This window comes from Aeromonas australiensis (assembly GCF_000819725.1).
Classification (GTDB): Bacteria; Pseudomonadota; Gammaproteobacteria; order Enterobacterales; family Aeromonadaceae; genus Aeromonas; species Aeromonas australiensis.
In genome coordinates this window covers 1-57,671 of sequence record NZ_CDDH01000057.1, presented here as the reverse complement: position 1 = coordinate 57,671, position 57,671 = coordinate 1, and the positions used below count along the sequence as shown (strand labels likewise).

46 protein-coding genes, 5 tRNA genes, 1 pseudogene and 1 riboswitch are annotated in these 57,671 nt (G+C 60.2%); of the genes and pseudogenes, 26 read left to right on the top strand and 26 right to left on the bottom strand.

Features of this window, described 5'->3' with window-relative positions; genetic code table 11:
• Nucleotides 1-80: 80 nt before the first annotated feature.
• Entirely contained in the window at nucleotides 81-557 is a 477-nt protein-coding gene (locus tag BN1117_RS09155) for a L,D-transpeptidase family protein (protein WP_040096728.1), read from the bottom strand.
• A gap of 281 nt (nucleotides 558-838) precedes the next feature.
• Between BN1117_RS09155 and BN1117_RS09150 the strand changes: the two genes are divergently transcribed.
• Nucleotides 839-4,018: a S41 family peptidase gene (locus BN1117_RS09150; RefSeq protein ID WP_425283261.1), complete on the top strand. Its 3,180-nt coding sequence runs from the start codon at nucleotides 839-841 to the stop codon at nucleotides 4,016-4,018.
• Between the two features lie 15 nt (nucleotides 4,019-4,033).
• Here BN1117_RS09150 and BN1117_RS09145 read toward each other — a convergent pair.
• Nucleotides 4,034-5,338, bottom strand: a pseudogene (locus BN1117_RS09145) (ferredoxin reductase family protein).
• Nucleotides 5,339-5,643: 305 nt separating this feature from the next.
• Between BN1117_RS09145 and BN1117_RS09140 the strand changes: the two are divergent.
• The gene (locus BN1117_RS09140; RefSeq protein ID WP_040096727.1) at nucleotides 5,644-5,877 is read left to right on the top strand and encodes a hypothetical protein; all 234 of its coding nucleotides are present in this window, start codon (nucleotides 5,644-5,646) and stop codon (nucleotides 5,875-5,877) included.
• Nucleotides 5,878-5,977: 100 nt separating this feature from the next.
• Here BN1117_RS09140 and BN1117_RS09135 read toward each other — a convergent pair whose 3' ends face one another.
• The 4 genes from BN1117_RS09135 to BN1117_RS09115 form a co-directional block, all read right to left on the bottom strand.
• Nucleotides 5,978-7,027 carry an HlyD family secretion protein gene (locus BN1117_RS09135; protein WP_040096725.1) on the bottom strand — a complete coding sequence of 350 codons (1,050 nt, stop codon included), beginning with the start codon at nucleotides 7,025-7,027 and terminating at the stop codon, nucleotides 5,978-5,980.
• Nucleotides 7,027-8,367, bottom strand: coding sequence for a glycosyltransferase (locus BN1117_RS09130; protein ID WP_040096723.1), 1,341 nt, complete (start codon nucleotides 8,365-8,367; stop codon nucleotides 7,027-7,029). Before BN1117_RS09130 ends, BN1117_RS09135 begins: the two co-directional genes overlap by 1 nt.
• Nucleotides 8,360-9,703: a TackOD1 domain-containing metal-binding protein gene (locus BN1117_RS09125; protein WP_040096722.1), complete on the bottom strand. Its 1,344-nt coding sequence runs from the start codon at nucleotides 9,701-9,703 to the stop codon at nucleotides 8,360-8,362. Before BN1117_RS09125 ends, BN1117_RS09130 begins: the two co-directional genes overlap by 8 nt.
• Before the next feature lie 621 nt (nucleotides 9,704-10,324).
• A complete protein-coding gene (locus BN1117_RS09115) occupies nucleotides 10,325-12,169 on the bottom strand; it encodes a M3 family metallopeptidase (protein ID WP_040096718.1) in 1,845 nt (614 codons plus the stop codon).
• Nucleotides 12,170-12,445: 276 nt separating this feature from the next.
• On the opposite strand from BN1117_RS09115, the gene BN1117_RS09110 reads away from it, so the two are divergent.
• A complete protein-coding gene (locus BN1117_RS09110) occupies nucleotides 12,446-14,128 on the top strand; it encodes a methyl-accepting chemotaxis protein (RefSeq protein ID WP_040096717.1) in 1,683 nt (560 codons plus the stop codon).
• Between the two features lie 264 nt (nucleotides 14,129-14,392).
• Nucleotides 14,393-14,478, top strand: a riboswitch (cyclic di-GMP riboswitch).
• A 65-nt stretch (nucleotides 14,479-14,543) separates the two neighbouring features.
• A complete protein-coding gene (gene gbpA / locus BN1117_RS09105) occupies nucleotides 14,544-15,965 on the top strand; it encodes an N-acetylglucosamine-binding protein GbpA (RefSeq protein ID WP_040096715.1) in 1,422 nt (473 codons plus the stop codon).
• A 150-nt stretch (nucleotides 15,966-16,115) separates the two neighbouring features.
• Here the strand turns inward: gbpA and BN1117_RS09100 are convergent, their stop codons facing one another.
• The 11 genes from BN1117_RS09100 to BN1117_RS09050 all read right to left on the bottom strand — a co-directional run bounded on the left by BN1117_RS09100 (nucleotide 16,116) and on the right by BN1117_RS09050 (nucleotide 26,323).
• The gene (locus tag BN1117_RS09100) at nucleotides 16,116-16,952 is read right to left on the bottom strand and encodes a transporter substrate-binding domain-containing protein (RefSeq protein ID WP_040067363.1); all 837 of its coding nucleotides are present in this window, start codon (nucleotides 16,950-16,952) and stop codon (nucleotides 16,116-16,118) included.
• Complete coding sequence (locus tag BN1117_RS09095) at nucleotides 16,949-17,710, bottom strand: amino acid ABC transporter ATP-binding protein (RefSeq protein WP_040096713.1); 762 nt, start codon at nucleotides 17,708-17,710, stop codon at nucleotides 16,949-16,951. The genes BN1117_RS09100 and BN1117_RS09095 overlap by 4 nt, the downstream gene beginning before the upstream one ends.
• On the bottom strand, nucleotides 17,707-18,369 hold the full coding sequence (locus tag BN1117_RS09090; RefSeq protein ID WP_040096712.1) for an amino acid ABC transporter permease: 663 nt from the start codon (nucleotides 18,367-18,369) through the stop codon (nucleotides 17,707-17,709). Before BN1117_RS09090 ends, BN1117_RS09095 begins: the two co-directional genes overlap by 4 nt.
• Nucleotides 18,370-18,461: 92 nt before the next feature.
• Entirely contained in the window at nucleotides 18,462-19,127 is a 666-nt protein-coding gene (locus tag BN1117_RS09085) for an amino acid ABC transporter permease (RefSeq protein WP_040096710.1), read from the bottom strand.
• On the bottom strand, nucleotides 19,124-20,335 hold the full coding sequence (locus BN1117_RS09080) for a threonine synthase (protein ID WP_040096709.1): 1,212 nt from the start codon (nucleotides 20,333-20,335) through the stop codon (nucleotides 19,124-19,126). The genes BN1117_RS09085 and BN1117_RS09080 overlap by 4 nt, the downstream gene beginning before the upstream one ends.
• Nucleotides 20,336-20,529: 194 nt before the next feature.
• Entirely contained in the window at nucleotides 20,530-21,477 is a 948-nt protein-coding gene (cbl, locus tag BN1117_RS09075; RefSeq protein ID WP_040096707.1) for an HTH-type transcriptional regulator Cbl, read from the bottom strand.
• A gap of 123 nt (nucleotides 21,478-21,600) precedes the next feature.
• On the bottom strand, nucleotides 21,601-22,668 hold the full coding sequence (locus BN1117_RS09070; RefSeq protein ID WP_040096706.1) for a sulfate/molybdate ABC transporter ATP-binding protein: 1,068 nt from the start codon (nucleotides 22,666-22,668) through the stop codon (nucleotides 21,601-21,603).
• A gap of 23 nt (nucleotides 22,669-22,691) precedes the next feature.
• Nucleotides 22,692-23,582 (bottom strand): sulfate ABC transporter permease subunit CysW, encoded by an 891-nt coding sequence (gene cysW, locus BN1117_RS09065; RefSeq protein WP_040096704.1) that lies wholly within the window; start codon nucleotides 23,580-23,582, stop codon nucleotides 22,692-22,694.
• Entirely contained in the window at nucleotides 23,579-24,418 is an 840-nt protein-coding gene (gene cysT / locus BN1117_RS09060) for a sulfate ABC transporter permease subunit CysT (RefSeq protein WP_040067348.1), read from the bottom strand. Before cysT ends, cysW begins: the two co-directional genes overlap by 4 nt.
• A gap of 271 nt (nucleotides 24,419-24,689) precedes the next feature.
• Nucleotides 24,690-25,265 (bottom strand): RBBP9/YdeN family alpha/beta hydrolase, encoded by a 576-nt coding sequence (locus tag BN1117_RS09055; protein ID WP_040096703.1) that lies wholly within the window; start codon nucleotides 25,263-25,265, stop codon nucleotides 24,690-24,692.
• Between the two features lie 56 nt (nucleotides 25,266-25,321).
• Nucleotides 25,322-26,323, bottom strand: coding sequence for a sulfate ABC transporter substrate-binding protein (locus BN1117_RS09050; RefSeq protein WP_040096701.1), 1,002 nt, complete (start codon nucleotides 26,321-26,323; stop codon nucleotides 25,322-25,324).
• A 217-nt stretch (nucleotides 26,324-26,540) separates the two neighbouring features.
• Here BN1117_RS09050 and BN1117_RS09045 point away from each other — a divergent pair, with 217 nt between their 5' ends.
• From BN1117_RS09045 to BN1117_RS09030, 4 genes are all read left to right on the top strand, one after another.
• A complete protein-coding gene (locus tag BN1117_RS09045; protein WP_040096699.1) occupies nucleotides 26,541-27,803 on the top strand; it encodes an MgtC/SapB family protein in 1,263 nt (420 codons plus the stop codon).
• Nucleotides 27,804-27,888: 85 nt separating this feature from the next.
• Entirely contained in the window at nucleotides 27,889-28,479 is a 591-nt protein-coding gene (locus BN1117_RS09040; RefSeq protein WP_040096697.1) for a sugar O-acetyltransferase, read from the top strand.
• Entirely contained in the window at nucleotides 28,476-28,814 is a 339-nt protein-coding gene (locus tag BN1117_RS09035) for a DUF1294 domain-containing protein (RefSeq protein ID WP_040096696.1), read from the top strand. The genes BN1117_RS09040 and BN1117_RS09035 overlap by 4 nt, the downstream gene beginning before the upstream one ends.
• A 177-nt stretch (nucleotides 28,815-28,991) precedes the next feature.
• On the top strand, nucleotides 28,992-29,204 hold the full coding sequence (locus BN1117_RS09030) for a hypothetical protein (RefSeq protein WP_040096694.1): 213 nt from the start codon (nucleotides 28,992-28,994) through the stop codon (nucleotides 29,202-29,204).
• Nucleotides 29,205-29,271: 67 nt separating this feature from the next.
• Here BN1117_RS09030 and yrfG read toward each other — a convergent pair whose 3' ends face one another.
• On the bottom strand, nucleotides 29,272-29,952 hold the full coding sequence (gene yrfG, locus BN1117_RS09025) for a GMP/IMP nucleotidase (RefSeq protein WP_040096692.1): 681 nt from the start codon (nucleotides 29,950-29,952) through the stop codon (nucleotides 29,272-29,274).
• 147 nt (nucleotides 29,953-30,099) lie between these two features.
• Here yrfG and nudE point away from each other — a divergent pair, with 147 nt between their 5' ends.
• Together nudE and cysQ are read left to right on the top strand one after the other, a co-directional pair.
• Complete coding sequence (nudE, locus tag BN1117_RS09020) at nucleotides 30,100-30,708, top strand: ADP compounds hydrolase NudE (RefSeq protein WP_040096690.1); 609 nt, start codon at nucleotides 30,100-30,102, stop codon at nucleotides 30,706-30,708.
• Between the two features lie 37 nt (nucleotides 30,709-30,745).
• Complete coding sequence (cysQ, locus tag BN1117_RS09015) at nucleotides 30,746-31,558, top strand: 3'(2'),5'-bisphosphate nucleotidase CysQ (RefSeq protein ID WP_040096688.1); 813 nt, start codon at nucleotides 30,746-30,748, stop codon at nucleotides 31,556-31,558.
• Here cysQ and BN1117_RS19435 read toward each other — a convergent pair.
• Entirely contained in the window at nucleotides 31,555-31,872 is a 318-nt protein-coding gene (locus BN1117_RS19435) for a hypothetical protein (RefSeq protein WP_156129937.1), read from the bottom strand. The two genes, cysQ and BN1117_RS19435, sit on opposite strands and share 4 nt — an antisense overlap.
• 123 nt (nucleotides 31,873-31,995) lie before the next feature.
• Between BN1117_RS19435 and BN1117_RS09010 the strand changes: the two genes are divergently transcribed.
• The gene (locus BN1117_RS09010; protein ID WP_040096686.1) at nucleotides 31,996-33,267 is read left to right on the top strand and encodes an aromatic amino acid transport family protein; all 1,272 of its coding nucleotides are present in this window, start codon (nucleotides 31,996-31,998) and stop codon (nucleotides 33,265-33,267) included.
• Nucleotides 33,268-33,342: 75 nt separating this feature from the next.
• On the opposite strand, the gene metJ is transcribed toward BN1117_RS09010, so the two are convergent.
• The gene (gene metJ / locus BN1117_RS09005; RefSeq protein ID WP_005340251.1) at nucleotides 33,343-33,666 is read right to left on the bottom strand and encodes a met regulon transcriptional regulator MetJ; all 324 of its coding nucleotides are present in this window, start codon (nucleotides 33,664-33,666) and stop codon (nucleotides 33,343-33,345) included.
• A 205-nt stretch (nucleotides 33,667-33,871) separates the two neighbouring features.
• Here metJ and metB point away from each other — a divergent pair, with 205 nt between their 5' ends.
• Both metB and BN1117_RS08995 read left to right on the top strand, forming a co-directional pair.
• Nucleotides 33,872-35,044 (top strand): cystathionine gamma-synthase, encoded by a 1,173-nt coding sequence (gene metB / locus BN1117_RS09000; RefSeq protein WP_040096684.1) that lies wholly within the window; start codon nucleotides 33,872-33,874, stop codon nucleotides 35,042-35,044.
• Entirely contained in the window at nucleotides 35,044-37,500 is a 2,457-nt protein-coding gene (locus BN1117_RS08995; RefSeq protein ID WP_040096683.1) for a bifunctional aspartate kinase/homoserine dehydrogenase II, read from the top strand. The genes metB and BN1117_RS08995 overlap by 1 nt, the downstream gene beginning before the upstream one ends.
• A 69-nt stretch (nucleotides 37,501-37,569) precedes the next feature.
• Here BN1117_RS08995 and BN1117_RS08990 read toward each other — a convergent pair whose 3' ends face one another.
• Entirely contained in the window at nucleotides 37,570-38,835 is a 1,266-nt protein-coding gene (locus BN1117_RS08990; RefSeq protein ID WP_040096681.1) for an inorganic phosphate transporter, read from the bottom strand.
• Nucleotides 38,836-38,860: 25 nt separating this feature from the next.
• On the bottom strand, nucleotides 38,861-39,541 hold the full coding sequence (locus BN1117_RS08985; RefSeq protein WP_040096679.1) for a TIGR00153 family protein: 681 nt from the start codon (nucleotides 39,539-39,541) through the stop codon (nucleotides 38,861-38,863).
• A 169-nt stretch (nucleotides 39,542-39,710) separates the two neighbouring features.
• Between BN1117_RS08985 and BN1117_RS08980 the strand changes: the two genes are divergently transcribed.
• On the top strand, nucleotides 39,711-40,679 hold the full coding sequence (locus BN1117_RS08980) for a CYTH domain-containing protein (protein WP_040096677.1): 969 nt from the start codon (nucleotides 39,711-39,713) through the stop codon (nucleotides 40,677-40,679).
• A gap of 78 nt (nucleotides 40,680-40,757) precedes the next feature.
• Here the strand turns inward: BN1117_RS08980 and dapA are convergent, their stop codons facing one another.
• Entirely contained in the window at nucleotides 40,758-41,630 is an 873-nt protein-coding gene (gene dapA / locus BN1117_RS08975) for a 4-hydroxy-tetrahydrodipicolinate synthase (RefSeq protein ID WP_040096675.1), read from the bottom strand.
• A 280-nt stretch (nucleotides 41,631-41,910) separates the two neighbouring features.
• Between dapA and rsmC the strand changes: the two genes are divergently transcribed.
• From rsmC to BN1117_RS08930, 9 genes are all read left to right on the top strand, one after another.
• Nucleotides 41,911-42,939 carry a 16S rRNA (guanine(1207)-N(2))-methyltransferase RsmC gene (gene rsmC, locus BN1117_RS08970; protein WP_040096673.1) on the top strand — a complete coding sequence of 343 codons (1,029 nt, stop codon included), beginning with the start codon at nucleotides 41,911-41,913 and terminating at the stop codon, nucleotides 42,937-42,939.
• A 151-nt stretch (nucleotides 42,940-43,090) separates the two neighbouring features.
• Entirely contained in the window at nucleotides 43,091-44,308 is a 1,218-nt protein-coding gene (gene glgC, locus BN1117_RS08965) for a glucose-1-phosphate adenylyltransferase (protein WP_040096671.1), read from the top strand.
• Nucleotides 44,298-45,758 (top strand): glycogen synthase GlgA, encoded by a 1,461-nt coding sequence (gene glgA, locus BN1117_RS08960; protein WP_040096669.1) that lies wholly within the window; start codon nucleotides 44,298-44,300, stop codon nucleotides 45,756-45,758. The genes glgC and glgA overlap by 11 nt, the downstream gene beginning before the upstream one ends.
• A 128-nt stretch (nucleotides 45,759-45,886) precedes the next feature.
• Nucleotides 45,887-45,972 (top strand) — tRNA-Leu (locus tag BN1117_RS08955).
• A 55-nt stretch (nucleotides 45,973-46,027) separates the two neighbouring features.
• A tRNA-Leu gene (locus tag BN1117_RS08950) sits at nucleotides 46,028-46,113 on the top strand.
• A 46-nt stretch (nucleotides 46,114-46,159) separates the two neighbouring features.
• Nucleotides 46,160-46,245, top strand: a tRNA-Leu gene (locus tag BN1117_RS08945).
• A gap of 44 nt (nucleotides 46,246-46,289) precedes the next feature.
• Nucleotides 46,290-46,375: transfer RNA gene (locus BN1117_RS08940), tRNA-Leu, on the top strand.
• Nucleotides 46,376-46,446: 71 nt separating this feature from the next.
• Nucleotides 46,447-46,532, top strand: a tRNA-Leu gene (locus tag BN1117_RS08935).
• A gap of 109 nt (nucleotides 46,533-46,641) precedes the next feature.
• A complete protein-coding gene (locus tag BN1117_RS08930; protein ID WP_040096667.1) occupies nucleotides 46,642-46,914 on the top strand; it encodes a late competence development ComFB family protein in 273 nt (90 codons plus the stop codon).
• Here BN1117_RS08930 and BN1117_RS08925 read toward each other — a convergent pair.
• Nucleotides 46,909-47,118, bottom strand: coding sequence for a hypothetical protein (locus BN1117_RS08925; protein WP_040096666.1), 210 nt, complete (start codon nucleotides 47,116-47,118; stop codon nucleotides 46,909-46,911). The two genes, BN1117_RS08930 and BN1117_RS08925, sit on opposite strands and share 6 nt — an antisense overlap.
• A gap of 301 nt (nucleotides 47,119-47,419) precedes the next feature.
• Between BN1117_RS08925 and nhaC the strand changes: the two genes are divergently transcribed.
• Nucleotides 47,420-48,829 carry a Na+/H+ antiporter NhaC gene (nhaC, locus tag BN1117_RS08920; RefSeq protein WP_040096664.1) on the top strand — a complete coding sequence of 470 codons (1,410 nt, stop codon included), beginning with the start codon at nucleotides 47,420-47,422 and terminating at the stop codon, nucleotides 48,827-48,829.
• 750 nt (nucleotides 48,830-49,579) lie between these two features.
• On the opposite strand, the gene BN1117_RS08915 is transcribed toward nhaC, so the two are convergent.
• Nucleotides 49,580-49,990, bottom strand: a complete 411-nt coding sequence (locus tag BN1117_RS08915; protein WP_040096663.1) for a hypothetical protein — start codon at nucleotides 49,988-49,990, stop codon at nucleotides 49,580-49,582.
• A 262-nt stretch (nucleotides 49,991-50,252) separates the two neighbouring features.
• On the opposite strand from BN1117_RS08915, the gene pulA reads away from it, so the two are divergent.
• On the top strand, nucleotides 50,253-54,290 hold the full coding sequence (gene pulA, locus BN1117_RS08910; RefSeq protein WP_156129935.1) for a pullulanase-type alpha-1,6-glucosidase: 4,038 nt from the start codon (nucleotides 50,253-50,255) through the stop codon (nucleotides 54,288-54,290).
• 210 nt (nucleotides 54,291-54,500) lie between these two features.
• On the opposite strand, the gene BN1117_RS08905 is transcribed toward pulA, so the two are convergent.
• Entirely contained in the window at nucleotides 54,501-56,924 is a 2,424-nt protein-coding gene (locus BN1117_RS08905) for a zinc/cadmium/mercury/lead-transporting ATPase (protein ID WP_040096659.1), read from the bottom strand.
• Nucleotides 56,925-57,108: 184 nt separating this feature from the next.
• Here BN1117_RS08905 and tpx point away from each other — a divergent pair, with 184 nt between their 5' ends.
• Entirely contained in the window at nucleotides 57,109-57,609 is a 501-nt protein-coding gene (tpx, locus tag BN1117_RS08900) for a thiol peroxidase (protein ID WP_040096657.1), read from the top strand.
• Nucleotides 57,610-57,671: the final 62 nt, after the last annotated feature.

Sequence of the window (57,671 nt, the reverse complement as noted above, 5' to 3'; positions counted from 1 at the left end):
TAAAAAAGATATCCGTGCAAGAGGATCACATCCCAAACAGAACGGGGGCCTGTCTGCCGACAAGCTCCCCGCTGCCAGGATCAGGGTTCGATCACGATCGGGGTGCCCGGATCGATGGCATTCCAGATCTCGTCCATCTCGTGGTTGAGCACCGCGATGCAGCCATTGGTCCAGTTGGAGGGCTGCACCCTGCGATTGCCCATGTCATTACGCTGGCCATGGATCATGATCATGCCACCCGGGCTAACCCCCAGCTCGTTGGCTCGCTTGATGTCATCCAGGTTGGGGTAGTTGATATGGATAGCCTTATAGAAGCCGGAGTTGCTCTTCTTGTAGTCCAGGGTGTAGCGCCCCTCCGGGGTACGCTGATCCCCCTCCCGCTGCTTGTGTCCTTTGGGCGCCGGACCCAACGCCACCCAGTAGCGCTTCAACTCCTTGCCATCCTTCATCAGGGTCAGGCTATAGCTCGACTTCTTGACTACCACCAAATCGGCCTTTTCGGTAGCAAAGCTCAGCGCGGGCCACAGCCCCAACAAACACAGCAATACGGCTCTCATTCCATCCCTCGCTCAGCCTCTGGTGGGGCTTTTTATGGTTGTCACATCATCTGAATAGGCTCGCCCGTTGGTGAGCGCGCGTCATCATATTGGATCGCTACCAATACTCAATAGACCCGCTGAAACATATCTTGATCGTGCGCGGTGAATGGCCCATGAACAAGTTCCTACCTGTCAGTTAATTGATAATAAAAACAGAATCATAGCTTTATCTTTGTTACTGGCCATCACGTTGCGGATCGGTAAAGATTGAGCCATTAACCCCGAATCTGGATGCGATCATGCCCCTGCCCCCTATGCCTAATTCACCATTGGCCAGCCTGCTGCTGGCCAGCTCACTGCTCTGGCTGCCCACCAGCGTCGCTGCCGATGCACGCTGGCTACGCGAGCCCGCCCTCTCCCCTGATGGCAAACAGCTTGCCTTCACCTGGCAGGGACGCATCTTTGTGGCCAGTGCCGAGGGCGGCCCAGCTACGGCACTCACTGGCAGCGACTACCTGAGCCAGCGGCCAATATGGTCGCCGGATGGCAAACAGCTCGCCTTTGCCGCCAATCTCTACGGCAACGAGGATGTGTTCGTGGTACCCGCCAGCGGCGGCGAGATGGTGCGCCTCACCCGCGATTCGCGCACCGATCTGCCGCAAGCCTTCAGCGCTGACGGCAAACAACTGCTGCTGAGCAGCCAGCGCCCGAGCAACCCAAATGCCGACCATTTTATTGCAGAAGGTTACCAATGGAGTGAGCTCTACTGGGCCCCGGTCACCGGCGGCACCTTGCAGGCCGCTCTGCCGCTGCCAGCAACCCTCGCCCGTCCCCACGGGGAGCGACTGGTCTATCAGATGCCTGCGGCGGATCAGCCCTTTCGCAAGCATCAGAGCTCCTTCGCGGTACCCCGCCTCTGGTTGTTTGATGGCAAGCAGCACCAGCAGCTGACCGAAGATCGGGTGGCGGCCACCGATCCGGTCTGGAGCGATAAGGGGGATACCCTCTTTTACCTGAGCGAGCGCAGCGGTGATTTCAACGTCTGGCGCCGGGATCTTGCCAGCGGCAAGGAGCAACAGCTGACCCACTATCAGGGCCATCCGGTACGGGGGCTCAGCGCCTCCCGAGCCGGAGACCTGAGCTGGTCATGGCTGGGTGAACTCTATCGCCTCGATGCCGGCAGTCACACGCCACGCAAGCTGACCTTCACCCCACAGGTGGCGAGCGCGCCGGATGAGACGAGCGAGACTTTGACCCTGGTGGACGAAGCGCTGGTCAGCGAGGAGGCGGATGAGCTGATCCTGGTGAGCGAGGGCAACCTGTTTGCCGTCGACCCCGAGCGAGAGCGGGTACGCCAGCTCACCCACTCGCCAAGCGAACAGTCGAGTCCGCTCTACGCAGAGCGGGAGGACTCGCTGATTTATCTCTCGGAGCAGCAGGGGCACGCCGCGCTCTATCAACTGCGCAAACAGGATCCCGCTCGGCTATTCAGCGCGCCAGGTCCCCTGATCGAAAGCTTGCTGCTGGCCCTGCCCGGCAAGGGGATCAGCCGTCCGCAACTCTCCCCCGACGGCAAGCAGCTCGCCTTCGTGGTAGATGGCCAGGCCATCCAGCTGCTGGATCTGACCAGCAACCAGCAGCGCGAGCTGGTACCTGCCAGCTTCAACCCCTCCCGCCACGAGGTGCATCTCGCCTTTGCCCCCGACTCCCGCCATCTGGCGCTCACCTTCCGTCCCGACTCGGCCCAGCAGGAGATCGCCGTCATCGATACCGCCACCCCGGGCGCGCAACCAGTCAATGTCAGCCTCAACGGCTATCAGGATAGTGCCCCCAACTGGAGTCATGATGGTGCCATCCTCTATTGGCAATCGACCCGATATGGCGTGCTCGGGGCCGATGGCGAGCCGCTTGGCAACAACCTGCTCGGCCTTTACAGCAGCCGCGCCGCCAAGGCTGACTTTCTGGCAGAGCGGCAGGCGCCAAAAGCCGGTTATAGCTTCGAGAGCGAACGGCTGGCCCATCGCGAGGCGCTGCAACTACTACCCGCAGGCACCCTACTGACCAGTCGTCTCGTTAACGGCCAGCTCTTCTATCTGGTCGAAGAGGCTGGTGATAGCGATCAAAGCGAGATCAAGGGCTATGCCCGCGACCTGCGCAAGGGGGACACCCGGATGCTGTTTGCCGGACAGCCAGGTCCGGCACTGGCAAGCCTCAACCAGCAGGGCACCCTGGCCACACTGGTACGGGAGGGGGAGATCACCCGCATTGCTCTCGACTCTGGCGAAAGCCACCACGCCCCCTTTGCCCTGCAGAGCCAGATACGCTGGCAGGAACGCATGACCGCCGCCTTCGATCAGATCGCCCGGCTAACCCGGGATGAGTTCTATCTGGATGATATGAACGGGGTGGACTGGGACAGTTATGTCACTGCTTACCGCCGCCAGTTGCCGGGCATCGGCAACCCGCGGGACCTTGGCAACCTGCTGGCAGAGCTGGCAGGCGAGCTCAATGTCTCCCACACCTGGGGTAGCGGCCCCGCCCCCTTCCCGCGCATGGCGGACCAGAGCGCCAGCCTGGGCGGCTACTGGCAGGATGGCGAGCAGGGGGTAATGCTCACCGCCCTGCTCTCTGGCGGGCCGCTGGATCAGGAGAGCGATATCGCCCCGGGCGCCCGCCTGCTTGCCATCAACGGACAGGCAATCACCACTCTGGCCGAGTTGGATCAAGCCCTCAATCGACAAGCCGGCAACCGACTGGCGCTCACCATGTTGCCACTACACAGTGACACCCCGAGCGAGCTGGAAGTGACCGCTATCGACCTGCAACAGGAGTACCGGTTGCTACTCGACAGCTGGGTCAGCAAGCGCCGGGAGCAGGTAGCAACCCTGAGCCAGGGCCGGGTTGGCTACGTATACCTGCCAGAGATGAGCAGTGCAGCCTATGAGGATCTGGTCGCGCAGGCACTTGGCCGGCTGCGCGACTGCGAAGCGCTGATCGTCGATGTACGCTTCAACAAAGGGGGCTATCTGGCCAACACCCTGGTGGGGTTTCTGACCGGCAGCGGCAGCACCAAGGGGATGGCCAGCAGCTGGCCCCGTCAGGGCAAGGGTGAAACCGATGCCGCCACGCGCCAGTGGACCAAGCCCTCGGTGGTGCTGGTGAACGCCGCCAGCTACTCGGAGGGCTCCGCCTTCCCCGAGTACTACCGCGCCCTCAAGGTCGGCCCCATCGTCGGCGATCCGGTGCCTGGCACCGGCACCATGGTCTATGCCCATGAGTCACGTCTGATACCTGGCCTTGCTTACGGCATACCGACCCTGGGGTTACGCAACCCGGACGGCAGCTTCTACGAAAACCGCGAGTTAATCCCGGACCTGCTGGTGCCGCTCACCCCCGCCGACATGGTGGCCGGACGCGACCCGCAACTGGAAGCAGCGGTACAAGCTGCCCTCAAGCAGTTGCCAGCCAGCGCCAAATAACGGCGCCCATCGAGCTCAACGAAAGCGAAACAGCTCGCGATGCAGATGCCCGTCCGGCAACCGCCGGGTCAGGGCATCTGCCATCCCCTCCGGCCCGCAAAACCACACCTGCGCGGGCGCATCCTGCGCGATGCGGGCCAGATCCAGCCTCCCGGCCTCCTTGTCCAGATGCAGCTGGTAGCGCACGCCGGTGCGATGACAGAGCTCGGCCAACCGCTGGTGGTAAACGGCGCCCGCCAGATCCGGCGCGCACTGGATCAGGGTGATCCCCTCGACCCGCCCCCCACGGGCAGCCAATCCCTCCAGCCAGGCAACGAACGGCGTGATACCTATCCCGGCCCCCAGTCAGAGGGCTCTACCTCCCCCTTGCGGGGCAACAAAGGCGCCATAGGGGCCGGTCACCACCACCTCATCCCCGACGCGCGCCTCTGCCACCAGCTGACGGGTATGATCCCCGAGCGCCCGTACCGCGATCACCAGCTGGCGCCGATCCGCTGACACCCGTACCAGGGTAAAGGGGTGTGGCCCCTCCTTGGCGTCAAATTCGAAAAAGGCAAACTGACCCGGGCAGTAATGGGCGAGCGGCTGCTCCAGTTGCATGGTCAGCTCGCAGGTGTGATCCGCCAGCGCCCGCACCGCAATGACCCGGCCCGGATGGCGATCCCGCGCCCCCACTCGTCCCAGCAGGGAGTAGAGGGCCCCGAGCCCCCCCAGCCCACCGATCAACCAGATCGATACCCCAACAGGGGTCATGACCCCTACCTGAGGCAGCAGGCAGAGCCCGTGTCCCCACCCCGCCAGATAGATGATCGGCGCCAGCCGGTGGATCAGCCGAAAACGGCCATAACTCACCAGCGCCAGCAAGCTCACCACCACCAGCGCAATCAGCAGATAGAAACTCCACTCACCCAGGGTATTGCCAAGGGCATGGAGCGAGATGCCATTACCTGCACCAGCTCCCGCCCCAACATCGACACCGCTGGCTCCACGCCGCGCAGGACGACTCAGCCAACCCGCCGAGACCGCCCACTTGGGGGCCTCCACCAGCAGCCAGTGAGCGGTCAGAGCCAATGCGCCCCCGATGGCCGTCTGGCGGTGCAATCGCAACATCCGATCCAGACCGCCACACCACACCTCCAGCTGCGGCAGGCGTAACGCCAGCAACAGCGAAATGGCCATATAGGTCATCCCCAGCAGGCCCGTCAGCAGCAACATCTCATGGCGCCAGGGCCACAGACCGTTGGCATCCCCGGCATAACCGAGCCACCAGACTCCGACTGCCAGCAGCGGCAACAGCCACCACATCCGTTTGCCCGTCATAACATACCCCCAGGTTCCATCGCGGCAGGACCTCATCTCCCTGCTCATGACGTCATTACATCCCCGTCCGGTCACAAGACTTTGCCAGAGGGGGAAGCTTGTGTGGCAATGTGTGACAAACGGAAACAACAGAGGGGCCCGCAGGCCCCACTGGTCACCCTTGCTGACAGTCCCTCTCTTCATGGGAGATAACGCAAAATCCTCTCTGCTGTGATTGACGGCCGGCCAGCAAAGGGAATCAAATGGGGATATTGCATATCTGCAGCGGAAAACCTGCTGCTCACACTTACAGACAAGGAGCTCCCTTGCTTTCATCCACCGAACAACGCGTCTGCCCCAACTGCCAACTCGAAACCAACCATGTCGTGGTGCTGGTCGACAAATCCTATGGAAAAGAGCTGAAGCCAGAGCAAAAACGCACAGCATTTATCAAAGACTTCATTACCGGCTGGGCCGCCGGCCCCTTTCTGGCAAACATGGATCGCTTTGAACGCCACACCATCTGTGAAAATTGCGGAAATAAAGTCATTGATGAATGAAGAAAGGGAGGGTGGCCATTGTGGGTTTCAGTACACCTGTCGCCGCTATGGCCAAAACCAAAAACAAGGCGTTGCAATTCATGATTACAACGCCATTAATTCAGTCAAACAGCACGGTCACCGGCAACCCCTCCACCTGCAGGTTAGGGGGTAATTTTTCATCCAGCGAGAGTGCAACCTTGAGGGTTGCTTTTTGACCTTCAAACGGTGCTGCAAGCTGGGCTGGCAGCTTGTCTGCAAGCTCCACAGGTCTGGCGACCCTAGCAGCCAAACGCTCACCACTGGGCAACTTGACGATAGCCTTATGACCCGGCTCCATCGAGGAGAGGTATTTTGGCAATACGTAGGCAATGACCAACGGGTCTTCCCGCTTAGCGATCAACGCGAGGGGGGCTCCCGAGAAGACCCAGTCCCCCTCCTGCACCAACACATCGGAGACCTTGCCAGTAACTGGGGAAAGGGGCTGCTGCTGCCTAGTGATAGCTTGCATCTCGGTTAGCTCCTGCTCCAGCTGGTAACGCGCACTAGCAAGTGGCCCCGTCAGCTGATCTTCTTTGATCTGCAACTCTTGCTGCATTTTTTCAGACCAGGCCTTCTGCAAATCGATTCGAGACTGGGTCCAGCTCAACAGGGCACTGGCATACTCGGCGCTGGAAACCAGTTTCTCCTTCCTATACCCCGCGTACTCCTGATAGATCCCCTCTTGCTCATTTGTCCCCCGCTCTGCGATACGAATCTGCTCATCCAGATTGCTCAATATCGCCTGCTCGGCAGCGTTCTTATCCAGTTCGATCGCTTTCAGACGCGCCTTGCGCTCCACGATATTTGCTTGGAGCGTCGGCGACTCGAATCGCATCAGGGCATCTCCTTGCGAGACGGCTTGACCGGGAGACATATAGATGTTGCGAATAAAGCCATCACCATTGGCAACAACCAGTTGCGGCTCGGTGGTAATGATGGCAGGCGCCTGGGTCAGCCACCACTCGCGCCCCAGATACCACAGAAGAATAATAACGGGACTGAATGCCAGTAACAGGATGAGATACCAGCGAGCCTTGAAGGCGACACGCTTGGCGGGGGCATACAATACCCGGATCCCTTCATCCGACGTGGCATCCTGCTTCTTGGGGGGATTGAATGTGACTTTCATCAGAATTTATTTCCTCGTTTTAATACCCACCAGGGGGCCATGCTGCTCTCTTCATGACCGCGCCGGAACATCTCATTCAACAGTGCGATGGCGCACCACAAGCGCATCAGCAAGGTGTACACCGGGTAAAGACACAACCATGGCAGCAGGCGTAGATCAGCCCCTGGGCGTTCAGATATAGCCAGCAAAAACACGGCGAAATTAACCAGTGTAAGAAACAGGTAAACCAGATAGAGACAGATCATCAACGCAGCGACAAACTGCTCCGGATAGCTAAGCACCAACCACCAGCTATACCCCATCACCAGCAGGGGCAGCACCACGTTTTGCGCCACCCCGTAGATCAAGGTAAACAAAAAGGTCTTCCAGCCCAGAATACGGGGCGTCAGGGAGAGCTTGTGCTTGCGCAGATAGAGAAACAGCAGATCTCCATCCCAGCGTAAACGCTGCTTGGCAAGCGTGATCACGTCTGCGGGCGCATCGGTGTGGCCGATGGCCCGAGGGGCGAACCCTATCTTTAAAGCCGGATGGCGTTTGAGGTAATGCTTAATACGGACCGTCAGATCCAGATCTTCCGCTGTGTGGGTATCCCAGCCGCCAATCTGGCGCAGAAAATCGCGGCGAAATGCCCCGAATGCCCCGGAAATATTGTTGATAAGATTCCATTCACTCAGGCCCGTCTTCCCCCCCTGCATGGAGATCATGTACTCAATTCCCTGCATGCGGGTCAGCAAACCATCGCGCAAGTTGCGCACCCGCAACGCCCCACCCACGGCGGGCACGTTCGGGTCATCGAAGCAGGCGACAATCTCGTCGATCATGTTGTTGTCGAAGGACGTGTCCCCGTCGGCATTCATGACTATCTCACCGGTGGCCGCCGACAAGCCGGCATTGAGTGTCGATACCCGCCCGCCACGCTGCCACTTGGGCAACAGTACCAAGGTACGCCTCTCACAACCCTGAAACTCAGCCACGCAGCTCAGGGCCGCCTGATAAGTATGCGCGTTGGCCTTGGCGCCATCGATCACAGCTATAATTTCCATTTGACCGCGATAAAGCTGTTCCTTGAGCGTCAATATGGTGGAGCGGATCGCCTCCCCTTCCCCATAACAGGTGATGATGCAAGACACTTTGGGACAGCGCCGAGAGCGCGGTAGTTCAGATGCCTTGGGAACCTGGCGAGCATACCATTTCAGGATCCCGGTCAACGTCAGCGCCATCAGGGGCACCTCCATCAGCAGCAACATGGGCAGCAGCAGCAGGATCATCCTGGGCGAAAACTGCAGGCTGCCCAAGATCTCGGTCAGGATGTACCGAACCGTGCTCATCCACTCAGGCATCCTGAAGGCTCCCGTCCAGCCAGCTGCTCAACCAGAGGCCGGTATCTTCACCCAGCGTTGTGGGGAGCGGCTCTACCTTCACATTCAGCGTCAAGGCATCCAACCCCTCAATGAGATTTAATGCCTGAATGCGCTCCTGCAGAATGCGCCAGTCGTCGGCATCCGTATGCGGCAGCAACAACAACAGCCGGTCATCGGCATACTGGCAAACGACATCGGTATCGCGGAATAGAGCTTGCAAACGGCTGAGCAGAGCAGCCAGTCGCTGCTGAGTCTTCAGCATGCCCAACTCGGCCCGCAACTCCGCCAGATGCTCAATCCGAATAGCCAGCAAGGTATGGCAGCCACCATGACGTTGCAGCAAGCTGTTGTTCCATTGCAGCAACCAAGGGAAGTGCTCCATAGCCATAGGGGTACCCCAGGTCAACGGCAGATGCAGTTGTTGAGTCCCTTCCCGTGCGATGTGGCGGGCCAGCTTGCCGATGCGATATTCATAGATGGGCGCAACAATCAAATCATCTGGTTTGTGCGCTTGGCCACATTCATGGCAACGCGCCTGGACGGCAGCCTCCATAAAACGGGCATGGCATGACAAACAGCGGAACTTCTCAAGGGGCCTGTCATAGTCGACACCGATGTGACGCAGAGTCGTGACGCACTTGGGACAACGCAGCACACCCTGTCGCATGAATGCATCCTGATCATCCACGTGCCCGCAGGTGAAGCAGTGCACAGCTGGTTTGGCCTGGATGGCGATATGAGCGCATTCGGGACACACATCGACAAAATTGAGATGTGCCGAGTTGCAACTGTGACAAAGACGTACCCGGTCCACCAGCTGCTCACTCTGCAATAAACGCTCTGCAACCAGCTGCGGGAGGGCATCCCCTGCTTCGCTGCCCACCAGGCAATCCAGCAGGGGATAGCTGTACCCCTGACGGCAACCAGCCTGCCAACGTGGCAACAAGCGAAAATGGGAGCGAGGCCAGCTGTACCAAGCCAGCTTTTCCATGTCATCCGGATGCTCTCGAGGGGTCAACAACGCCAACCGTTCAAGCATGTCACAGGCCCGTTCATCCAGCTGTGTCAGGAGACCGTCGGCCAACATGGGAGAGAGCGGGCTCTTCACAACACAAAATACCGGCTGCAAATAACGTATCGGGTCACGCCGCACAGCCTGCAATACCCTATCCTGCTCATCTGCAGGCAGGTTGAGCAGTAATACCGGCTGCTGCAATGGATCCCAGCGGGACAGATCGAGAAGTGGCAAGGCAACACGATCCACCGAGCCTCCCAGCAGCGCAATCTGACCGGGGCGTTCACTCGTGCTCATCATGGGGAAATAACCTCTTTCCATTTACTGACAAATAGATACCAAGCCAATAAAACGGACCCGCCTGTTGCCATGCATCGGCAGACTCAGGCAATGTCGCGAGATGCACATTGCCCTGCACGGACAGCACAACCGCAGTGTCAACGTTATCGACGGATAGCATGAAGCAGGCGAACGCGCAGAAAGAGTTGAGAGCTGACGCCATTTTCATGTGCGGCTCAGCCATCTCTGAGGGAAGAGATCTGAAGCTTTCCGGACCCGACTCACATCGGGGGTGGCAAGGTGGGCGATTTTGCAGTTGTGGACAATTTAGTCAACCCGGAAAGATGAGAATAACTAGCAGATAGTTGAATGGATCAATCTTTATGCACAAAGATGACTACAAAAAGCACTATTAACAGAAAAGACAAAAGAGCGTAACTCAGTGAATCTACTATCTTGCAGCCTGCAATTCCTATTCATGTTCATATGAATACATATCTGATGGCAAAATGCGGACCCAATCGGCAAGGCGACAAACTATGTCGCGCACCTGCCAATAATATGGCAGCGTCTGCCAGGGTTACGACAACGAATAACCATAAAAAGCACAGCTCCCGGCCTGATCACCGGGAGCTGTGTGGATTATGCGGCTGAAACCGGTTGGTAATGGTTGACGATCCACGCCTCGAAGTCGGCCAGCATGCGGGTTTCCGACTCGTTGTTGTCGGCGATAAGCTCGGCGCCGTGTACCACCCGGATATGGGCATCGAGCGGGCTTCCCTCACCCGCCGCGGGGCGCTGCCGGGCGGCGGCCATGCAGGCTTGTGCCTGTTGCCACGCCTCGGCGGCGCTCAGGTTGCACGCCTCGGCCAGCGGCACCGCGCTGAATCCCTCGCCGGTCAGGCTGCGCAGAGTCTCATCGTGACTCATGCCGTTGCCCGGCCCCCAGTAGTGGGCGGCCAGATCCGGCCCGATGCGCGGGTTATCGGTGAGGTAGCCATCACGCTTGAGGAAATAAGCGCGGGTCTGCTCCACCGCCATCAGCGCCAGCAGGTAGCCGTGATAGGCGCAGGCCGACTCCTGATTCAGCAGATGCGGAATGGCCAGCAGCGGGCGCGGGCTCTCGACCCCGACAATCTTGCGCTCCCACTGGCGGGCCAGCGCCAGCACTGCCTCGGGAGTGCGTTCGGCCTCATCCATGGCGTAGAGATCCCGCTCGAAGTAGGCCACCAGCGCGATCTGGCGCTCGTTGAAGGCCCGAAACGGCTGGCGGGCGGCGATCATCTCCTTGATGAGGGCATCGGGAACAGCCTCTCCCGCCGCATTTCTGGCGTAGCGTTTGAGCCAGTCGGCATCGTCCAGCAGGCTGTCGCAGAACATCGACTGGGTCTCGGCATAGGCCATGGAGGTGGGCGGAAACTCCTGTGAGAAGCAGGGGGCGTTGCCGGTGACATTGGCAAAGTGCGCCGCGTGGCCACCTTCGTGGAACAGGGTATTGAGGCCACTCCAGCCGCTGCCAACCTGCGCCGGATCGGCCAGACTGGTGAAGTTGACCACAGCCGGCACCCACTCCCCCTGCTGGAAGAAGCTCGGTACCGGGCCGTGGCAGAAGCCGTTCTCGTATTTCCCCTCCCGGGTCAGCAAGTCCAGGGTCAAGGTCGCCCCGCGATACTGGATGCCGAGCCGGCGGAAGCTCTCGACCCAGTCCCGCAGCGCCCGCGAGAAGGGCACATAAGGATCGAGCTGGCGGGTCACGTCGCCGCTCACGCTGTAGCGCAGGTTGTGGGGCTGCAGGGCCGCCTCCCCCTTGGCAACCTTCAGCTCTTCCAGACTCTGCTGCAACCGAGCGTCGGTGCGGGCGATAAAGTCGTCGAGGATGGCGAACAACTGCTCCGGGCTCATCTGCTCGTTCTTGCGCACCTTGTAGTCGAAGTAGTCGCGATAACCCATGGCGCGGGCAAAGCGGTTGCGCAGCGCCACCACCTCGAGAAAACCGTTGCCGACCACCCACTGCTCCAGGGTGCGGAACATGGCGAGCGCGCTCTGGCGCACCGCCTCGTTCGGGCTGGCGGCAAGGGTGGTGCTGGCGGCGGGCAGGCTACCAGCGACCTGCTGGCCCTGTTCATCCAGCAGAGTCAGTTTCAGCCCTTTGCGGCGAGCAAACAGCGCCGCCTCGGCAGCCACCAGCTCATCCATCAGGGCGGCAGCGGCGGGATCTTCAATCACATTGCACTCGAAGAAGACGAGCCAGCCTTGCAGGCCGCGTTTAAGATCATCCTCTTCAGCCTGCGCCAGCATCTCCCGCAGCACCGGCAGACGAGCCGGATTGGCACAGAACGCCTTGTAGGCCTGCTCGGCCGCGGTGAAACCGGCCTGATCGTCGCTGGTCCCCATATAAGTGGACCAGAAGAGATCCTCTTTTTGCCTGTGTACCTGCAGGTAGTCGGCGTTGAGCTGGTTGAAGTAATTCCTGGCAATGGAACTCATAAATTCCCTCTTGTGATGGGGTCCCCCGTAGTGGGGCCCACTCCTTTTATTAATGAAATGCCAAACCATTCACACTTTTTGGCAAAAGTGACGCAGGGATGCGCACGAATACGCTACCACAAAGTGGGTGGTTAGAGTCTGTGACTATACTGTTGTTAAAAAACTCATTTGAGTAAAATCAGCAAGCACCTGAAAGTAAATGAATTGTTAACGAACGCAAACTGGCTACCGCGGTACAGAGCCACATAAAATCAACAGGGAAATGAGGGGTTAGTCATGTTCAAGCTCGGTGATATCACAGTGAGCCGCAAATTGATTCTGCTGCTCACGCTGGCGTTTGTCGGTTTTCTCTCGCTGCTGCTTATCTCGGCCAACGCACTGCAGCGCAATCTGATAAATGAAAGAGAGGCGCGGCTCAATGCGGTGCTAAGTCAGGCCATGAGCCAGATCCAGTTTCTGGCCAGCACCCTGCCAGCAGAGCAGGCCCAGCAGGAGGCACGCAAGCTGCTGACCAATATGCGCTTTGATAACGACAACTACCTGTTCGTTATCGACGAGAACCGCACCATGGTGGTTCACCCCATCCGCCCCGAGCTAGTGGGTCAGACCATGGGGGAAGGGACAGGGGCAACCGCTGGGCAATTCTGGTATCAGATGGTGGATATTGCACGTGATGGAAAACAGGGGACACTGCAGTACCAGTGGACCAGCCCCTCCGGCGAAAGGGCTCAGAAGCTGTCGCTGGTCTCGGGTTACCAACCCTGGGGCTGGATCCTCGGCTCCGGCATGCTGCTGCAAGATATTCAGCAGACCATCTGGGCCCAATATATGAAGATGGGCACCGCCACCGCCGTTGTGACCTTGTTGATGGGCCTGCTGGGCTGGCGTATCACCCGCTCTATTGTCTCCCCCCTCAGCCAGATCAACCACGCCATGCAACGGGTCGCCAAGGGAGATCTGGTGGTGAGTATCCCGGTACAGGGCAAGGATGAGCTGGGCGTAGTCGCCCGCTGCACCAATCAGAGTCTCGATGCCATCCGTCATGCTTTGCTGGAAGCAAGTCAGGGCGCCCGCAACGTGGCCGATGCCGCTCTGCGTATCGCCTCCTCGGCAGAAGAGACCAATCAGGCGGTCACCAGCCAGCGAGATCAACTGGCCCAGCTCGCCACAGCCATGAACGAGATGAGCGCCACCATCTCGGATGTGGCCGGTCATGCTGAAAACACTGCCCGCGATACCCAGGATGCCACCAGTGAAGCCGGACTGGGAAATCAGGACGTTCATGCCAGCGTCAACGGTATCCAGGCACTGGCCACCGAGGTGGAGCAGGCCACCGTGCAGGTCAACCAGCTCAAAGAGGGGGTGATGCAGATCAGCGAAGTGACCGCCGTCATCAGCGCCATTTCGGAGCAGACCAACCTGCTGGCTCTCAACGCGGCCATCGAAGCAGCACGAGCCGGTGAGCAGGGGCGCGGCTTTGCCGTGGTCGCCGATGAGGTGCGTCAGCTGGCCAGTCGCACTCGCCAATCCACCGAAGAGATCCAGAGCACCATCGCCCAGTTACAACAAAGAGCCGTCTCTGCCGCGAGCGCGATGGATGCCAGCCGCAAGCTGGCGGAAAGCAGCGTCAGTCAATCCCAGCAAGCAGGGCAGGATCTCACCCTGATCGTTAACCGCATCCAGCATGTGAGCGATATGGCAACCCAAATTGCCACCGCCGCCGAACAGCAGAGCATGGTGGCTGAGGATATGAATCGCAACGTCAGCGGCATCAATGATTCGGCACAGGAGATGTCCCAGTCCGCCACCTACCTGGCGCAAGAGAGTGAACTGCTGGCCGACCTCTCCCGCAGCCTGGATGAACGGCTTGCGGTATTCAAACTGGGCAAGGAGTCCGCCACGGCGCCGATGATGCCCCCCGTCTCTTCCCACTCCGGCGAGCAGCACGCCCGTCATTGATGGCGTCAATCCATGTCGTCTTGTCACCCGACCTGCCAGTTCAGCTGGCAGGTTTTTTTACGCCGACAACACGCAATCAGCATGCATCTTATCGGCATATTCAACGGCATTCGACGCCATTCACAAATAAGAGAACACTTTTAAAACAGCCAGTTAGAATGATTTTCGCGCCATTGAATGGCGCATTTAAACATTTAACTTCAAATAATTAATCAAGGCGATGCACAATGCTGATGGCCGAACATTTGGCCCATCACTAACCATCTAGTCATTTGGCAAACTGACCGAAAGGTCGGGACGCAAAGCCTCCGGTCTACAGACATTTTGTCCAGGATAGCGGGGTTGCCACACGCAAGTGTGCATCGGGGTACTCCCCGGCCAACTGACTGCCCACATCAATCGAACAGAGGAATGTATGGCAGCAAAAATCCAACTCAATCACATCGCGGCGGTGCTGGCCCTGCTGGCCAGCGGCAGCGCCCTGGCTCATGGCTACATCAGCCAGCCCGAGAGCCGCAACTACCTGTGCAAAACCGGCGGCAACAGCCAGTGTGGCGGCGTGCAGTGGGAACCCCAGAGCGTGGAGGGCCCCTCCGGCTTCCCGCAGAGTGGCCCGCAGGATGGTCAAATCGCTTCGGCGGGCAGCTCGCGCTGGGGCGAGCTGAACATCCAGACCAGCGACCGCTGGAGCAAGCGTGAAGTACAGCCCGGCCCCTTCGCCATCAGCTGGACCTTCACTGCCAACCACGTCACCCGCAACTGGCGCTACTACCTCACCAAACAGGAGTGGAACCCCAACCAGCCGCTCACCCGCGCCTCGTTCGACCTGACCCCCTTCTGCGTCATCGACGGCAACATGGTACAGCCGCCCAAGCAGGTGACCCACAACTGTATCCTGCCGGAACGTAGTGGTCATCAACTGATCCTCGGCGTGTGGGAAGTGGGCGACACCAGCAACAGTTTCTACAACATCATCGATGCCAAGTTCAAAGATGGCAGCCAGCCGCCGCTGGAGTGGAGCCAGGCAGGCACCATCTACCCCTCCATTGACCTTGCTGTGGGTGACAAGGCGATGACCCGGGTATTCGATGCCAACGGCGAGCGCCCCGATCTGCAGACCGTGCTGACCATCACCACCGCCGAGCAGGGCCAGAAGAACAGCTGGGCCCATGCCCTCGCCAGCAAGATCAACGCCGAACAGAGCCTGATCCGCGCCGGTCAGCAAGGAGCCGATGGCCAGTTCAATCCGATCTACGGCATGAACCCCGTCTATCTGCATCGAGACAGCAAACTGAAGCGAGTCGAGATTGACCTGCAACAGCAGCAGCCGCCGGTGGTGGACAGCATCAGCGTCAGCGGTCTGGCCAGCGACTATGTGCTGGAAAACGGCAAGGCAACCCTCGATTTCACCGTCACCGCGCAGGGCGATCGGGCCGTCACCAATACCCTCTATGATCACGGCGGCGTCGCCAAGGGTGAAAGCAGTGCCGACATCAAGGACAGCAGCCACACCTTTACCATGGCGCTGGAAGGGCTCAAGGCGGGTCACCACCAGCTGGTGATCAAGGCCACTCCGAAAGCGGGCGGCGAGACCATCCAGCAGACCATGGATCTGATGTTCAAGGAGCAGAGCAGCGGCGAATACGACTTCGTCTTCCCGAACTCGCTCAAATCCTATGCCGCCGGCACCAAGGTGCAGCAGCCGAAAAATGGCAAGGTCTATCAGTGCAAGCCCTTCCCCTACAGCGGCTACTGCCAGCAGTGGACTACCACAGCCACCCAGTACGAGCCGGGCATCGGCTCCCACTGGCAGATGGCGTGGGATGAAGTGCACTAACCCACGCTTGGGCACATAAAAAAGGGCGTCCTCTCTAGCAGGGGACGCCCGGAAAAATCAAACCTTGCGGTTTGCATACCAACGGAACCAAGACCTCACTCTTCACTTACTTCACACACTCAACACACTCTTCAAAACAGGGGTTGTCCATTAACCCTGCCATTTTCCTCCTTCGACGATCACATCATTCGGATCGGTATCAGGGCTCAGCTTGTCACGCACATACTGGTCATAGAGTTTCAGCAGGTACTTCTCCTCACCCAGCTTGGCGAGACGGTCGTTGACCCAGTCACGCAGCTCGATATTGCCCTTCTTCACCGCCGGGGCGATGGGATCTTCCGAACCCAGTTTTTCGGGCAGTACCCGATAGCCCGGATTCTCCTTGGCCCAGCTGAACAGCACCAGATTGTCCTGGGCATAGGCGTCACCACGGCCCTGCGCCAGCGCCTGCAAAGATTCGGTGTTCTTCTCGAACTTGAGTACCTTCCACTCCGGGTGGTTGCGGGTCAGCCAGATGTCGGCCGTGGTGCCGGTGGTCACGATCAGGGTCTTGCTGGCCAGATCATCGAGCTTCTTGGCCGGACTCCCTTCCGGCACCAGCACCTGTACCGCCACTCGCAGGTTCGGGTTGGTGAAATCCACCACCTCGCGCCGCTCCGGGGTCACCGTCATATTGGCGAGGATCAGATCCACCTTGTCGCTCTGCAGGAAGGGGATGCGGCTGGCAGGCTCCACCGCCACGAACTCGATCTTGTTCTCGTCCCCCAGCAGATCCTTGGCGAAGCGGCGGCCGAGATCGGTGTCAAAACCGACGTAGTTCCCCTTCTCGTCCACGTAGCCAAACGGCGGCTTGTCGGTGAAGACGCCGACGATGAGCTTGTCCCGCGCCTTGATCTTGTCGAGAGAACCGTCCGCCGCATGGGCGGCGCCACTTGCGATACCCAGTCCCAATAAGGCACTAAGCAGAACCGAGGTGATTTTTTTCATGCTGACTCCTTTCGTTTGATGACATTTGTATAAGAAAACTTGGCGAGGAACTGGCGCGCACGCTGGCTCCTGGGATTGTCGAAAAATTGGTGGGGTGCGGCCTGCTCCAGAATGTGGCCGCCATCCATGAAGACGATGCGATCCGCCACAGCCCGGGCGAAGGCCAGCTCGTGGGTGACGATAAGCAGGGTCATGCCGCTGCCGGCGAGATCGCGGATCACCTCCAGCACCTCCTGCACCATCTCGGGGTCGAGGGCGGCGGTTACCTCGTCAAACAGCATCACCTGCGGGTTCATGCACAGCGCCCGCACGATGGCGATGCGCTGCTGCTGGCCGCCGGAGAGCTGGCGCGGATAGTCATGGCGCCGCTCCCACAGGCCGATGCGGTTCAGCAGCTGCTCGGCTTGCAGCAGCGCCTCTGCCCGCTCCCGCTTTTGCACCTGCAGGGGGCCAAGCAGCACGTTTTCCAGCACCGTCAGGTTGGGGAAGAGGTGATAGTTCTGGAACACCATGCCGATCCGCTGGCGCACCCGCTGCCAGTCGGTGGCACCATCCAGCAGCACACCATCGAAGCGGATCTCGCCCCCCTGAATGGGTTCGAGCCCGTTGAGAGTGCGCAACAAGGTGCTCTTGCCGCAGCCGCTCGGCCCCAGGATGACGATCACCTCCCCAGCGCGCACGCTGAGGCTGATCCGATCCAGCACCAGATTCGGGCCGAACTGTTTACTGACAGAACCGAGTTCAAGCAGAGGTGTCATACCGCATTACCCCATTGTTGCTCCAGCCGGCGCGAGGCAAGCGAGAGCGGATAGCAGACCAGAAAAAAGAACAGAAACAGCAGACCGTAAATAAGCAGCGAGCCATAGGTGCGCTCGATGATCTGCTGGCCCACCTTGATCACTTCCACCACCCCGATCAGCACCGCCAGCGAACTGGTCTTGATGATGCGGGTGTAGATGTTGATGGTCGGCGGCGTCAGCCGCTGCAACGCCTGCGGCAGCAACACATGGCGATAGAGCTGCCAGGTCGAGAGCCCGAGCGCCAACCCGGCCTCCTGCTGACCACGGGCGAGGGAGTTGAGGCCACCGCGCACCACCTCCCCCACCTCGCTAGCGCCCCAGAGGGCGAGTACCAGCACGGCGCACCAGAAGGCCGGAATATCGAGGCCGAAAAAGATCGGCAACCCGAAGAAAAAGAGATAGAGCCACACCAGCACCGGCACCACCCGAAACAGCTCGAGATAAAGCCGCAGCAGCCCCCGCACCAACCGGCTACCCTGTTGTGCCAACACGCCGTAAGCGACACCGCCGAGAGTGGCAAACAGGATGGCCAGCAGCGAGATGGCGAGGGTCTGACCCGCGCCCACCGCCAGCAGTGGCAGCGCCTGCGTCAGCTGTTCAGAAATTTCACTGGCCATATTGAGCCCTCCTTTCCTCCATCTTGGTGACGAGAGACGGTGGCAGCTGGAAGATAAGTGCCCACATCGGGATCCTCGCCTGCATCAGCGATTCAGTGACCGAACTGACCATGTTGCAGCCTCCTTTCAACGACGCGCAGAACGAGAGAGAGCGGCAGAAAGATCAGCACGCACATCAAGGTCAGCACCACCAGCATCTCGTAGGTCTTGTAGTAGAGGGCGATGTAATTCTTGGTGGTGTAGAGCAGCTCTGGCACCGCTACCGCCGAGGCCACCGTCGTCTCCTTGAGCAGAAAGATGAAGTTGGCAAACAGCGCGGGCAGACTGGCGAGCCAGGCCTGGGGCAACTGCACGTGGCGCAGCAGTTGCCAGCGAGAAAGCCCGATGGCCCTGCCAGCCTCCAGCTGACTGGCGGGCACCGCCTGAATGCCCGCCCGCAGGGCCTCGGTCAGATAACCACCGCCGAGGAAGGTCATGGCAATCACCGCGGTAGTAAACCCGGAGAGCGACAAGCCGAGCGCAGGCAGCCCGAAATAGAGGAAGAAGAGCTGGATCAGCAGCGGCGTGTTGCGGGCCAGCTCGACATATCCGCGGATCAGGGCGCTGAGCGGCCGCTTGTGCAGGCTCAGCAGGGCGACGTTGAGCAGGGCGACCGCCAGCGAAGTGAGGATCACTATGGTTCCCAGCTGCAAGGTGACCCAGACCGCCTTGCCGAAGGCGGGCAGCGTTGTGACGATAAAGGGCAGATCCAGATTCATGCCGGGATCCTCCCGTCACGCTGCAGACGCTGGGGCAGCACAGTGATCGCATCCGGGTACTTGATGCCGGTACCGGTATTGAGCACCACGACCTGCTCTCCCCCACGGATCCAGCCAGCCTCGCGCAGTTGACGAGCAGCAGCAAACGCAGCGGCCCCCTCAGGGCAGACAAAACTGCCCTCGCGAGAGGCAAGCTGGCGGATCTCGCTCTGGATGGCCTTGTCATCCACCGCGATGGCGCAACCCTCGGTGCGATAAAGGGCGTCCAGCACCAGAAAATCCCCCAGCGCCTTGGGTACATTGATGCCGAACGCCAGCGTTTGGGAGTCGGGCCAGAAGCTCGATTCGGTGGCTCTCTGTTGCCACGCCTGTACGATGGGCGCGCAGCCACTCGCCTGTACCGCGACCAGTCTGGGCAACGCGCCCTTGACCCAGCCCAGCTCCTGCAGCTCGCGCAGCGCCTTGTAGATACCGATGAGGCCGACCCCGCCACCGGTCGGATAGATGATCACATCCGGCAGGGTCCAGCCCAGCTGTTCGGCAATCTCCAGCCCCATGGTCTTCTTGCCCTCAATCCGGTAGGGCTCCTTCAGGGTTGAGGCGTCAAACAGGGATTGCTCCGCTACCGCCTGCGCCACCTGACGACCGGCGTCGCTGATAAGGCCATCCACCAGATATAGACGGGAACCGGCGAGAGAGGTCTCCAGTCGAGTGATGGCGGGGGCTGCCTGCGGCATAACGATGGTGCTGCGCAGTCCGGCACGGGCACCGTAGAGCGCCCATGCAGCGCCTGCGTTGCCGTTGGTCGGCATGGCGAAGTGAGTGACGCCGAGTTCACGCGCGCGGGAGATGCCCACCGCTGCACCACGAGCCTTGAAAGATCCGGTGGGGATGACGCTCTCATCCTTCATCCAGAGATCCGGAATACCGATCTGCTTGCCCAGCGTAGGCAGCCGTAGCAGTGGGGTGAATCCCTCCCCCAGCGTCACAACGTGGGCGGGATCCCGTACCGGCAGCAACTCGTGATAACGCCACAGGCTGGCCGGGCGCCCCAGCAATGCCGCCGGGTGCCATGCTCGCTTCAGCGCATCGAGATCGTAGCTGGCCAGCAGTGGCGCACCTGCCCGGCTCAGTTGCCAGGGCTGGTCAGCCTCATGGATCTCGCCACTCTTGCTGCAACGCAGATGTGATAGGTAGCTATACGGCATGCTTTATCCTGAATGGATCGACTTTGGTCAGTCACTTATTCCATCCTGCAACCCAAGTACCGGATAACAAACAAAATTAACTGGCAAACCTAAGTGAAAAAATTCATATGAAGCCGTCTGTTTTCGCTGGCAATCTCATCTGCCAGCAATAAGGAAGGGGAGCCATTGGCTCCCCTTCTGTCATCTCTTCCGATTCAAATCTGGAAGTCGAGGGCGGGCTCGCTGCCCATGGCGCGGGCCTGAATATCCGCCAGCGCCAGCTCGGGGTTGCAGAGCTGGATAAACTGCCAGGCAAAGTTGTGCTGGAACTGCCCCTGCTTGAGGCCAATCCAGGCGGTGTGGGGGGCAAACAGATGGCTGCCATCGAGCTGCACCAGCCCCTGATCGCGCTGGGTGTCGAACGCCATATCGGCCAGTATGCCGACCCCCATCTCCAGCTCGACATAGGTCTTGATGACATCGGAGTCCTGCGCCGTCAGCAGGATCTGCGGCTCGATGCCAGCCGCAGCAAACGCCTCATCCACCCGCACCCGCCCGGTCAACCCGGCTTGATAGGTGACGATAGGCCAGTTGGCCAGCGCCGCCAGCGTCAGATCCCGCTCGCCTGCCAACGGATGTTGCTCGGGCACCACGATATTGTGGTGCCAGCGGTAGTAGGGGAATGCCACCACCCCTTCGCTCTTGTCGAGCTGCTCGCTGCTGATGCCGATATCCACCTCGCCGGTCTGCACCAGCCGCACTATCTCCTCCGGGCTGCCCTGACGCAGCTCCAGCTGCACCAGCGGAAACTGCTCGCGAAACGCCTTCACCACCCGCGGCAGGGCATAGCGGGCCTGGGTATGGGTGGTCGCCACCAGCAAGCGGCCCGAGTCGCGGTTGGCAAAGGTGCTGGCCAGTTTGCGGATGTTGTTGGCGTCATTGAGAATGCGCTCGGCAATCACCAGCAGCTCCTTGCCAGGCTCGGTCATACCGAGCAGCCGCTTACCGTAGCGGATAAAGAGCTCGATACCGAGCTCCTCTTCCAGCTCGCGGATATGGCGACTCACCCCGGATTGCGAGGTAAAAAGGGCATTGGCCACCTCGGTCAGGTTGTAATCCCGCCGCGCAGCCTCCCGGATAATACGTAACTGCTGGAAATTCACCTTGTCGCCTCCTGCGAAGAGTGGGCGACACAATCTGCTCGCCCCTCTCATTTTTGTTATTTGGCCGGATCATGCCCCGGCAGAGCGCCTGAACCGGGCGGCCACACCGCCCGCAACACAGCATCAAATCTGATAGTCGGGATAGAACTGCGCCTGTCTGGCCACCAGCTTCACCCCCTGACCCGGGGCAAACAGCTTGGCCGCCTCCTTGGTCAGCTCCGCCTCGTAGTGGGCCCCTTTGGTCTCGCCATCGCCACGCAGCTCCACCCTAATGCGTGGTCCCATGGGCAGCAGACGGGTAATGGTGGCGCGGATCCCGCCCGGCGCATCGGCTGGCAGAATCTCCAGTTCATGGGGACGAACATAGGCGATGGCGGCACTGCCGTGGGCCAGATGAGAAGCCGACGGCCCGCCGAGCAGTTGCTCGCCGACACCGAATCCCTGCTCCGCCACCCGACCGCGGAACTGGTTCACGCTGCCGAGGAAGCTGTGGACGAAGGAGCTGGCGGGCTGGTCGTAGACCTCGGCCGGGGTGCCGATCTGCTCGACCCGTCCGGCGTTCATCAACACCACCCGATCCGCTACCTCCAGCGCCTCCTCCTGATCGTGGGTGACGAACAGGCTGGTGACGTGTAACTCGTCGTGCAGCTCGCGCAGCCAGCGGCGCAGCTCCTTGCGCACTTGGGCATCGAGGGCGCCGAAGGGCTCGTCCAAGAGCAGTACCTTGGGCTGAACCGCCAAGGCTCGGGCCAGCGCGACCCGCTGACGCTGACCGCCGGAGAGCTGGGTCGGGTAGCGCTCGGCCACATGGCTGAGTTGCACCAGATCCAGCAGCTCCTTGACCCGGGCACGAATGGCCGCCTCGGCCGGGCGTTCACTGCGCGGTTTGACCCTAAGGCCAAACGCTACGTTTTCGAACACCGTCATGTGGCGAAACAGGGCGTAGTGCTGAAACACGAAGCCGACGTTGCGCTCGCGCACATGGAGAGCCGAGGCGTCCTCACCACGGATGATGACGCTGCCACTATCGGCCTGCTCCAGCCCGGCGATGATCCGCAGCAAGGTGGTCTTGCCACAACCGGAAGGGCCAAGCAGGGCCACCAGCTCACCGTCGTGAAAGTCGAGGTTGATGTCTGCCAGCGCCGCGTACTGATTGAAATGCTTGTTGAGTTGTTGAACCTGAATGCTCATGGCTGCCTCTTTAAAACGGTAATTCAGTGAGATTTGGTGGGCTGGGCACGCAGCCGGGCCAACAGGGTTTCCCCGAGCAGGGTGAAGATCCCGAACAGAGCCAAGAGGCTTGCCACCGCAAAGGCGGCGCCGGTCTGGTACTCGTTGTAGAGGATCTCGATATGCAGCGGCAGGGTATTGGTCTGGCCGCGAATATGGCCGGAGACCACCGACACCGCGCCAAACTCCCCGACCGCGCGGGCGGTACAGAGCAGCAGGCCATACATCAGGCTCCAGCGAATGCCGGGCAGGGTGACGCGCCAGAACATCTGCAGACCGCTCGCCCCCAGCATGATGGCGGCTTCTTCCTCTTCCGGGCCGCGCGCCTCCATCTGGGGCAGCAGCTCGCGCACCACGAAGGGCACGGTAATGAAGGTGGTGGCCAGGATGATCCCCGGGGTGGCGAAGATGATCTTGATGTCGTGCTCGCTCAGCCAGTCACCAAACCAGCCGCGGCTGCCGAACATCAACACCAGCATCAGACCGGCGATCACCGGCGACACCGAGAAGGGCAGATCGATGATGGTGATGAGCAGCTGCCGACCGGGGAAGCGGAAACGGGCGATAGCCCAGGCCGCCGCAATCCCGAACAGCAGATTGAGTGGAACGGCGCAGAGGGTCACCAACGCGGTGAGACCGAGGGCGCTCAAGGCATCCGGCTCGCTGATGGCGTGCCAGAAGAAGGCGAGCCCCGGCGTCAGCGCCTGAATAAAGACGGTGGCCAACGGCAGCAGCAACAGGGCGGCAAACCAGCCCAAACCGACCGTGATAAGCAGCCACTTGACCCACTGGGGTTCACGGATCACGACCGGTGCCTTGCGAGCGGGGGTCGCCTCCACAGAGGCCGCCTCAATGGTGATAGCAGATGAACTCATATCCGGCTCCCTCCGATGCGAGACCAGCTCCAGGCCTGCAACTTGTTGATTAGCAGTAACAAAATGAACGAAATCAGCAGCATCACCACGGCGATGGCGGAGGCACCGGCGTAGTCATACTCTTCCAGGTGGCTCATGATCATCAGCGGCGCGATTTCCGAGACCATCGGCAGGTTGCCGGCGATGAAGATGACGGAGCCGTACTCCCCCACCCCACGGGCAAACGCCAGCGCAAAACCGGTGAGCAGGGCAGGCACCAGGGTCGGCCAGAGCACCCGCAGAAAGGTCTGCCAGCGATCGGCGCCGAGGCTGGCGGCCGCCTCCTCTTGCTCGGTTTCAGCCTCCCGCAGCACCGGCTGCAGGGTACGCACCACAAACGGCAATCCGATAAAGGTGAGTGCGATGACCACCCCGATAGGGTTGTAGGCGAGCTGGATGCCGAGCGGCGCCAGCAACTGGCCGATCCAGCCGTTGGGGGCAAAGATGGCGCACAGGGCGATGCCGGAGACGGCGGTCGGCATGGCAAATGGCAGGTCGATCAGCGCATCCACCAGACGACGACCGGGGAAGGTGTAACGCACCAGGATCCAGGCCAGGATCAGGCCAAACAGGCTATTGAGCAGCGCCGCGACAAAGGCCGCACCGAAGCTCAGGCGAAAGGAGGCGAGCACCCGGGGTGAACCGATCACCTGCCAGAACTCGGCGGCGGTCAGGTTGTTGATCGCAAACAGCACCAGGGCCGAGAGCGGCAACAGCACCAGCAGGCCCAGATAGAGCAGGCTGAACCCCAAGGTGGGGCCAAAACCGGGCAGGACAGAATAAGAACCAAATCGCATAACACATCCATCTGTTATGAAGAATTTTCGATATGGTGATTCTGCTCACTCCCCTCATCGGCAACAAACACCATTTGCGACTTTGCTAATTACTTTTTTATCTAACAACGGTGGGACAAGGCTTTTAGAGCGATCCAAATAAAAAAAGGTCTTTTATATAAATAAAAGACCTAAGAAATGGAGCAATACGGAGCGGAGCATTCAAAGAACGGGGGCATGGAGTAGCCAGCGAACAGCGCGCCCGACAACCCTCCAACCACTTCACAGATACCTAGCGAAAGCCCAGTACGACCGGCCGGGGCGATGCGGCCTTGACCGGTGCCACTACCAGCTCACCACGGCGGTAGAGAGCCCCCAGCAAATGCAGCCCCTGATGCCAGTCCCCATGACCTGACTGGGCATTGATATGGCCCACCTCACCGGCATCGAACAGCGGTACCTGCCACTGGCGACTCCAGTATTCGGCCCGTTCAAAGCTCATCCAGGGATCATTGCGGCTGGCCACCAGCTGGGCCGATACCTGCAGCGGCCCGGCCAAGGCCTCATCCGCAATGCCAAAACGGGCGGGATCGGCGGGCGCTACCAGAAAGATCGAGGCCACCTTCTCCGGCTGCAAGCGGGCCGCCGCGATGGAGGTCAGCGCGCCAAAAGAGTGAGCCACCAGATGGACCCGGCTGCGGCGACGTTTCAGCTTGCTCGCCAGCTTGGCACTCCAGACCCTGAGGTCCGGCTTGTCCCACGGTAGCCCGGTCATCCGCTGCCATTGGGGAAAATGATCGTGCCAGCGGCTCTGCCAGTGATCCGGCCCACTGTTGTGCAGACCGGGAACCAGGAGGATCTTGTTCATCTTGGTGCTCCTATCGGCTGGCACAGGGGCCAGTTCAGTGATGGATAACGAAGCTATCAACGACCCGGCTGATAGATCTGGTCAAACAAACCACCCTGGGCGAAGTGTTTCTTCTGGGCTTTCTCCCAATCCCCTTCCAGATCCTTGACGGTAAAGAGGGCAAGCTGCGGGAACTGGGCCGCGGTCTCCTTCAGGATCGCCGGGTTGCTGGGGCGATAGTGATGTTTGGCGACAATATGCTGCCCCTCGTCAGAGTAGAGATAATCGAGATAGGCCTTGGCCACCGCTTCGGTACCGTGCTTCCTGGCCACCTTGTCCACCACCGCGACTGGCGGCTCTGCCAGAATGGAGACTGAAGGCACCACCAGCTCGAACTTGTCGCTGGCACCCGCCTGACCAAGCACCAGCAGGGCTTCGTTCTCCCACGCCAGCAGCACGTCACCGAGACCGCGCTCGGTAAAGCTGGTGGTGGCACCGCGAGCGCCTGAGTCCAGCACCTTCACGTTCTTGAATAGATCGCCAACAAACTGCTTGGCCCCCTCTTCACTGCCGCTCTTCTTCAGGGCATAGCCCCAGGCGGCCAGATAGTTCCAGCGTGCCCCGCCGGAGGTCTTGGGGTTGGGAGTCACGATGGCGACATCCTTGCGCACTAGATCATCCCAATCCTTGATCTGCTTGGGATTGCCCTTGCGCACCAAGAAGACAATGGTGGAGGTATAGGGCGAGGCGTTGTTGCCGAGGCGACTCTGCCAGTCGGCAGCGGTCAGCCCCTCCTTGGCGATGGCGTTGACATCGTAGGCCAGCGCCAGCGATACCACGTCGGCCTCCAGTCCATCCACCACAGCGCGGGCCTGCTTGCCGGAGCCACCGTGAGACTGGCTCACCACCACATCGTCGCCGGTTTTGGCCTTCCACTCCTTGGCAAAGGCGGCGTTGTACTCCTGAAACAGCTCGCGGGTCGGATCGTAAGAGACGTTGAGCAGACGGATCTCGGCGGCATTGGCCTGGCCAAATGCCAGCAGAGAGAAGAGGGAGAGAGCGGTCATTCGCAGTTTCATGGTGATACTCCATATCTTGTTGGGTTGAGAACAGCATGCCGTGGAGTTGTTATGCCCAGAAGAAAGAAATAACTCTTTGCTTATCTCTTTTGCTCATATCAGCTCAGCCACCCGCACCGGGAGCCGGACGCAGACTCTGTGAGCCATGCCCCTCTGTGACCTCAAGCGCTGTGCCATCATGGGAACAAGGCAGGCAGATGACGAAAAGGAAGTCGTTATGTGGATCAATGCAGAACCCGTCAACGGTGCCCTGGTCTCGCTGGCCATCGGCCTGATTATCGGACTGGAGCGGGGCTGGCAGGTGCGCCAGCTGGGGGACAACCAGCGCATCGCCGGGATGCGTACCTACGGCCTTATCGGCCTGCTCGGCGGGGTGTGCGGTTTGCTGCTGCCCACCCTGGGCCCCTGGCTGCCGCTGCTCGGCCTGCTGGCGGTGGTGATCGGCTGCGGCCTCTCGGTCTGGCTGGCCCAGCGCTGGCAGGGGGAGTTCGGTCTCACCAGCTCGGTAGCCATGCTGCTCACCTATCTGCTGGGGCTGATGTCGGTACTGCTGAGCCCGAGCGAGGCGGTGGCCTGCGCCGTGCTGGCTGCCCTGTTGATGGGCTTGAAGGGACAGATCCAGCAGGGGATGCTGTTTCTGAGCGAAACCGAATTCCACGCTACCTTGCGCTTTCTGCTTATCTCGCTGGTGCTGCTGCCGGTACTGCCCAACGAGGAGATGGGCCCCCTCGACGCCTTCAACCCCTTCAAGATCTGGCTGATGGTGGTGGTGATCGCCGGCATCTCGTTTTGTGGTCACTTCGCGGTACGGCTGCTCGGTACTCGCGCCGGACTGGTGCTCACCAGCATGCTGGCCGGGCTCGCCTCCTCCACCGCTCTTACCTTGCAATTCGCTCGCCTCAATCGGGAGCAGAGCGGGCTGGAGCGGCTGCTGGCCACCGGCATCTTGCTGGCAGGGGCAACCATGTGGCTACGGCTGCTGGTGCTGGTACTGCTCATTCACAGCGAGCTGGCGATGCGCCTCGTCACCCCCCTGTTGCTGCTGGCCACCACAGTCTACGGCTTTGCCTTCTGGTTCTGGCGTCAGCGCGAGGCGCTGACCGACGGCCCGGTCAAACCGGAAACCAGCAACCCGCTCGATCTGGCCACCGCCATCAAGTTCGGCCTGCTGCTGGCGCTGATCGGCTTTATGGCCACCCTGCTGCAAGACAAGGTAGGCAACTCCGGGGTCTATCTGCTGGCGCTGGTGTCGGGGATCACCGACGTGGACGCCATCACGCTGTCGCTCTCCCAGCTCTCCCACAAGGAGCTGGCGCTGGAGGTGGCTGCCCGCGGCATCCTGCTCGCCGGGCTGGTCAACTCGCTGGTGAAGGGGCTGCTGGCCCTTGGCATTGGCGGGCGCAGTCTCGGGCTGCGGGTGCTGCTCCCCTACTTTGTCTCGGCCCTGCTGATCCTGCCCCTCGTCTGGCCCGCAGGTTGACGCAGAGCCCTGCCAGAAGTGACAGACTGACGGCGCCCCAGACAGTCACGTATACTGCCCCCTCTTGCAGCATGAGGAGGTAGCAATGGCGAGCGACTGGGACAAGGTACTGGCAGGCGGGGCACTGGATAGCCAGAGCGAGGAGATAGCGAGCGACCGGATCCGCGGCCAAGCGCTACTGACCCGGCTCAATGGTTCCTCTGCGGGCGATGGCCCGCTGCGCCAGCAGATTTGCCGCGAACTGTTCGGCCACTGCCCCGATTCCAGCTGGATCAGCACACCGTTTACCTGCGAGTTTGGCCGCAACATCCACATCGGCGAGAAGACCTTCTTCAACTTCAACGTCACCATTCTCGACGTGGGTGAAGTGCACATCGGCAGTCATGTGCTGCTGGCCCCCAACGTGCAGATCTACACCGCCACCCACACCATGAACTATCTGGAGCGACGCAACTGGACCGCCTACAACAAGCCGGTGCGGATCGGTGACGACTGCTGGATTGGCGGCGGCGCCATCATCTGCCCCGGCGTCACCATAGGGCCGCGCTCCATCATAGGTGCCGGCGCCGTGGTCACCCGCGATATCCCGGCCGACTCGGTGGCGGTGGGCAATCCGGCCAGGGTGATCCGCACCCTCAAGCAGGATGAGGAGCGCTGCTGGGAGCTGGCCCAATGATGGCGCTGGCGCTGTTGCCTCTGGGGGCGACGCTGTGGCTCGGTGTCCATGACCAGCAGTGGTGGCCGCTGGCCGTGCTGCTCTCTATGAGCCTGCTCACGGTGGCCGCCTACGCCTGGGACAAGCGGCAGGCAGTACGCGGGCAGTGGCGCATTCCCGAATCCCGCCTCCATCTGCTGGAGCTGTGCGGCGGCTGGCCAGGAGCGCTGGTTGCCCGCCAGTGGCTGCGCCACAAGACCCAGAAGCGCAGCTACCGGCTGGTCTTCTGGTTTATCGTGCTGCTGCACCTGACCCTGTGGGGACTCTGGCTTGGCCGCCCCCTCTGGCAACAATAGCCACCCGGGTAACAAGGTGGTGGCTTGACCGCCCGCTCTGGCAGCAATAGCCAACTGCATCACAAAGGTGAAACGGGCCCCATTGCAGCCAATTGGCAGCTATGAGAAAACAGAGCGGATCCATCCGCGTTTTCGCCGTTTATGACGACCATATTGATAACGACAAGGAGTCGTGACATGACCATGTGGACAGGCATAGTCCTGATCGTATTTATCAGCCTATTGTTCGGATACCTCGGCAAACGGGCTCGCTACCAGCTGGGGGATGCCCGCATCACCGACCGCCTCGGCAAGCAGGATATTATCATCAGAGAGTTGCAGGATCGCATCGTCAATCTGGAGGCAATCGTCATCGAAGAGGAGAAGCGCCGCCCGTTTCGGGAGCTGTAATGTTTCACCGCCAGGTTTCAGATACAGAGAGGGCTGCACGATGCAGCCCTCTCTCGTTTCAGCAGATTCAGACTGCCAGCGGCAGCAACTCGGCATAATCGCGGATCGCTGGAAAAGCGGTAATGCTCTGCTCCGGCTTGCAGCTGTCCGGGTTCTGGATCGCCAGCTGATAGCCGATGCCGTAGTCGGCGGCAGCCCGCAGGATCCGCTCGCTGTCATCCACAAACAGGGTGCGGGCCGGATCGAACGCCAGCCGCTGTGCCAGCGCCTGCCAGCAGAGCTGGCTCTCCTTCGACCAACCCAGCTCATGGGTGCTCACCATCAGATCCAGATGGTCGGCAAGGCCGAGCTGCGCATCCTTCACCGACAGGCTGGCGGGGTGGGCATTGGTAAAGAGCACCAGCTGTTTGCCCGCGGCACGCAGCTCGGCCAGAAAGGGGATGGTGTGAGGGCGCCACTGGATCTTCGCCAGCAACTCTTGCTTGAGGGCGCGAATATCGAGCCCCAGGGTCTCGCTCCAGTAATCCACGCAGTACCAGTTGAGGGTGCCGTTGACCGCCTGATAGTGCCCCTCAATCTGCTCCTTTGCCTCATCCAGCGGCAGACCAAGCCGCTCGGCGTAACGCTCCGGCACCAGTTGCTGCCAGAGGTAGTTGTCAAAATGGAGATCGATCAGGGTGCCATCCATATCGAGCAAGATGGTATCTATCTGGTGCCAGGGCAAGGTGGTGGAGCAGGTGTGTGGCATCGGGCCTCTTGATCTCGGTGTCGCGAAAGAAATGGAGCGGCAGTATAGCGGATTTTTCCTCCCCCTTTGCCATCCCTGGCCCGTGGTGTTCGGTGTGAGAGTCGTTTACTCTTGAAGCACGATTTTTTAACGAGCAGCCAGCGTCCGATGAGCGACCCCCACAAGAGCAAACCCGAACACATCTCTGCCGACCAACTGGATCACCCCAAGAGCAAGCCGGAGATCCTCAAGGCCGATATCGTGGCCGAGAGCCGGCTGTTCAAGGTGGAATCGCTACACCTCAAATTCTCCAACGGCGAAGAGCGGGTCTACGAGCGGATGCGCGGCGGTAATCGTGGCGCCGTCATGGTGGTGCCGCTGTTTGATGCGCGCACCCTGCTGCTGGTGCGCGAATACGCCGCGGGCACCCACTCCTACGAGCTGGGCTTTCCCAAGGGGCTGATCGACCCGGGCGAAGATGCCTTTGAGGCGGGCAACCGGGAGCTGATGGAGGAGGCGGGCTTTGGCGCCAACAGCCTGACCCTGCTCAAGCAGGTATCACTGGCGCCCGGTTACTTCTCCAGCCGGATGGATATCCTGCTGGCCCGAGATCTCTTCCCCGAGCAGCGGATCGGCGACGAGCCGGAACCGCTGGAGGTGATCCCCTGGCCCCTCAACCGAATTGACGAATTGCTGGCGCGACCGGACTTCACCGAGTCGCGCAGCATCAGTGCCCTGCTGCTGGCCCAACGCTGGCTGGCGGAGCAGGCAGAGTAGCCCGCAGACGGGCAGTTAACAGACAGAGGATAACGAGATGCAGGAGTTGTTGGCCTGGGTGCCGGGGGTCAAGGAGATTGCCCGCGAAGCCGGAAGGATCCTTCACGACATCTATCACGGCGGTCAGTTCGAGCGCCAGCTGAAGGAGGATGCGACCCCGGTCACCAGTGCCGATCTTGCTGCCGATGCCTACCTCAAACAGGCGCTGTCGGCGCTCACCCCCCATGTGCCGGTGCTGACCGAAGAGGCGGCCGACATCCCCTTCAGCCAGCGATCCAACTGGCGGCAGTACTGGCTGGTGGACCCCCTCGACGGCACTGGCGAATTTATCGCGGGCAGCGGCGACTTCGCCACCCTGATCGCCCTGGTGCAGGACAATGTGCCGGTGCTCGGGGTCATCTATGCTCCCGAGTCCAACGTGCTCTACTGGGCGGTGCGCGGCTACGGCGCCTTCAAGGAGGTGAATGGCGAGGTACTGCCCATCAGCGCCATGCACCACGAGCATGACCAGCCTGACTCACTGGTGGTGGCCATCAGCCGCCGCCAGAAGCTGGAGAACCTCACCCGCCGCCTCAACCCGGCCATCAACTACCAGCTGATCCCGCTTGGCTCCAGCTCCCTCAAATCCTGTCTGGTGGCGGAAGGGGCAGCCGATTGCTACGTAAGGCTCGGCCCCACCGGCGAGTGGGACACCGCCGCCGCCCAGTGCATCGTCGAGGCAGCCGGTGGCCGCATCCTCAGCCTGGCGTTGCAGCCGCTAAGCTACAACGAAACGGATTCACTGGAGAACCCGGACTTTATCGTGATGGGGGATCCGGATCTCGCCTGGGGCAACATTCTGGCCCACTAGGTGGACCGCCTTGTCATCACATCACACCAGCAGGCGGCCCGATGGTCGCCTGCTTTTTCAGGGGCGTGGTCCGGAGTGATGGCCGGTGTGATCCGCTGGTCAAGGCGCTCTTGAACAGCGTGATACGCTGGCAAAGAAGCGAAACGATAGTGAAACATCACAATCGGTCGGCGAGAAATGGTGCGATTTTTCACGTAATTCCGAAAACACCTGATTAGCCAAAATAAAAAAACGAGCATAGATAAAATTTTGGTTTTATATTTCGCAAAAACCACCAGCGTCAGTTTTGTTGCATTCTGAGATCCAGATTCCATTCCCAATCTCGCTGGCTAAACCCCGCAATGGCAGTGATATGTTTCAGCCTCGCTTTTTGAGAATTAAATCCCGATAAACCACAATGAACTCAGATTAAAACACTAACAAAAAGTGAATTGATAATGAGTTTATCTGTAGAGGCTACCAAGGAGCTATCCGGTTCCTGCTCCACCACGGCCAGCACCACCCGCTGGCGCCGTCACGACACCCACTGGGTTATCAGCCTGTTTGGCACCGCCGTTGGCGCCGGCATCCTGTTCCTGCCCATCAATCTGGGTCTGGGCGGGATCTGGCCTCTGGTCATCGTCGCGGTACTGGCAGGGCCCATGACCTTCCTCGCCCACCGCGGGCTGGCGCGCTTCGTGCTCTCCTCTTCACGCCCCCACGCCGACTTCACCGAAGTGGCGGAGGAACATTTTGGCAAGATGGCCGGTCGCCTCATGTCGGCGCTCTACTTCCTCTCCATCTTTCCGATCCTGCTTATCTACGGGGTCGGGCTGACCAACACGGTGGAGAGCTTTATGGTCAATCAGCTCGGCATGGCGACCCCGGATCGGGTGATGCTCTCCGGCGTGCTGGTGTTTGCCATGATCGCCGTGATGCTGGCGGGGGAAAAAGCGATGCTGCGCGCCTTCGCCTTTATGGTCTATCCGCTGGCGGCCATTCTGGCGGCCCTCTCCTGCTACCTGATCCCCCAGTGGCACTGGCCGGAAGTGACCGCGCTTGAGGGGGTCGACTTCCTCAACACCGTCTGGCTGGCACTGCCGGTCACCGTGTTCGCCTTCAGCCACGCCGCCGCCATCTCCGGCTTTGCCAACGTGCAGCGCCGTGAATATGGCGAGCAGGCAGAAGCCAAGAGCGGCCTGATCCTGCGCAACACCACTGTGATGCTGGTGGGCTTCGTGCTGTTCTTCGTCTTCTCCTGCGTGCTGAGCCTCTCGCCAGCCCAGCTGGCCGAAGCCAAGGCCCAGAACGTCTCTGTGCTCTCCTATCTCGCCAACATCACCGACAACCCGGTGATCGTGACGCTGGGGCCGCTCATTGCCTTTATCGCCATCAGCTCCTCTTTCCTCGGTCACTTCCTCGGTGCCCGCGAGAGCCTGAAAAGCCTGATCGCCAAGCCCACCGGCCTGTCGTTGGCCAAGGCGGACAAGCTCGGCATCGCCCTGATGTTCTTCGCTATCTGGGGCGCCGCTATCATCAACCCGGGCATTCTGGGGTTGATGGAAACCCTCTCCGGCCCGGTCATTGCCATGATCCTGTTCATCATGCCGGTGATTGCCATCTACAAGGTGGAGGCGCTGGCCCGCTTCCGTCACGGCTGGACCAACGGCTTTATCCTGCTGACCGGTTCGCTGGCGGTATCGGCGCTGATCTTCAGTCTGCTGAAATAATCACAGCCCCGTGAACGGGGCGACTGAAACGACAAGAGGCGACCCCGGGGTCGCCTCTTGTGCATGGTAAATCGCTTACTCTTTGTCGAAATCTTCGATCTCTTTGCCCAGCGCTTCCATGATGGCGCGCGCTTCGGCCGGGACACTGTCCGGTTGATCCTTGCGCAAGTCTTCGTCGCAAGGAAGCGGCTGGCCGGTGAAAGCGTGCAGGAAGGCTTCACAGAGCAGCTCGCTGTTGGTCGCATGACGCAGGTTGTTCACCTGGCGACGGGTGCGCTCATCAGTCAACACTTTCAACACCTTGAGCGGGATCGAGACGGTAATCTTCTTGACCTGTTCACTCTTCTTACCGTGTTCCGCGTAGGGGCTGACGTAGTCGCCGTTCCACTCTGTACCCATGATTCACCTGTTCTCGTTTGGCCGTGAGCGCGGATTTTAACCCTTAAGGAAATTAATGGCAATCCAACAGCAAAGCCATTTAGACGTCTGGAAGTGTTGACGGCTTTTTTAAGCTGGCGTAGTGTGGTTAACCATGAGCCCGCAATGGCGGGCTAGCGCCTGGTAGCAAGATGCCAACGTGTGAAGAGACATTAAGGAGAGTGATATGACCCACAAGGCCACCCAGGCAGTACGCACCGGGATTGAGACAGACCAGCAGCACGGTGCCGTGGTGCCCCCCATCTACCTCTCCAGCAACTACACCTTTGCCGACTTTGGCGAGCCCCGTCAATACGATTATGCCCGCTCCGGCAATCCGACCCGCACCCATCTGGCGGATGCGCTGGCGGCGCTGGAAGGGGGCGCTGGCGCCGTGGTCACCGGCACCGGCATGGGGGCTATCCATCTGGTCACCACCGCCCTGCTCAAGGCGGGGGATCTGCTGATCGCCCCACACGACTGCTACGGCGGCACCTGGCGCCTGTTCGAGTATCTGGCGGCCAAAGGCCACTACCGGGTGCAGTTTGTCGATCAGGGGGATGAGGCGGCACTGGCCGCCGCACTGGCGCAACAGCCTGCGCTAGTATGGGTCGAGACCCCTTCCAACCCGTTGCTGCGGGTGGTGGATATCAGTGCCATCGCCAGCGCCGCCCACGAGGTAGGGGCACAGGTGGTGGTGGACAACACCTTCCTCTCCCCCCTGCTGCAACAACCCCTGGCCCTCGGTGCCGACGTGGTGGTGCACTCCACCACCAAGTACATCAACGGTCACTCCGATGTGGTGGGCGGGGTGGCGATTGCCAAGGAGGCCGCACTGGCCGAGTCGCTGGTGTGGTGGGCCAACTGTCTGGGGCTCACCTCCGGGGCGTTTGACTCCTACCTTACCCTGCGCGGCCTGCGCACTCTGGCTCCCAGATTGCGCACCCATCAGGAGAACACAGATCGCATCCTCGCCTTCCTGCAACAACAACCGCTGGTGAAACGCATCTATCACCCCAGTCTGCCGAGCCATCCGGGCCATGATATTGCGCGCCGTCAACAGTCCGGCTTCGGCGCCATGTTAAGTTTTGAGCTCGATTGCAGCGAGGCGGGTATTCGCGCCTTCCTGGCGGCCCTCACCCTCTTTTCGGTAGCCGAGTCCCTCGGCGGGGTGGAGAGTCTGGTGGCCCATCCGGCCAGCATGACCCACAGGGCCATGACCCCGGCGGCGCAGCAGGCAGCGGGCATCAGCCCCCAGCTGCTGCGGTTGTCGGTCGGTATTGAACACAGTGAAGACCTGGTGGCCGATCTGGCTCAGGCTTTTGAACAGGTACAGCAGGCAGAGCAGGTAGCGAAGTAATGGAACAGCAGCAACAAGGAGAGATCGCGGTGGCAGCAGAAGCAGGATTGAAGCGACGTCACGTCCACAAATTCGGTGGCAGCAGTCTGGCGGATCCGGTCTGTTATCGCCGGGTCGCCAGCATCGTTGAACAACAGGTGGGCGGGGATGAACTGATCGTGGTCTCCGCCGCTGGCAAGACCACCAACCGGCTGATCCAGCTGGTGGAGCTGGCCGAAGCGGGGGACGCAGCCGCCGGTGAAGCCATCTCTGCCCTGCAGGCCTATCAGCAGAGCCTGATCGATGGCCTGCTGGAGGGTGAACTGCAGCTCGAGCTAAGCAAGCAGCTGGCCGATGACATGCAGCTGATCGCCAAAACGCTGGAGGGGCAGTTTGACCGCTTCGCCCGCAACGGCCTGCTCGCTTTTGGCGAAGTGTGGTCGGCGCGCCTGCTGGCGGCCCTGCTCACCAGCCGCGGCGACAAGGCTATCTGGCTCGATGCCCGCAGTTTCCTGCGCGCCGAGGATGGCGCTCTGGTCAAGGTGGATATTGCCCTCTCCAGCGAACTGCTCAAGGCGAGGCTGGCCGAACATGCCGGTCGCATCGTGGTAACCGGCTTTATCGCCGCCGACATGGAGGGACGCTCCCTGCTGCTCGGTCGCAATGGCTCCGACTACAGCGCCAGCCTGTTGGCGCTGCTGGCGGACGGCGAATCCACCACCATCTGGAGCGACGTGGCCGGGGTCTACAGTGCCGACCCGCGCCGGGTGAAGGAGGCACGCCTGCTGGAGCGCCTGAGCCTCGCCGAAGCGAACGAGCTGGCCCGCCTCGGCTCCTCGGTATTGCACTCGCGCACCCTGCAACCTGTGACCGACAGCCGCCAGCGCCTCACCCTGCGCTGCAGCTACAACCCGGATGAGGGCTGCACCCACATTTTGCGCCGCGCCCCCCGCTCCGGCGGTGCCCGCATCGTCTCCTCGGTGGATCAGATCGCCCTCATCGAGCTGAAGGTGCTGCCGCAAACCAACTACGAGCAGACGGTGGCCACCATAGAGGCTCATCTGGCCCGTCACCGTCTCAACCCGCTCACCCTGCAGCGCCAGCCGGATCGCAGGATCCTGCGCCTCGCCTACACCCTCGAAGTCGCACAAGGCGCCTTCGAGCTGCTGCGCGACTTCCAGCTGCAAGGGAGCTTCACCGGCCTCATTCAGAAAGAGGGGTACAGTCTGGTAGCGCTGGTCGGCGCCGGTGTCACCGACAACGCCGAGCAGTGTCACCGCTTCTATCAGTTGCTGGCGGATCAGCCGCTGGAGTTCGTACAGGTGGCCAGAGATGGCCTGAGTCTGGTGGCTGTACTGCGTCAGGTGGTGCTGGAGCCGCTGCTCATCGCCCTGCACAGCGCCCTGTTCAGCCGCCCGACCCGGGTCGGTCTGGTGCTGTTCGGCAAGGGCAATATCGGCGGCCATTGGCTAAGCCTCTACGCCCGGGAAAAAGCACGGCTGGAACATGAACTCAATCTGGCGCTTACCCTCTACGGGGTGTTCGGTTCGGAAGGGGGCCTGCTGGATGAAGAGGGGCTGGACCCGCTCAAGGTGCAGGACAACTTCAATCCCAGTCCGCTGATCTGGCCCGAGTTGCTCTCCCAGCTTGAGCAGCACGGCTTCGATGCGCTGATTGCGTTGGACATGACCGCCAGCGAAACCGTGAGCCGTTACTACCCGGATTTTGCCCAGCTCGGCATCCATATCATCGCCGCCAACAAGTTTGCCGGTGCTGCTGACAGCGAGTTCTACCAGCGGATCAAGCAAACCTGCCGCGACCATCAGGTGCAGTGGCGCTACAACGCTACCGTGGGCGCCGGGTTGCCGATCCAGTCCAGCATCCAGATGCTGCGCCAGAGCGGCGACCGTATTCAGGGGGTCTCCGGCATCTTCTCCGGCACCCTCTCCTGGCTGTTCCAGCAGTATGACGGCAGCCGCCCCTTCTCCGAACTGGTGGACGAGGCGTGGCAGCACGGTCTGACCGAGCCGGATCCCCGCGAGGATCTCTCCGGTCAGGATGTGCGGCGCAAGCTGCTTATTCTGGCGCGGGAGGCGGGCTTCGAGCTCGACTCCGCCGATATCGAGCTGGAGAATCTGGTGCCCGTTCCGCTGCGCAAGGTGACAGCCGATCAGTTTATGGATCGCCTGAAAGAGCTGGATGGCCCGATCCAGACCGCCTTCGAAGGGGCAAAGCGCCTCGGCAAGGTACTGCGCTACGTCGCCCGCTTTGAGCATGACGGCAAGGCGCGGGTCGGACTGGAGGCGCTGGAGCCCCATCACCCGTTTGCCAACCTCTTGCCGTGCGACAACATCTTCGCCATCGAGAGCGACAGCTACCGCACCAACCCGCTGGTGATCCAGGGGCCGGGGGCGGGCCGGGAAGTGACGGCTGCCGCTATCCAGTACGATCTGTGGCAGATCTGTGCATCCCTCTAAGCACAGGAAATAGCGACAATAAAAAAGCCCGAGTCAATGACTCGGGCTTTTTGCTGAGCGCCGCTTCGATTAGGAGAAGCAGGCCTGCAGCACGTAGAAGATGGCGATAGCCAGGATGGCACCGGCAGGCAGGGTGATGATCCAGGAGACCACGATGTTGCGCAGTACCCCCAGATTCAGCGCCGCAATACCGCGCGCCAGACCGACACCCATCACAGCACCGACCAGGGTCTGGGTGGTGGAGATAGGCAGACCGGTACCGGAAGCGATTACCACGGTCGCGGCAGTCGCCAGCTGGGCAGCAAAACCACGACTCGGGGTCAGGTGAGTGATGCCGGTACCGACCGTCGCCATCACCTTCTCGCCCATGGTCGCCAGACCGATCACGATACCGATACCGCCGAGCGGCAAGATCCACCAGGCAATGGATGCCTGACCGGCAATCTCGCCACCAGAGGCAACGATAGAAGCAACCGCAGAGAGCGGACCAATCGCGTTAGCCACATCGTTGGAGCCGTGAGCAAACGCCATGGCACAGGCGGTGATCACCATCAGGATGCCGAACACCTTCTCCACGTTGGCGAAGTGCATCTTGCTGTCGTCCTGCGGGTTGTACTGCTGACCGCGAATGTAAAGCCAGCCGGCAAACGCCACTGCGATAGAGATAGCCACAGAGAGCAGAATGCCTTCACCATTGGTCAGATGCAGACCAACGTGGGTCAGCCCTTTCTTGATGGTCACCAGACAGATGACCAGCGAGGTCAGAAACATGTAAAAGGGCACATAGCGCTTGGCGTTGTTCAGCGGGTCATCGGTATTGAAGATAAGCTTCTGCACGCTGATGAACATGAAGTAGGCGATGATACCCGAGATAGCTGGCGTCACGACCCAGGAGCCGACGATACCGCCAAACTTGCTCCATTGCACCGCTTCCGGCCCAATGCTCACCACCGCGAAGCCAACGATGGCACCAATGATGGAGTGAGTGGTAGAGACGGGCCAGCCGAAGTAGGAGGCGAGGATCAACCATGCCCCCGCCGCCAGCAGGGAGGCGATCATACCCAGCACCAGCAGATCCGGGCTGTCGACAAAGGCGTTGCTGTCGATGATGCCGTTACGAATGGTGGCCGTCACTTCGCCGCCGGCCAGATAGGCACCGGCAAATTCGAAGATCATGGCGATGATGATCGCCTGACGGATGGTCAGGGATTTGGTACCGACCGATGTGCCCATGGCGTTGGCCACGTCGTTTGCACCAATGCCCCAGGCCATTAAAAAGCCGAACAAGGCCGCCACGAGCACCAGGGTGGTGCCGTAATTCGCGATAATGTCCATTGATAGTGTTTACCCAGTCAGTCGATTACGAACGAGCCAGCATCAGCTCAAGACGGGCGCCTACGCGCTCGGCCTGATCAGCCAGGTCACCTACCCATTCGAGGATCTTGTAAAGGAACATCACATCGATCGGATTGTATTTCTGCTCAACCGCTTGCAGCTGTTGGCGCAGACCGATCTGCATGGTGTCTGTATCGTCCTCGATAAGATCCAGCTGGTGGATCATCTCGGCAACCATTTCCACTTCCCGTCCTTTGAAGCCGGTTTCGAGCAGCTCGTCGAGCTCCCCGATCGCTTTCTCGGCCTGAGCGGTCGCATCAATACAACGTTTGAGATAAGCCATGAAATCCGCCCGCATTTCGGTGGGGAACTCCATGCGACGACCAAGCATGCGGCCGGAGATATCCTTGGCACGGTTGGCAATCTTGTCTTGCTGGGTCAACAGCTCCAGCAGGTCGGTGCGGGCAACCGGCAGGAACAGCCCGCGAGGCAGTTTCAGACGGATTTCACGCTTGAGGATATCCGCCTCTTTTTCCAGCTGGGCGATCTGCTGCCGGATCTTCTCGGCATCTTCCCAGCGCTCTTCAGCAACGGCATCAAAGAAAGGGATCAACTGCTGGGAGCATTGGTGAACCTTCACGATGTGCTTCTGCAGCGGCTTGATGGGGGACTTGGCAAAAAGCCCCAAAATAGTATTTACTGGCATGGCCAAACCTGTGTCGGTGAAAAAACACTCGATACGATTTTATGAGGCGCGCAGGATAACCGAACTGCGCACTCAATTAAACCGCGAATTAATCTAATCGTCTCGCGGGCATTATATCCCCGCGACCCGTACCCTGCCCTCCAAAGTTGCCAGCCAGTCCGGAAATAGTATGCAAACTGAGATCGAGATAAAGTTTTTTGTCGCCAGCGAGATCCAAGCCACGTTATCCAACCTGCTGAATTCTCTCGAGATTAATGAGTCATCACAACAGCAGCTCGGCAACGTCTATTTCGATACGCCGACCCTGGCCCTGCGCCAACTGGAGATGGGTTTGCGGATCCGCCGCTGCGATGCCTTCGCCGAACAGACCATCAAATGCCGCGGCCAGGTGGTGGGCGGCCTGCACGCCAGACCGGAATACAATGTCCCGGTGAGCGGCGAGCTGCCGACTCTCTCGGCCTTTCCTGATGAGATCTGGCCGAGCCTGACCGAGCGCGACCACATTCAACTGCAACTGGTCGCCCAGTTTCGCACCGACTTCCTGCGCCGCCACTGGCTGATCGCCTTCGAGGGGGCCGAGATTGAACTGGCCTGGGATCAGGGCGAGATTATCGGCACTCAGGGCAGCACTACCATCAACGAGCTGGAACTGGAGCTAAAATCCGGTGCTACCACGGCACTGTTTGCACTGGCCCGACGCCTCGCCAGGATCGGCGGGCTGCGCCTTGGCGCCCAATCCAAGGCCCAGCGCGGCTATCGACTGGCTGGCCTTGGCAAACCGCTGGCCCTGCAGGCGCTGGTCGGGCATGAAGGTATGGATGGCATAACGGGGATAAGCGAGGGGCTGCGTCACTGGCAGCATCACGAGCAGCTCTGGCTGGAGCATCCGCAGAATGAAAATATTCAACAGCAGGCACTCGCGGCCCTGTGCCAAGGAATCGATCTGGTCGCCCGCAGTGCAGCCACACTGCCACAACCAGCGCTCTGGCTACCCGCCCTGACCAACCTGCAAGCCCATCTGCAAGCCCGGTCGGGCGAGCATGACGAGTGGCCTGCCGAGCTTGCCGATCTCTTCCTCTATCCGGCGTATGTCGAGTTGCAGCTGGCTATCGCCGCCTGGCTGCATCACGCAGCCTGAGTGGGGCGATGTCGTAAATAAAGACTAGAAACAAAAGCCGGAGACAAAACGGGTGAGCCTTGGCTCACCCGTTTTGCATTACAGCAGGTTGAGCTGCTGCATGGCGCTGCGAATGCGCTCGCGGGTCGTTTCCGACAGCGGCATCACCGGCAGGCGGCACTCCTCGCTACAGAAACCGAGCAGAGAGGCTGCATACTTGGCACCAGCCGGGCTCGGCTCGGCAAACATTGCCTGATGAAGCGGAATCAGCCGGTCTTGCAGCTCACGCGCCGCTTGCCACTTGCCCGCCAGGGTCAGGTTCTGCACCTCGGCTACCAGTTTGGGGGCCACGTTGGCGGTCACCGAGATACAGCCCTGACCGCCGCCGATGTTGTAGGCCACGGCAGTGGCATCTTCCCCGGAGAGCCAGGCAAAGGGCTTGTTGATCAGCTGGCGTTCGGTCCAGGGACGCGCCAAGTCGCCGGTGGCATCTTTCACCCCGGCAATGCGCGGCAGTTCGGCCAGACGGGCCAGGGTCGCGGGTTGCACGTCAACGATGGCCCGCGGCGGAATGTTGTAGACAATGATCGGCTTGGCGGTGGCGTCGTGGACGGCCTTGAAGTGGTGGTAAAGCCCCTCCTGATTGGGACGGTTGTAGTAACCGGCCACATGCAGAGTGGCATCGGCGCCAACCCGCTCGGCATGGAGGGTATATTCGATGGCTTCGACCGGATTGTTGGAACCGGCCCCGGCAATCACCGGAATACGCCCCGCCACCTGCTTGACCACCAGCTCCACCACCCGGCAGTGCTCGTCATGGGTCAGGGTCGGGCTTTCACCCGTGGTGCCCACCGGCACAATGCCGTGAGTACCCTGTTCGATATGCCACTCCACCAGACGCAGCAGCGCCTCTTCATCCAGCTTTCCCTGTCGAAACGGGGTGATCAACGCAACGATTGAACCTTGAAACATGGGATCTCCTTCTCCTAAATGACGCGCATATGGCAATAAAAAACCCCGGTACGATCTGCGCAACCGGGGTTTGAAGCTTCTCAGGGATGAGAGGTTACGCGCGAACGTCGGCAGGCCCGAATGTCAGGCTTTTTTTGTGCTTTCGTTTCAACCCGTTGAACCGCATTTCGTCATCTCTGGTCAAAAAATGGTGTCTTGGCATCTTTCGGGAACACAGCATAAATGTCAAGGCGAAAGGGGCTATGTATAATGGCCGCCCAAAATTGCGTGGAGAGACCCGATGAGCAGCCCAATCAGTGCCGTCAGCCAGATGCTGGAACGAAACCAAGCCCTCTTTGTCGGCAAGCGGCTACTTGTCTGTGGCGCGCTGGAGGATGACTACCCCCGCCAGCTGGCGAGCCTGGTCCAGACCCTGACCGTCTTTACCACCGATTACTGCTACTACCGCAGCCAGCAGGCCGCCCTCGGCGAGGCCATCCTGTTCGACCACCAGCTCGGTGGTGCCCCCCGCTTCGATGCCCTGCTGCTGCTGATGCCCAAGGCCAAGGCCGAGGCACAATATCTGCTGGCCATGATGACCCCCTTGTTGGAAGCGGGAGCCGATCTGTTCCTGGCCGGTGAAAACCGCGGCGGCATCAATGGCGCCGACAAGCTGCTGGCACCATACAGCAATAAGCCGGTCAAGCGTGACTCGGCCCGCCGCTGCTCTCTCTATCATGGCGAGCTCTGCAAACCGGTCGCCCCGTTCGATCTGGATAGCTGGTTTGGCCGCTATCAGTGCAAGGCTGGCGATACCGAGCTGACCGTGCTGGCGCTGCCCGGCGTCTTCAGCGCCGCCGAGCTTGATCTCGGCAGCCAGATGCTGCTGGCCGCCGTACCGCCGATGAAGGGCGAACTGCTCGATTTCGGCTGCGGTGCCGGGGTGATTGGGTCTGTGCTGGCCAAGCGCAATCCTGATCTGCGGGTCAATATGGTGGATATCAGCGCGCTGGCGCTCGAATCGAGCCGCCGCACCCTGGCAATCAATGGTCTACAGGGCAAGGTCACCGCCTCCGATGTCTATTCGGATGTCGCCACCCGCTTCCAGCACATCGTCTCCAATCCGCCATTCCATGCGGGTCTCAAAACCTTTTATGCGGCGACCGAGCAGTTCCTGGCCAAGGCGCCGGAATTTTTGCTGCCAAATGGCTCATTGACCATTGTTGCCAACGCCTTCTTGCGCTATCAGCCTATACTGGAGACACGCTTCAAACGGACTGAAGTGATCAGCAGTGATGCCAAATTCAAGGTCTATCTGAGCAAAGTGTAAATAAGTGTAAGCAGCACAATAAAACAGCTAGAGAGCGCCATCCGGTATCTGATAAGGTACTAATAGCACGATAAAAACCACCCCTTTAGGGGTGTTTTTATCCCAAGCGCTGAAAACCTTTTCATGTTGTTGATTCAGGGAGAGAAATACGATGGCAGGCATTTTGACCATGATCCTAGCTGGTGGCGAAGGTACTCGCCTGCAGCCTCTTACCACCACCCGCAGCAAGCCTTCCGTCCCCTTTGGTGGTAGCTACCGGCTGATCGACTTTGTCCTCAACAACTTCGTCAACGCCGACTTTCTGCGCATCTATGTACTGACCCAATTCAAATCCCAGTCCCTCTACCTGCACATGAAGAAGGGGTGGAATATCGTCGGGATCACCGACCGTTTCATCGACCCCATTCCGGCCCAGATGCGGATGGGCAAACGCTGGTATGACGGCACCGCCGACGCCATCTACCAGAACCTCGGTTTTATCGAGCGGGCCGAACCGGATCACGTCTGCATCTTCGGCTCCGACCACATCTACAAGATGGATGTGAGCCAGATGGTGGCTTTCCACAAGCAGAAGAACGCCGCCATGACGGTCGCCGCCTTGCGCATGCCCATCGAAGAGGCCAGTGCATTCGGGGTGATCGAGGTGGATACCGAAGGGCGGATGATCGGTTTTCAGGAAAAACCGAAACAGCCCAAGCATATCCCCGGCGATCCGACCCAGGCGCTCGTCTCGATGGGCAACTACATCTTCGAGACCGATGCCCTCTACCGCGAGCTGAAGCGGGATGCTGCCGAGGAGAGCTCCAGCCACGACTTTGGCAAGGATGTGATCCCGAGCCTCTACCCGCGCGCGCCCGTCTATGTCTATGACTACAGCACCAACGTCATCCCCGGCGAGAAACCGCACGTCTACTGGCGGGATGTGGGCACCCTCGACTCTTATTGGCAAGCGCACATGGACCTGGTGGCCGACAATCCCCCCTTCTCCCTCTATAACCGCAAGTGGCCCCTGCACACCCACTATCCGGCACTGCCGCCCGCCACCTTTATCGACAGCGACGAGTGCAAGGTAAAAATTGCCAACTCCCTGATCTCTGCCGGTTGCTTCATTCAGGGCAGCCAGATCCAGCGTTCCATCCTGGGTTTTCGCTGCAATATCGGCACGAGCAGCCATATCAGTGAATCCGTGCTGCTGGGGGATGTGAAGATTGGTGAAGGCTGCTCCATCAGACGCGCGATCATAGATAAAAATGTTGAAATTGCGCCCGGCACCGTTATCGGTGAGAATCTGGCCCACGATAGAGAACGATTTACCGTGTCGGAAGGCGGTATCGTGGTGGTACCTAAGGGAGCAAGAGTTGGCTATTAACCCACTGAAAATCCTGTTTGTTGCCTCGGAAGTTGAGGGGCTGGTCAAGACCGGGGGCCTGGCCGATGTTGCCAGAGCCCTGCCGATGTACCTGGCCCAGAAGGGACATGATGTCAGGATCATGCTGCCCTGCTACAAGACCATAAAGCGACGGGATGAGGCCAGACTGGTGGCGTCACGCTGGTTACCAACCCATCCGGGGCTACCGGATATTGGTTATCGCATCTACCAGATGGAAATGGATGGCGTCTGCGTATATCTGCTCGACTGCCCACAATACTTCGATCGTCCCCAGCTCTACGCCGAGAATAATCAGGCCTATCCGGACAACGGCGAGCGCTTTGCCTTTTTCTCGGCAGCGGCCCTCCATGCCTGCGAGCAGCTCGGCTTTGCCCCGGATATCGCCCACTGCAATGACTGGCACACAGGCCTGCTGCCGCTGCTGCTGAAAACCCGTCACGCCCACAACCCCTTCTTCCAGCAAACCCGCAGCGTTATCACCATTCACAACGCGGCGTTTCAGGGGGTGTTTGGCCGAGAGCAGTTCTGGGCCATGCCAGAAATTGCCGACTATGAGCGCCGCATCAACTACGACTACGGCCACGTCAATCTGCTCAAATGCGGGGTTCTCTACGCCGACAAGATCAATGCGGTGAGCCCCAACTATGCCCAGGAGCTGCTGACTCATCTCGGTGCTCACGGTATGGCGCATATCTTCCAGCAACGGGCGGCAGATCTCTGCGGCATCCTCAACGGCTGCGACTACAAGGACTGGGATCCGGAGTTCGACGAATTCCTGCCTGCGACCTACAGCATCAACAATATGGCTGGCAAACAGGTCTGCAAGCAAAGCCTGCAGCAGGAAGCGGGGCTGGCCGTGGCAGACCTGCCCATCTACGGCATGGTTTGCCGCCTGACCGAGCAGAAGGGCGTCCCCCTGCTGCTCCCTGCGCTGGAGAAGTTCCTCCACCATCAGGTGCAAGTGGTGATCGTTGGCTCTGGCGATCCGACGCTCGCCACGCAACTGCAGACTATGGCCCGGGATTATCCGGGCAAACTCGCCTTCATCAACACCTATGACGATCGACTGGCACATCTGGTCGAAGCCGGTGCCGACTTCTTCCTGATGCCCTCACTGTTTGAGCCTTGTGGTCTCAACCAGATGTACAGCCTGGCCTATGGCACCCTGCCACTGGTGCGCGCGGTGGGCGGCCTGAAAGACACAGTTGTGGATTGGGATGCAGATCCCGAACATGCCACCGGCTTCTGTTTCAACAATCCTACCTCGGCCATACTGCTCGATACCATGCGCCGTAGCCTGCTCCACTTCCTGCAGGATAAGGCGCATTTTGCCAAGGTGCAGCGCAATGCCATGAGCACCCGCTTCAACTGGCCTGACTCGGTCACCCAGTATGAACAGATGTATCAAAGCGCATTAGGCCGTTACTGAACCCCTAGCGTCAGCTAATTGCTGAAGTTTTGTACCCTTGGTGCCACTTTGGGTGTCAACAGCGAAAAAAGTCCCCTTTGGCTGTTGACGCTCCCCCAAAACTCTATAGAATCCCCCTCCGCAGTGATGCGAAGGTGGCGGAATTGGTAGACGCGCTAGCTTCAGGTGTTAGTGTCCCACGGATGTGAGGGTTCGAGTCCCTCTCTTCGCACCATACTGCAAGATGCTTTTATCAGACAGCATGTAAATCCAGACTGATAACCCGATGTGCGAAGGTGGCGGAATTGGTAGACGCGCTAGCTTCAGGTGTTAGTGCCCCCCGGGTGTGAGGGTTCGAGTCCCTCTCTTCGCACCATGCTTTTATCAGACAGCATGTAAATCCAGACTGATAACCCGAATGTGCGAAGGTGGCGGAATTGGTAGACGCGCTAGCTTCAGGTGTTAGTGCCCCCCGGGTGTGAGGGTTCGAGTCCCTCTCTTCGCACCATGCTTTATCAGACAGCATGTAAATCCAGACTGATAACCCGATGTGCGAAGGTGGCGGAATTGGTAGACGCGCTAGCTTCAGGTGTTAGTGCCCCCCGGGTGTGAGGGTTCGAGTCCCTCTCTTCGCACCATGATTCTGACATGTAAACACAGAGCAATGCGCTCCAACCGCATTTAAAAACCAGCTGGAGAAAATCAGTGTGCGAAGGTGGCGGAATTGGTAGACGCGCTAGCTTCAGGTGTTAGTGTCCCACGGATGTGAGGGTTCGAGTCCCTCTCTTCGCACCATTCATTACGCAAAAGGCCCATCACGAAAGTGACGGGCCTTTTGTTTTTACTCCTTGTTATGGCTATGCTTTTGACGAATCCCCGCTCATCGCCATGCCAAGGAACGCATATGATACTGGATACCGACATTCACAACTTTTATGAACATCTGGTGCTCAAGGAGATTGAGAAGCAGGGGCTGCAACAGCAACTCACCAGCGATCAGATGGCCGATCTCTGCTGTCTAACCCTCAACCAGCTCCCTTCCCACTATATTCGCCACGATGTCGACATGATCTACTTCCTGACCGATGCCAAACGCACCGAAATGGAGACGTTGGTCATCACTTCTCTGAAACAAGCACTACAAAAGATCGAGCAGGCTCCCATCAAAAGCTCATGACCAGGGCTGCTGCCAGAGCAGGGTGACGATACCGGTCAAACCGGCTACTGGCAGCAAGATCAAGGCGGGTCGCAAACCGGGCTCCAACATCAACCAGGCAGCCAGCAGAAAACCGGCACTCCAGGTGCCGTACTCTTTATCCTGACCCCAGGCAAGTACGGCCAAAGCCACCAGCAACATAGTCCCCCGCAATATCCAGCGCATTGTTTTCTCCCCAAGCAGCAAATGGTAATGATTATCATATTCACTTAATGGGAGTGCAAGTCGCCTCGCGCGCCAGCCTCGAATGCTCCCCCAGCTGTCAACAGGGCGCTCAAAAACAGGTTATGAGATCAACTAATTTGTGATTTTTTCAATCAAATGTGCATTTTTGCCCATTTGATGGGGCTTTAACCCGCTGGGTTTGTGGTAGATTGCGGCCTCTTTTTGGGTTGCCCCCTCGGGATAGCACTATCCACAGGACGAGAGGGAGTGACCTTGGCGAGCAAGAGTTTAGGAAGTATCTATGCAAAACCAACCACACCACATCCGACTACCGGGCATGGCACAGGTGTTTGCCTGTCTGGCCATTTTCCTGGCCTTGGCATTCTCATTCACCAGCGTACTCGACCTGCCGATCCAGCTGGCGCTGTTCATCGCCTGGTTCGTCATCATGGGACTTGGCATCAAGCTTGGCCACGATTACAAATCCCTGGAGCAGGCAGCCGTTGACGGCGTCGCCAAGGGGATGGGGGCGATCCTGATCCTGGTCTCCGTCGGCGCCCTGGTCGGCACCTGGATTGCTGGCGGCATCGTTCCCAGCATCATCTACTTCGGCCTCAAGGTGATCCATCCGTCCATCTTTCTGCTAGCGACCCTGATCATCTGTTCGCTGACCTCGCTGGCCACCGGCACCTCCTGGGGCTCTGCCGCAACCGCCGGTATCGCCATGATGGGGATCGGCCACAGCCTCGGCGTCCCTGCGCCATTGGTTGCCGGCGCCGTGCTCTCCGGGGTCTACTTCGGCGACAAGCTCTCTCCACTTTCTGATTCCGTGGTATTGGCCTCGACCATGTCCAACGTCGACGTGGTAGAGCATATCAAGGGGATGCTGCCCATCAGCCTGCTCTCCTATATCATTACCGCCGTACTGTTCACCGTGGTGGGGATGCAGTACTCGGGCAACGTTAGCCTGGAGCAGGTCAATCTGGTGATGGAGGCCCTCGACCAGCAGTTCAACATCACCCCGCTGGCCATAGTGCCGGTGGTGCTGGTACTGGGCCTGCTGGCCAACCGCAAGCCCGCCTTCCCGGTGATTAGCTTCGGCGCTCTGCTGGGCCTGGTATGGGCTATTGCCTTTCAGGATATGGATCCGGTCAAAGCGATGCACTCGGCATACAGCCCGTTTGCCATCACTTCCGGCATCGACTTTATCGACAACATTCTCGGCCGTGGCGGCATGGAGTCCATGCTGGGCTCGGTCGCAGTCATCATCTTCGGTCTCGGCTTTGGCGGCCTGCTGGAGAAGGTCGGTATTCTCTCGGTCATTGCCAGCGCCTTCGAGAAACGTATCAACAGCGTCGGCAGCCTGACCAGCCACACCATCGCCACCGCGTTTCTGGCCAACGTGTTTGGCTCGGCTATGTATGTGTCGCTGATCCTGACCCCCAAGATCATGGCCAAGAACTACGACCGGCTGGGATTGGCGCGCAAGAACCTCTCTCGCAACGCCGAGTTCGGCGGCACCCTCACCTGCGGCATGGTGCCCTGGAGCGATAACGGTATCTTCATGGCCGGGGTGCTGGGAGTCGCAACCCTCGACTACCTGCCCTACATGTGGCTGAGTTTCACCTGCATCATAGTCACCATCACCCTCGCCTACATGGGCAAGGCAGTGAACCGGATCCCGCTGGTCGCGGCTGCAAGCTCCCGCTAAGCCCTCCGCAAAAACCAGAGCGCCATCAAGGCGCTCTCTTGGCCACAACTCTGGGCACTCAAGAGAGAGTGCCAGTTCATAGCCTTCAAGGAGGGTCTGGTCGGTAACCGAAACCAGCCCTCCCATCATGCAGCTACCGAGACATGCCCAGTTCGCTGGGTATCCTTCTCGCCCCCATATCGCCTGGCTCTTATACGCCCACGCCCTCACGGGGGCTTGATCCGGCCGCGCCCTCTGCCCCACCTTCGGCAACCACAGTGTCCAACTCTGTATCCTCTGTATCCCCGGCATCCCGGCACCGCTTTATCGCTGCACCGCAAGCACCTCTTTGACTAATCACAATCACAACCACAATGGCCACACCGCGAAAAGGCCAGGAAGAACTTGGCCATGGATCTGTCAAGCCGGGTGGTGAGCATGTTGACGGCCTGCTCTCACTCTTAACTCTCGTTCTCCTGATAGAACCGAGTGACCTGTCATCGGCTGTGCCGTTGTTTGCTGACAGGGCGGCTCCAGATTTGTGGGGCAGCCAAGTTCACCACCCCTTGCTCTCGTGCAGCCCGAACAGCAACACCCGGTATGGCCAACCTGGCCATTGGCCAAGCGCATTGTTTGAGGGATTGGCATGTAACAACCTGGATGGAGGGTGATGAAAGGTTCAGATCACTCAATGAAAGGGAAGTTCAAAAAATCCCCAGCAGATGCTGGGGAGATTTCCATAAAAAACAGGCCGCTGGCCACTTGATGTCACTACTGTTGCCCTGTTATTTCCTCTTGGGGCTTGTGTTGCCACACAGCGCCGAGCAGCAGCTTGAGCAGCAGCCCGGGCGGGTTATCCAGCAACTTGCCGGACTCCAGCAGCAGCTGGCCATCAGCGCGAAAGCCGAGGCTGGCCTCGATGGTGCCATCCTCCGAGACCACCTGGATCAGGCCATGGAGGGCGGAGCGCTCACCGGGCTGGCAGCGAAGCCGCAGTTCGCGAGCCTCCCCCAGCAGGGTGAAGGCGCGGCTCAGCGGGGGCGAGTCTTCATAATCGGGCCAGTTGAAGAAGTGATACTGTTCGGCCAAAGCGCCAGCTTGCTGGCAGAACTGGTCGAACAGCAGCCCGATCGCCTGATACTCCTGATCCAGTCGTCTCGCCTGCTCTTCAATCCGTTTCATGGTTTACTCCTTGTCTATCCACTTGATCAGACATTGATTTTCTGACCCCGTGACGGCCGTTTTCCAGATATGAGGCCAAATGGCCTTGAGGTCTGTGAGCCCGATCCGATTTTCGTTATGAAAACGTTATCTTGTTGAAAGCTGTTAACTTTTTTGCCCTTCCGCTCACATTTGCAACGATTCCGGCTGATTAATATGGCACCGCTCGGCAATGACCGGGTACTCGGATATCGAGACTAACTACAGCGGGAATTATAAAAAAATGGATATGAAAAAGACCAAGGTGGCGCTGGTAACAGCCTCACTGCTCGCGCTTTTGTCCGGCTGCAATGACAACAGCACATCGACTTCTACACCTGAACCTTCTGATGGACCTGTCGCCCGTCTGCCCAAGATGGACCCTCCGAAAGAGTTGCTGGTTGCTGGCGACAATCAGGTGGTCATCGCACTGGTGGATACCCAGACCGGTGCGGCCCGCGGGGTCACCGGTCCCTTCGCCAGCCACAGTCTGCATCTTTGGAACAATGATGCCTGCAATGCCACTGCCGAGGGCGGACTCAACGCCAGCTGGGACGACAAGGTCAACAGCCCGGCCGCTGCCGATGGGTTCGGGCCTGCCTGGGTGGTTCCTCTGGCCAAGCTGGAAGGATGCATCAACTTTATCGCCCGTAATGGCGATCTGGCCAACCTGACCGGCAGCGATATGAAGGTGATCTTCAGCGAACACCCGGATCGCACCGTAGCCATCGTTGCCGGCAAGAACGAGATTTTCGGCAGCCGGGCGGAAGCCTTTACCGCCGCCTTCGGCGTGGCGGGCGCCAGTGCTCATCTGATCGACGGCAACACCCTGATCTGGCAAGGGGGCAAGGACAAGCCCCATGTTCGTCTCTATTACACCGACTCGGGCACCATCAAGGCCAATGCGGAAGGGGTGTTCGATTTCCCCTATATCAGCCTGACCGCGACCAGTCTGACTGCCGAGCAGCAGGCCAAATACCCGCATCTGAAGGATGTCGCCGCCTTCGCCCTGCCTGCCGGTAAAGATCTCAAGCCTCTGCTCAAGGGGGAGTTGGTGGCCATCGGCACCGATGCCGACGGTCTCCTCCAAGGGGCGACCCTGGTACAGAGCGCCGGCGCACTCGACGCCCTGTATGCAGCGGAGGCAACCAAGCTGAGCTATGGCGCCATCGTTGAGGGAGGCAATGTCACCTTCCGGCTGTGGGCGCCGACCGCCAAGTCGGTCAAGCTGGCGCTGTTCGACGAGCAACACAAGTCACTCGGCGAACGCACCATGACCCTGGACGAGGCCAGCGGCAGCTGGAGCGTACAGGGCGGCAGCGAGCTGGTGGGCAAATACTACCGCTATGACATAGAGGTCTACCACCCGGTCAGCCGCAAGCTGGAATCTTATCAGGTGACCGACCCCTACTCCCTGAGCCTGGCGATGAACTCCGAGTACAGCCAGGTGGTGGATCTTGACGATCCGGCCCTCAAGCCAGCCGGATGGGATGAGCTCAAGGCCCCCCATAGCCAGCAGAACCCGGCCGATATCACCATCTATGAGGCCCATGTCCGCGATCTGACCGGCAACGATGAATCCACGACCCCCGAGCATCGCGGCAAGTTCCTCGGCCTGACCGACAGCGACAGCGTGCCCGTCACCCATCTGAAATCCCTGGCCAAGAGCGGCGTCAGCCACCTGCACCTGCTGCCGGTATTCGACATCGCCACCGTCAACGAGGATCCGGCCAAGGTGGCCAATATCGGCGATGACTTCAGCAAGCTCTGTCAGGTCAATCCGGATGTGAAAACATCCAAATTTGGCGGCTACTGCAGCAGCGGTCAGACCATCGAGGCCGTGCTCGGCGACCTGCAAGGGGACGACAGCAAGGGGAACCCGCAAGTGCAGGCGCTTTATGGCTATCTGCGCGGCGTCGACTCCTTCAACTGGGGCTATGACCCCTACCATTACACGGCACCGGAAGGCTCCTACGCCACCAACGCCGAGGGCAACCAGCGCATTCTGGAGTTCCGCGAAATGGTCAAGGCCATCAAGCAGAACATCGGCATGAACGTGGTGATGGACGTGGTCTACAACCACACCAACGAGGCGGGCCTGGGGCCCAAGTCGGTGCTCGACAAGATAGTGCCCTGGTACTACCAGCGCCTCAATCCGGAGACCGGTTCGGTCGAGAACTCTACCTGCTGCTCCAACACGGCGCCGGAACATGCCATGTTCGCCAAGCTGATCAATGACTCGCTGGTGACCTGGGCCCGCGACTACAAGATCGACGCCTTCCGCTTCGATCTGATGGGGCATCATCCAAAAGATCAGATGCTGCAGGCGCTGGCCGCGGTGAAGCAGGTCAACCCGGACATGTACTTCTACGGCGAGGGGTGGAACTTCGGCGAGGTTGCCGATGACAAGCGCTTCGTGCAGGCAACCCAGAAGCATCTGGCCGGTACCGGCATCGGCTCCTTCTCCGACCGGCTGCGGGACGCAGTGCGTGGTGGCAGTCCGTTCGACGGTGGCGACACCATCCGCAAGGCTCAGGGCTTCGGCAACGGCGCCCTGGTGGATGCCAACGAGCTGGATGGTGTTGATCGCGCCACTGCCCTGCACCAGTCCGACCTGGTGCGCCTCGGCATGGCTGGCAACCTCAAGGATTTCGTGCTGACCGACAAGGATGGCATGCCGAAGAAAGGGGCCGACATCGACTACAACGGTCAGCCGGCAGGCTATGCCCAGGATCCGACCGAGATCCAGAACTATGTCGACAAGCACGACAACCAGACCCTGTTCGACAACCTGATCTATAAGGCTCCGTCAGGCGCCGATCTGGTGCGGATGCAGGGGGTATCGCTCGCCACCGCCATGCTGGGGCAGGGCGTTCCCTTCACCCACGCCGGTGTCGAGCTGCTGCGTTCCAAATCCATGGAGCGGGACAGCTACGACTCTGGTGACTGGTACAACAAGGTCGACTATACCCTGGGCGACAACAACTTCGACAAGGGGTTGCCGCGGCAGGACAAGGATGGCGACAACTATCCGCTGATCGAGCAGGTACTTGGCAAGCACGCCAAGCCGGGCTCAGCCGAGATGGCGCAGATGGTGAGCTTCTATCAGGAGCTGGCCGAGCTACGTCAATCCTCCCGTTTGCTGCGTCTGGGCAGCGGTGCCGAGGTGATCAAGCGGGTCGACTTCCGCAACACCGGTCCTGAGCAGATCCCGGGTCTTATCGTGATGAGCGTGGATGACGGGGTCGGCGCCGGTGCGGATCTGGATCCGGCCATCGACGGTCTGGTGGTGATGATCAACGCCAGCAACCAGAGCCAGCGCATCGGGAACTTCCGTGACGGCAATGATCAGCCGATCGATCTGAGCGATATGGTGCTTAGCAACAAGCATCGCGCAGTCGACAGCATCGCCAGCGGCGCCGCCTATGACAACGGCCAGCTGACGCTGGGTGCCTGGTCGGTGGCAGTGTTCGTCAAGCCGCAGTCTGGTGCACAGGGCGCGGGCCTGCCGGTGAGCAAGAAGATAGACCTGAGCACGGTTCCCCCCTTTGCTGATACCGTTCTCTATCTGAAAGGCTTCCTCGGTGAGTGGGGCGACGTCAACCAGATGACCTTCAGCAGTAACTTCATGTATGTGTTCAGCAGCGATGTGGCGGCCGACCAACTCGGTGCGACCGAGGTGAAGATCGCCGATGCCAGCTGGGGGCCGGTCAACTACGGCAGCTGTAACCCGGGTGACAAGCTGGTGGTTGGTACCCCGCTGACCCTTTGCAAGGGGGGAGAAACCGGCAATATCGGTGTCGATCTGGCCAAGGCAGGCAGCTACAAGTTTGTCTTTACCGCCATGAACAAGGACAAGCCCACCCTGAGCGTCAGCTATACCGAGCCGGTGCAGAGCTGCAAGGTGCTGGAGACAGTGGCGGGCAACCCGCTCGGCTACAACCTGTTCGTCAAGGGCTCGCTTTCCGATTGGGGAGCTCAACCTCAGTACCAGCTGAGCTACAAGGGGATGGACGGCGATCTCGCCATCTATCAGGCGGCGTTCAACTACGCTGGCAGCACCGAGTTCAAGGTGGCCAACGAGGACTGGAGCAAGGAGTACCTGCTCAACGGTGGGGGCGCGGTGAACGCTGAAACCGGCTATTCGTTCGCCTTCTCCAAGGGTGGCAGTGCCAATAACAGCATCACCCTGCCGCAGGGGCTGTGGAGTGTGCTGGTGAAGGTTGACCCGGCTGGCGTCAAGGCAGGTACTGCCGTCATTCAGGAGTGCAGCGTCAAGTAAGCAAGCCATTGAGCCCTGGGGATGGCTCGGCGCCCCCGGGTTGAATTCCACCTTGCCAAGGGTGGGATAACTCCGAGAGAGTAAACAAAGCGCGACTGCCGACCGGCAGACGCGCTTTTTCTTTTACGGGTTGCCGTGAGAGAAATGAGAGGAAAAAGAAAAGCCGTCCCGGTTGGGGGACGGCTTTTGGCTGGGATACCATTGGCTGGCTTAACGCTTGCGCAGCAGCCGCAAGGCGTTGGCGGTCACCAGAGCGGTGGCGCCGGTATCGGCCAGCACCGCAATCCACAGGCCGGTAATACCGAGCAGGCTGGTGACCAGGAAGATGGCCTTCAGCCCCAGTGCCAGCGCGATATTCTGGTGAATATTGGCCAGTGCCGCCCGCGACAACCGGATCATCGCGGCAATACCGCCGAGCTGGTTGTGGGTCAGCGCCGCATCGGCGGTCTCCAGTGCCACGTCGGTACCTCCCCCCATGGCGATGCCGATACTGGCCCGCTTCATGGCGGGGGCATCGTTGATGCCGTCGCCGATCATGGCAACCTTCCGGGTGCTGGCCAGCTTGGCGATCTCTTCTACCTTGTTTTCCGGCAGCAGACCGGCGCGCCAGCCCATGCCCAGCTCGGTGGCGATCGCCTCGGCGGCATTGGGGTTGTCACCGGTTAACATGATGCTGTTGAGCCCAAGCTGATGGAGTGCTTGCAGCGCGGTGGCAGCTTCCGGCCGGATCTGATCCCGCAGCGCCAGCAGGGCAACCGGCAACGCCTGAGCATCGCTGCTCTGGCAGAGCACCACCACCGTCTTGCCCTGCCGCTCCAGCGAAGCAATCCGGGTTTGCTGTTCCACATTCAGGGTCGCCACCCGGCTCGGTGCCAGCAGTTGCCACAGTTCGCCGTTGATGCGTCCCTCAACCCCCATGCCCGACAGGGCGCGCAGGTCGCGGGCCTCCGCCAGAGTCAGCCCCTGTTCGGTCGCGTTGGCGACTACGGCGCGGGCCAGCGGGTGGTGGGAGCCCTGCTCGATGGCAGCCGCCAGCGCCAGCAGGTCGGCTTCCGGCTGGCCATTGAGGCTCACCAGCTCGGTCAGTTGCGGCTTGCCCAGGGTCAGGGTGCCGGTCTTGTCAAAGGCAACGGTATCGATATGGGCCAGTCGCTCCAGCGCAGCCCCACCCTTGATCAGGGCCCCTTGACGGGTGGCTGCCGCCAGCGCCGAGGTAACCGCCGCCGGGGTGGAGATGACCAGCGCGCAGGGGCAACCGATCAGCAGCAGCGCCAGCCCGCGATAGATCCACTCGTCCCAGCTCTGGCCGAAGGCGAGCGGTGGGATAATGACGACCAGCAGGGCAACCAGCATCATGGCCGGGGTATACCAGCGGCTGAAGCGGTCGATAAAGCGCTCGATGGGGGCGCGCTGGCTTTCGGCCTCCTCGATAAGGTGCAAAATGCGGTCGATGGCGTTGTTGCCCGGTTCCGATATCACCTCAAGACGCAGTACCCGATCGGCAGCCAGACTGCCGGCCGGCACCTTGTCACCCTGACGGCGTTCCACCGGAATGGATTCACCGGTCAGGGCGCTCTCGTCAAAGGCTCCGAGCTCATCGAGCAGGCGGGCATCTGCGGCCAGGCGGGCACCCGGGGCGATTTCGATGATATCGCCAGGACGCAGCTCATCGGCAGCGACCTCTTCCCTCACCTCCCCCTCGGCAGTGGTATGGATGCGCAGCGCCTTGTCAGGCACCAGCGCCATCAGGGCGGTGACCCCGGCGCGGGCGCGACCGGCGGCGTAGGCCTCCAGATGTTCACCCAGCATAAAGAGCAGCAGCACCATGGCCGCTTCCGCGGTTTCGCCGAGGAACAGGGCCCCCACGGCGGCCACCGTCATCAGGGTCTCGATGGCGAAGGGGGAGCCGCTTTGGGTCAAGGCCCACGCCTTGCGGGAGATGGGCCACAGCCCCCACAAGGTCGCCAGGGTAAAGAGTGGCTGACCGAGCTCTTTCGGCAGCAGGGCCGCCACCAGCATCAGACTGGCCAGTGACAGGGGCTGCCAATATTTGCCCAGGGCGGTCAGCAGCGAGCTTTGGTGTGTTGCTTCCTTTGTGATTGTGTGGGCTGTGCTGGCCTGAGCCCCCTTGAGCTGGAAACCGGCGGCCAGCACGGCGGCGGTGACGGGATCGGGTGAGAGGCCGGGGGCCAGATCCACCACCAGCTTCTCGGTGGCAAACAATACGCGCGCCTGTTGTACGCCGCTCACCCGGCTGACGGCGGTCTCGATCTTGCGGGCGCAGCTGGGGCAATCCATCCCCAACACCTGCCAGCTGTGGCGGCTGTTGCCTTGCTCCGGCGCAACCAGCGGGTCGGCAGGTGGCATATCGTGCTCATGCTCGTGAACTGGCGATAAGGGGGCGCTGCAGCACGCTTGATCGTGGCAGCTTCCTCGGGGAGGCTCTTCATCCCCGGGTGATTCATTGCCGTCACGGGATGCGTGCTCATGAGGCGTCTGGGTTGAACAGCCACTGACGGGCGTGGTGTTGTCGCAGCAGTGGCTATCGTGGTGATGCTCACTCTGGCCGGGGGCCGCCTTGCTGACGGCCTTGATGGGGGCGGCGTGCTGATGATTGCAGCAGGATTTGCTCATGATGAGTCCCTCTTGATGGATCCCGCCCCTGCGAGATCCCTGATTACTGAGAAGGAGTCTAAACCTTGGTGTTAAGTCCAAGGTCAACCCCTTTATATCCCTTGCCTTCGCGGGTGTTTGTCTGGTCCCGCCGCCCCTATACTGATCACCCGGATTTTTACTACCCCAATAAAGGACATAACACATGAGCAACTCAGTCACTCTGCAAGGCAACCCGGTCTCCGTCGCTGGTCACTTCCCGGTCGCCGGTGAGCAAGCCAAGCCCTTCTCCCTGGTGGCCAAGGATCTCTCTGACGTGACCCTGGCAAGCTTTGCCGGTCAGCGCAAAATTCTGAACATCTTCCCGAGCGTCGATACCCCGACCTGTGCGACCTCTGTGCGCAAGTTCAACGAGCAGGCCAGCGCGCTGGAGAACACTGTCGTGCTGTGCATCTCCGCCGATCTGCCGTTCGCCCAGTCCCGCTTCTGCGGCGCCGAAGGTCTGGACAAGGTAGTGACCCTCTCCACCCTGCGCGGTGCGGACTTTATGGAAGATTACGGCGTTGCCTTCTCCTCCGGTCCGCTGGTCGGTCTGACCGCTCGCGCCATCGTGGTGCTGGATGGTGACAACAAGGTGCTGCACAGCGAGCTGGTCGCCGAAGTGGCCGACGAGCCGAACTACGCTGCGGCGCTGGCCGTGCTGTAAGGCTGCAAGCCATAAAAAATCCCGCTGCGGCGGGATTTTTTTAGGTTCTTCGCATTTTGTGG

Coding starts and splice junctions, on each gene's coding strand:
- nudE (WP_040096690.1), top strand. CDS start 30,100: ATGAGCGACCCCCACAAGAGCAAACCCGAACACATCTCTGCCGACCAA.
- metJ (WP_005340251.1), bottom strand. CDS start 33,666: ATGGGTACAGAGTGGAACGGCGACTACGTCAGCCCCTACGCGGAACAC.
- BN1117_RS09095 (WP_040096713.1), bottom strand. CDS start 17,710: ATGACACCTCTGCTTGAACTCGGTTCTGTCAGTAAACAGTTCGGCCCG.
- BN1117_RS08930 (WP_040096667.1), top strand. CDS start 46,642: ATGATACTGGATACCGACATTCACAACTTTTATGAACATCTGGTGCTC.
- BN1117_RS09115 (WP_040096718.1), bottom strand. CDS start 12,169: ATGAGTTCCATTGCCAGGAATTACTTCAACCAGCTCAACGCCGACTAC.
- BN1117_RS09155 (WP_040096728.1), bottom strand. CDS start 557: ATGAGAGCCGTATTGCTGTGTTTGTTGGGGCTGTGGCCCGCGCTGAGC.
- yrfG (WP_040096692.1), bottom strand. CDS start 29,952: ATGCCACACACCTGCTCCACCACCTTGCCCTGGCACCAGATAGATACC.
- pulA (WP_156129935.1), top strand. CDS start 50,253: ATGGATATGAAAAAGACCAAGGTGGCGCTGGTAACAGCCTCACTGCTC.
- BN1117_RS09040 (WP_040096697.1), top strand. CDS start 27,889: ATGGCGAGCGACTGGGACAAGGTACTGGCAGGCGGGGCACTGGATAGC.
- BN1117_RS08990 (WP_040096681.1), bottom strand. CDS start 38,835: ATGGACATTATCGCGAATTACGGCACCACCCTGGTGCTCGTGGCGGCC.
- BN1117_RS09110 (WP_040096717.1), top strand. CDS start 12,446: ATGTTCAAGCTCGGTGATATCACAGTGAGCCGCAAATTGATTCTGCTG.
- BN1117_RS19435 (WP_156129937.1), bottom strand. CDS start 31,872: ATGGAATCTGGATCTCAGAATGCAACAAAACTGACGCTGGTGGTTTTT.
- cysW (WP_040096704.1), bottom strand. CDS start 23,582: ATGAGTTCATCTGCTATCACCATTGAGGCGGCCTCTGTGGAGGCGACC.
- BN1117_RS08995 (WP_040096683.1), top strand. CDS start 35,044: ATGGAACAGCAGCAACAAGGAGAGATCGCGGTGGCAGCAGAAGCAGGA.
- BN1117_RS09045 (WP_040096699.1), top strand. CDS start 26,541: ATGTGGATCAATGCAGAACCCGTCAACGGTGCCCTGGTCTCGCTGGCC.
- cysQ (WP_040096688.1), top strand. CDS start 30,746: ATGCAGGAGTTGTTGGCCTGGGTGCCGGGGGTCAAGGAGATTGCCCGC.
- BN1117_RS08985 (WP_040096679.1), bottom strand. CDS start 39,541: ATGCCAGTAAATACTATTTTGGGGCTTTTTGCCAAGTCCCCCATCAAG.
- BN1117_RS08980 (WP_040096677.1), top strand. CDS start 39,711: ATGCAAACTGAGATCGAGATAAAGTTTTTTGTCGCCAGCGAGATCCAA.
- BN1117_RS09125 (WP_040096722.1), bottom strand. CDS start 9,703: ATGATGAGCACGAGTGAACGCCCCGGTCAGATTGCGCTGCTGGGAGGC.
- BN1117_RS08915 (WP_040096663.1), bottom strand. CDS start 49,990: ATGAAACGGATTGAAGAGCAGGCGAGACGACTGGATCAGGAGTATCAG.
- BN1117_RS09130 (WP_040096723.1), bottom strand. CDS start 8,367: ATGCCTGAGTGGATGAGCACGGTTCGGTACATCCTGACCGAGATCTTG.
- rsmC (WP_040096673.1), top strand. CDS start 41,911: ATGAGCAGCCCAATCAGTGCCGTCAGCCAGATGCTGGAACGAAACCAA.
- BN1117_RS09010 (WP_040096686.1), top strand. CDS start 31,996: ATGAGTTTATCTGTAGAGGCTACCAAGGAGCTATCCGGTTCCTGCTCC.
- BN1117_RS08905 (WP_040096659.1), bottom strand. CDS start 56,924: ATGAGCAAATCCTGCTGCAATCATCAGCACGCCGCCCCCATCAAGGCC.
- BN1117_RS09035 (WP_040096696.1), top strand. CDS start 28,476: ATGATGGCGCTGGCGCTGTTGCCTCTGGGGGCGACGCTGTGGCTCGGT.
- cysT (WP_040067348.1), bottom strand. CDS start 24,418: ATGCGATTTGGTTCTTATTCTGTCCTGCCCGGTTTTGGCCCCACCTTG.
- BN1117_RS09070 (WP_040096706.1), bottom strand. CDS start 22,668: ATGAGCATTCAGGTTCAACAACTCAACAAGCATTTCAATCAGTACGCG.
- nhaC (WP_040096664.1), top strand. CDS start 47,420: ATGCAAAACCAACCACACCACATCCGACTACCGGGCATGGCACAGGTG.
- dapA (WP_040096675.1), bottom strand. CDS start 41,630: ATGTTTCAAGGTTCAATCGTTGCGTTGATCACCCCGTTTCGACAGGGA.
- BN1117_RS08925 (WP_040096666.1), bottom strand. CDS start 47,118: ATGCGCTGGATATTGCGGGGGACTATGTTGCTGGTGGCTTTGGCCGTA.
- BN1117_RS09100 (WP_040067363.1), bottom strand. CDS start 16,952: ATGAAAAAAATCACCTCGGTTCTGCTTAGTGCCTTATTGGGACTGGGT.
- BN1117_RS09135 (WP_040096725.1), bottom strand. CDS start 7,027: ATGAAAGTCACATTCAATCCCCCCAAGAAGCAGGATGCCACGTCGGAT.
- gbpA (WP_040096715.1), top strand. CDS start 14,544: ATGGCAGCAAAAATCCAACTCAATCACATCGCGGCGGTGCTGGCCCTG.
- BN1117_RS09085 (WP_040096710.1), bottom strand. CDS start 19,127: ATGAATCTGGATCTGCCCTTTATCGTCACAACGCTGCCCGCCTTCGGC.
- tpx (WP_040096657.1), top strand. CDS start 57,109: ATGAGCAACTCAGTCACTCTGCAAGGCAACCCGGTCTCCGTCGCTGGT.
- BN1117_RS09030 (WP_040096694.1), top strand. CDS start 28,992: ATGACCATGTGGACAGGCATAGTCCTGATCGTATTTATCAGCCTATTG.
- BN1117_RS09150 (WP_425283261.1), top strand. CDS start 839: ATGCCCCTGCCCCCTATGCCTAATTCACCATTGGCCAGCCTGCTGCTG.
- glgC (WP_040096671.1), top strand. CDS start 43,091: ATGGCAGGCATTTTGACCATGATCCTAGCTGGTGGCGAAGGTACTCGC.
- BN1117_RS09090 (WP_040096712.1), bottom strand. CDS start 18,369: ATGGCCAGTGAAATTTCTGAACAGCTGACGCAGGCGCTGCCACTGCTG.
- metB (WP_040096684.1), top strand. CDS start 33,872: ATGACCCACAAGGCCACCCAGGCAGTACGCACCGGGATTGAGACAGAC.
- BN1117_RS09050 (WP_040096701.1), bottom strand. CDS start 26,323: ATGAAACTGCGAATGACCGCTCTCTCCCTCTTCTCTCTGCTGGCATTT.
- BN1117_RS09055 (WP_040096703.1), bottom strand. CDS start 25,265: ATGAACAAGATCCTCCTGGTTCCCGGTCTGCACAACAGTGGGCCGGAT.
- BN1117_RS09080 (WP_040096709.1), bottom strand. CDS start 20,335: ATGCCGTATAGCTACCTATCACATCTGCGTTGCAGCAAGAGTGGCGAG.